Below are 57,671 nucleotides of genomic sequence, written 5' to 3'. Positions count from 1 at the left end.
GAAGGTCGAGACGAAGCGGGTTGACGTTTTCGATCAGCAAGCCGTCGAGGAGCACGCCGGCACGATCGCGGCCACGGCCGGCTCCATCGACATCGCTCTCAACGCCGTCAGCGTGCTGCACGACCAGGGAACACTGCTGGCCGACCTGTCGGTCGACGAGTTCATGCGGCCGATCGATGGCTTCTTACGGAGCCTCTTCATCACGAGCAAGGCAGTGGCCAGACACATGGGTCGCGAACGACCTGGCGTCATCCTGACGCTGTCGGAGCCGGGCGCCAAACTAGCGACCGGCGGCATTCTGGGCCACGGGGTCAGCGCGGCCGGGAAAGAGGCTTTCTCGCGCCTTCTGGCGGCCGAGCTGGCTCCCCGCGTACGGGTCGTCGATATCCGTCCGCACGCGGTCGCCGATGCGCCGGCCGCGGATTCCTACACCAAGGATCTTTTCGTCCTCATGGCGAATTCGTCCGGGCAATCGGTCCGGGAATTCCTAGACAACGGGCTGGCGCAGAGCGCGCTCCTGAAGAGACTGCCCACCCTTTCCGAGGTAGCCGAGATGGCCGCGTTCCTGGCTTCGGATCGCGCCGCCTCCATGACGGGGACAATCGTCAACCTGACGGCCGGGGCTCTCGTGGACTGAGCACGCCGGATCGCCCGTCACGACGGTCCACCCGAGGCCCTTGTCGCTGCTTCAGATACGTGCGGCGCGGACGGTGGTCTCAAGGGCGGGAAAGGCGGCGTCGTGCTGGCGCTGATGGGCGAGGACGCACCGCCCTTCTGACCCGCCCGGCTGGTCGTGAAAGGATCGGCGGATGGGAAATCAGGGCCTGAACAGCGACATCGACGTACGACTCGCCCTGGCGCAAGATCGTTCGACCGGCCCGGACGAGCTGTACGAGCTGGCATCGGATCCTTCCGAGCGGGTTCGTGCGGCGGTCGCGGCCAACCCGGGGGCCCCGGCCCAGGCTCTGCGGGGCCTCACCCGAGATCGTGATCGCACCGTTCGCCAGGAGGTCGCGAAAAATCCCGCGACCTCTTCCGGGAACCTTCAGCGCCTCGTCCGGGACGCCGACCGGTGGGTTCGCTGGGCGGTCGCGACCAACCCGGCCTGCGATACCCCGGTCCGCGAGTTGATGGCGAAGGCGCAGGACAAGGAGCTCCGCGGCCTGCTGGCCGAGATGCCGGATCTCGAGCCCGACCTGACCGCGATCCTCATCGCCGACGTTTCCCCCGAGGTCCGGGAAAGGCTCGCCGGCCGGACCCGCGACCCCGAGGTCATCTCAGCCATGCTGCGCGACCGCACCGTCCGTGTCCGTAAGGGTCTGGCCATCAACGACGCCACCACGGCCGAGCAGCGCAGCACCCTCGCCCACGATTCGTCGCCCGACGTCCGGGCGGCGCTGGTGCGGGCCCTGCCGCTGGCCGAGGCCGATCTTCGAGCCCTGCTGGACGACCGGTCGGCCGAGGTACGGCACTCGATGGCCACCTCCGATCTCACCCCGGAACACATCCGGCACGCGCTAGAGAACGACGCCGACGAGACGGTGGCGGAGGCTGCCCGCCACTACCGCCCGACACCACCCGCGGGTGGACCACACCGCCGTACGCTCGGTAAGCGCTTCCCCGGCAAGCCCAGACGCTAGGGTCTTGTCCTCAGCGCCGGAAGGGCAGCTCGCATGCATTCACGATTCACCGAATTGGACTGGGCGCCCACCCGCATCGGCGAGATCAGCCTGCGCCGGCGCCTCGATCCGACGACCCGGATCGAGGTGTACGAGGTCAAGCTCGGTGACGAGTATCTGATGTCGAGCCTGTTCACCGTGGCTGAGGAGGAACTGGCCCGGCTCGGCCTGGCCGCCGCGCCGGACGCGCCGCTGGACGTCGTGGTGGGCGGTCTGGGCCTCGGCTACACCGCCCGGGCGGCGCTGGCCGACGACCGGGTCGCTTCGCTGATCGTGGTCGAGGCGCTGACCCCGGTGATCGACTGGCATCGCCGTGACCTGCTCCCGGGCGCTCACGCGCTGACCGCCGACCCCCGCACCACACTGCTCGAGGGCGACTTCTTCGCGCTGCTGCGCGAGGGCACCGGGTTCGACCCGGCCGACCCCGATCGTCGCTTCGACGCCGTTCTGGTCGACATCGACCACTCCCCGGTCAACGTCCTCAACCCCGCGCACGCCGACCTGTACACCCCGGCCGGCCTGCGCCGACTCGGCCGCTTTCTGCGCCCGGGCGGGGTGTTCGGGCTCTGGTCCGACGACCCACCGGACAAGGCGTTCCTGGGCTCTCTGCGGGAGTGTTTCGCCGCGGCGACGGCCGAGGTTGTGCCGTTCGCGAACCCGCTGACCGGCGGCACGTCCGCCAACACCGTCTACATCGCGACCGTCGCCGATTGAGGGTGCGAAGCTACGCCGCTGGGCGTCCGGCTGCGACGGCGAGGCCGAAGGGCGCGTGCGCCAAAGAGCGGTCACCCGGTCGACGAACGCTGTGACGTTGGTGAGCAGGCGCTCGCTCTTGTGGTCGGTGGAGATGGTCTCGGGAAGGCGACCGCCAAGACCCGGGTCACGCCGGCCGCGAATGTACAGCGAGCAGCCGAAGTCGTCGCAGGTACAGCTCCCGATCGAGTCGCCGCGCTGGCCGACCCGTGGGGCGACCATCAACGAGACGCCGCGGGTTCGGACGCCACGATCTCGTCATGGCGCGCTCCGGCGGGATGAGCAAGGGCGAACGCAACCGCATCAAGGTCCGCGTCCGATCCGCGATGAAGGACCAGACCGAGTTGGTAGGGCGTTTCCTCGGCGGACGACCGCCATACGACTATCGGCTCGCCGATGCAGGGCCGGACCCGAATCCCGACCCGATCACCTCGTCCGTAATGAAAGGCATCCTTCGTGAGTACGTCGCCGGGCGAGGGATGACGACCATCGTCGATCGGGTCATGAAGCCGCAAGTGCGGGCGACTGATGATCTCAGTGGTGTTTTCAACCTGACGGCGGGGTTGACGGGCCCGGATGGGCGGATGAATGTCGGTTTGGGTAACGGCCGAGTTCGGCTGGTGTCGAGCACTGTCAACGATGGCGTCTGGTACCGCCTGGTCGATGCCGGCCCGCACCCGAAGGCGATGCACGCCGGTTGGGGTCGCCGTCAGCACCGTCTGGACCCCGACCCGGTGACTGCTCCGGTCGTACGGTGGATGTTCGCGTGCCGTTTGGAAGGGATGAGTGCGGCGAGGATCGCCCGGTTGCTCAACGAGCGTGGTGTCGCCTCGCCTGGTGTGTACGACGCGGAACGTAACCGGCATCGCCGCGGCGCGGTATGGACGGTGGCCGCGATCCTGGTCAACCTGCGCTACACCGGCCGGCAGGTCTGGAACCGGCAGGCCACCGATCACCGCAAGGCCGTCCCCGGCGATAAACGCTCGAGCCGAGGCCCGGTGCGGGTCTGGAATCCCCGCTCGGACTGGGTGATCTCCGAGCAGCAGACACACCCCGCTCTAATCAGTGACGCTGACTTCACCGCCGTGCAGCAGATCACCGCGCTGGCCGTACCGCAGGACGGACGGGTCCACCGATATCAGTTGACCGGCCTGCTGATCTGCGGACTGTGCGGTCGCCGTATGCAAGGCCTTTGGGTCAACCGACGCCCGGGCTACCGCTGCCGACACGGCCACACCACCGCACACCCGGCCAACGCCGATGTGCCGCAATGGGTGTACTGGTCACAGACCAGGATCGTCGAGCACGTTGTCAGCACCCATAGCGGGCGACTGGTGGGATCCGCCGACGCCGCGCAGCTTGCCGCGCATCTACGCGCCCGCGACGCGCTGATCATCTGCGGTCCCGACACGATCCCACTGGCGATGAGGTGGATGCCGCGCCTACCCCGGAAGTGCTCGCCAACGGCCAACTGATGTTGCCGCTACCAGCTGAACAGAATCGGGCCCGCGAGCGCAGGAGCGGGTCGAGGTGGCCAGGTCAGGGCGCCGGAGAGCACAAAACCCCCATCGAGATCCACTCAGAATATGAATGATCTCTTTGGGGTTCACGTGTCCGGAGCCCAACACGAGAGATATTCACACGGTGATCGCATCCAGAGAGTTGCCTTGCGGCCCGTGAATTGTGCACACAGCGAAGCCTAAACCGGCGTCTTCGGGCGGTGCGCTCCTTCCGGTGCGGGGAGCAACAGCGGGCGAGCACCGTGTGCCTGCGACGACATCTCCGACCGTCCAGCGACGGAAACGCAGCGGATCCCCGGTCATTACCGATCGGCGACGTCTAGCAGCTCCGAGACTCCGAAAGCGCCCGCCGCGAGCAGAGAATCCAAACGATCGAGCACGGCTGCTCGAATCTGTGCGCTCTCAGCTTGCGCATACGCCCGAAGCAAGAGGGCTCCCACCTGTCGCGCGTCCGCCGCTGCACCTCTGGAGATGTCGCCCGACGAAGTACCGTAGACGTCGATGAACCGTTGGGTAAATTCGAGAATAAGATCATCAACTCGGTCTGGCGCTTGCTCCAACGTGATTACGAGTTGGGAAGCGGAATCCTGGAACGCTTGTGAGCCGATGAGGGCAGAAATTTCGTTGGCGAACGAGCGCAGTGCCCTTCCCCGCAGTACTAAAGGCAGGCCCGCAGCAGCCTTCCTAACCTCCTCGTCTTCGTCATCGACGAATTGTCGAATAGCTTCTCTCGCCGCAACGGTGTTGGCAGTATGGGGCACACGTCCAGCGCACATCTGAGCGGCGCCACATCTTACAAAGCTATCTGAACTTTCGAGCGCGCTACTAAGTAGCTCGCCGGCTTCTAGCTCCAAACCTGCGTAAGCCGCAAGCCGACCGCCGCTGCGGCGAGCCCGCTCATCGGAACATGACAGCATCCGTCGGATGGTGGGCTCAACCAACCCGACGTCATGCTTGCTGATATAGAAAATCAGTCGTTCGACATGGCCCGAGCCGAGCAGTCGATCATCGGCATCTACCAGGAGTTGGAATGCTTCGATTGCCTCAGACTGTGCATGACGCAAACAAGCTGACAGTAGGTGCGCCACGCATGCCCGAACCGCCAGGGACGGATCGGTAGCAAGTCGGCTCAACGCGGGCAATGCCAACTGTGTTCGGCGCCCGTCCGTATCATAGACTATAATATTTCCTAGCATTTCAGCGCATTCGCCGCGGGTCGTGTTCATTCCTACTTCCAATAGCGAGTCTCTGCGCGCCGTGTAGTCGTTGTCGTGGATACGCGAATCATCCTGCGGATCGGGTGAATGCATAGCGCGCTCAACTAGGGCGCTAATCAGATCGTCAGGAATGTCATCCTTGAGGTGCTTTCGTATAGCGTAGCCCAGCCAGCGATCATTTCCCTCATGACCCAGAGAGTCAATGTGTCGCGCTGCCTGAAAAACCAAATCAGGGTCAACCGGGAACTCAGACTCGCCAAGGCCCATCAAGACGGCGCTAGTGTAGGCAACGTGAATCTCTGGCCCGATCATCAGCGCTAGGCGGGAAAAACGTCCGGGCTCCTTCTTGACGTGCTCCTTAAGTACGCTTGCCAATTCGTTGGCGCCGCCTCGAAGAGTGGTCCAATCTTCTACATCCGCGCCGTGCCGGGCCATCGCTCCGAGCCACTGATCATCATTCATCCGCTCGGCCGATGCCTGAGGGATAGGCGACCCCATGAATCCGCCGGTGATCCGAACAGGCTCCGGTGGCTGCTGAACGTTGAATAGTCTGCGCAGCTCGCCAAGCCGCCGCCTACCCCTGTCCGACAGCCGGATCTCATCGATTGCGGAGAGAAGCGCGAATGACGCCTTTCCTGGAGGGCGGCTATCCCAGCTCGGTCTAAATTCTATGGCTACCCGTTCAAGCCTCTCGATGACATCGTCTGAGACGTGCGGACTAATAGATTGGATCAATCGTCGCGTGCTCCAAGAATCGAGCGCCTCAATGCCGCCGTCCCGGTCAAGCAGAAGCGTCGCCGCGTAGTCAGAGAACAGACCGCCGGCGGAAATCAACGCCTCATAAAGGAGCCAGCGCGCGGACTCGTGCTGGTCAGCATCCAGTAACTCAAGCAAGGGCCTGACATCGTTAGGCGCCTGCTGCACATAGCCGCGAAGCGCAGTTGCTGCCCCGAGAATCAACGCCTGCTCCAGTTTCTGTATCGGCATTTCCGAATCTTGGTCCCGATCCAGGAAGTGCCGATCAAGCAGCAGGCCATCGTAGCGGGCATACTCAGTCAACGACATCACTTTGAGCATGTAAGGAATGAGGGCAGCGCTGAAACTCGCCGGTGCGGCGCTCGCGGCGCCCGTGACTAGCTCGATAGCGCCGTATTCGCGCGACAACAGTGCCGCGACCTTTCCAGAGTCACCAAGCGTCAGCGCTCCCGGCCGGTCAACAAGATGAGCGACAAGCAACTGGACCGCCCATTCAGGCTCGGCCTTCGCAAGATTGTGCGCCGGCAGAAACAACTCGTCCTCGTGGCCTTCATACTCACCGCGGGCGACCGCACCACGAACCAGGTCGAAGAGTGACCGGCTGGCATGCAGCTCCGCCCTCCGTGCTACCCAACGAAGCCAAGTGGGGTACCGGGGGGTTCGACCGGTGTGCGATGACAGTAGAACTGCTACCTGGTCAGGGCGATCCCTGACGACAGCAGCCATAACATCTACTGCTCGGCCTTCGAGTTGCTCATCCCCGCTGCGGAGCCACTCTGCGACAACGCCTTCGGAATCGAGCAGGTCAAACCAGGAAACCATGCGCAGGGTGGGCCAAAGTCGATCATAAAGCGGCTGCCCTTGGGCAAGTAGGCGTTCCACCATTCGCCACTCGGCCGCTTTCGGGGCCGATAGATCACGCAACAGGCCGAACACTACCTGCTTGACATAGAAACGGATTTCCGGTCGAGTAAGAAGAGTCTCGACCTCCAAGATGAACCGTTCAGATTCTTCGTCCCGAATGTATGACAGGATCTGCCGGACTTGGGTACGCCGAAACAATTCCTGCTCGCCGGTCAGTAGAAAGTCCGCCAGAGACTGATTGCGGCGCGCCCACCGTCTAGCAAATGCGTAGTCGAAGAATGATTCGTGGAAGAACGCAAACTGTCGACCATCTCGAATCAGCACGTGCTCTGATGTCATGATGTCGGCGTCATCAGAAAGATCGGTATCGTCCAACACGGAGGCTGGCACTGCTAGTCGCTGCCGGGCGCTCATCTCATCTGCAAGCACCGCGATGACCTCGCCGAAACGTACGGACGCGCCACGCCGAATGCGACAAGCCTGCCGCTTCCGCTCCCAATACGCGTCGAACAGCTCTCTGGTTGTGTTGAATGAAAAGGCGGTCTCTTGGTCCGCGATTGTCGACAGAAGTTTGAGGTGCAGCGGCAGAAGGAGGAGTTCTCGTTGTTGTCTGGTGAGGCGATCCGCCGCAACCCCAAGCGCTTCAGCTGCCGCGCTGGCCTGCTCATTCGACAGCTCGGCGACGTTCACGTGGGTGATATTGTGATCCCGTATCAGAGTTCTGATTCGATCATCGTTGTCGTGATCGAATTTGCGGCAAGCGAGCAAAACCCTTAGGTTCGGAAATGCAGACGCCTCGCGAACCAAGTCGGCGACGGAATCGAACGCCTGCGGCATCCTTCCCGACGCCTTACTTATGGCGTCAAGTTGATCGACCACCAGTAGCGCCGGCCGTTCTTGCCCGACCCGCGCTAACGCAGAAACTGGTGAGCTGTTAAGACCGAAGCGCTGTCCAAGTTCGTACGTCGAAGAAAACGGTTCCAGTCGGTCGAGCCGAAGAGCCAGTACCGGCCAACCTTGTGCCTCTGCCCAAAGGACCGCTGCGTGCAAGACGGCGCTCTTGCCGGCACCTCCAGTGCCGGTAGCGAAAACCCGACCGTTCTCGTCCGCAAGCAATGCGGTGATCTGATGCGCTTCGGGCCGGTCGATCGCCGGCCTCAGCAACTCGCGTTCGATGCTCGCTTTCCAGCTCGTGTGCAATTCGCGTACTGCTTGCTCGACCTCGCGGGTTCGACCTGGCTGAGTGAGGGCGAGGTCGTATTCGGCAAGGCATTCCGTAATTCGTTGCCGGTCGAGCGTATCTGAGAGGTTCTCGATAGCGAGGTCCGTGAGTGTGACGGCCGCGACCGGAGCGGGCGCGCCTGAGATCAAAAGCCCTGCAAGTGCCGCATTCCAGTTTCGGACTTCTCGTTCGCCAGGCCAGCGAGCCCAAGTGCCACGCAGCGTCTGCCATGCGGCGTCGACCGAGTCGTACACCGTAGTGCTGAGATAGGTGAATCCCGATTCTGCCCCGCTTGGAAGTGTCCGGACAAACGTTTGGACGTTAGGTGAGTGCCGCGCCAGCTCTGCCAGGTCCTGCAGCTGTTGTGCGGGTACTGTCGAGACAAAATGGAACTGACGGCCTTCGGTGACATGACGGCGCGCCGCCTCAAGCACGCCTTCGGCCCGCAGGTCTCCCAAGGTCCAATAGTTGGCGCTTCCGCGCTGCCGTTTAAGCTGATGTGCTTCAACGGCAGCAAGGCGCCGTAGCGTAAATTCGGACCCCTCGCCGACTTCGCCAAGCTCCTCGATTGTCAGCGATTGGGCGCGTCCAGCGAGTACTTCGAGGACTTGGAGCGCGATCCATGCGCCCTCGTAATGGTTGCCGAGTTTGTCGGCTTCACCGCCACGCCGGGGACTCACCGCCGGGCCTCCGAACGAGAGAACGACACGTGACACATCAAACCTATTCTGCCACTATCGGTTTGCATGTCAATCCGGTTGTGTTTGTCCGCGTTGTCCCTCTGGGGAGGTTGACTGAGCGGATCTAGGCATCGTTGCGCTCCAGGAGCCTAGAGAGAACGCGCCTGGAAGCTTGTAAGGTAACGCGAGTCCGTCGTTGACTGGCATAGCCAGAGTGTTCCGGAACTAAGCAATACATTTCATCTTCCGCTAATAGATACTCGATAAACGTCATGGTCTTTTGACGCCAACCACCACGCCCGCGGATCGCCTCTTGCATTTTGGCAAATACAGCTTCGCTTAAGAGGGGTGTAACGTCTGCCATTGCGCTCAGATACTCAAAGTTGCCGAGCCCCCAGTACAGATGCTGTTTGCCCGCTGGAGAGATTTCTACTTGTTGAACGCTTGAAATTTCGTCTTCGGTGGGATCGTAGCTGAGCAACAGGCCACTCTTTAGCATCGCGTCAAGCCATAAGTATACCGCGCGACTTTCTAGGTTCATGCCGGCCGAGTAAGCCACGATCTCATCCACGTCAATTAGAGCGCCTTCGCGTTCGCGAACGGGTACGTCGCTCATCAGCTGCAATATTCTTATTGCTAGCAATGGCGACGTTTCTAAGTCTTCGTTCATGGCGAATATGTTTTGGACGAAGTCGTGTTGTCTCGCAGGGTAAATGTCGTAGTGCCCACGAATTAGGGCCTTCGCTGCCCTGTTCTGATGGATGTCGACCGCGTTCCCCGCTATGTAGGCGCTGAGGAGGTCTAGAACTCGCAGATGCGGCGAAGAGACGAAGTTGCGGGCCAGCTCCAACGTCCTTCGGACGTCATAGTTCGCTAAGGCTCCAACCCAGCCGGACACGTTCGACGTTTGGAGGAATACGCGCTGAAGACTTTGTGCAAAAGCATTCAGGTCGTCAATAGTGAGTGAGATTCCCTTGCCGACGAAGTACCTGTCGTCGGGTCGCTCGCGAACTGCGGCGACTCTTTGGCCAAGGAACTCAATACGCTTGCGGATTATTTGATCGGTTGGCGGAGCTGGCAAGAAGAATGATTCATGTTCGAAAGACTGAAGGGCGCCGTGCTTGGACAACTGCCAGCTCGTCCGATCAGTAATCGGTAGTATTACAAGACACAAGGTCGGCTCGTACAACGACCGAGCGTACTGATATACGGCCTGTTGGAACTCGATGCTGTGATGGTCGGCGTTGTCGAAGACAAGGATGGGCAGCATTGTTCGCCCATTTACGATGTTGCGCAGCACGCCTTGGATGTACTCGTGCGGATCGTTGCGGCGTATTGATTCGACGTGCTCGCCGAATTTCAAATGGAAGTTGGTCTTGTCGGTTTCGTACAGGGCCTGGAGAGGTCCCTTGAGAAGTCGCTTGTACTCGTCGAAAAACATGCCTTGGATTTCAGCGAAGCTAGGCGCCCCATCAAATAGGTCTTGCTCGGCCTGCTTGATGATTGCCCTGTTGAGCCAATCGACGACACCATCGACATCCCCTGGCGCACCCCGCATATCAATTTGAAGCACAACGCAATGTTGCCTGATGCTGCTCGGTAAGACTGATCCAAAGAAGCGGTTCACGAATGTGCTCTTGCCGGCACCCTTGACGCCGACAAGTAGGACGAACTCGTGGCGTTGAATGTCCCTGACTCGCCTAATCAGATCGGCGAGAGCGCTTGCACTCCCCGTGTCGAGTTCGCGCAGCCGAGTTACGATATTCTCGGCCATTCGCGCGATTTGATTCTCGGCATGGTAACTTTCATTTGTTTCGACGAAGCAGGCTTCGAGCAGTTCCGAGTCTTGCTCTCCTGCTAATCTTCGGAAGAAGGTGCCTAGGACGCGATCCACATCTGCTGCGAGGCTATCAGCAGGCATGAACCGTGCGCTTCCTGGTGGCCTGAGCGACTTATGAAATACTGTAAGTCGAATTGGTTGCCCCTCCGCCTCCTGGAAGTAGGGCCTGAATCCAATCTTGGTAGCCGCTTCATAAGAGAGTAAATTGTAGAATAGTGTGAAGTTGTCCTCGATCGAAACAAGGTTCGGGAAAATGAAGGCCATGCCGTCGCGGACGTCGATGCCATCGCTGGATCTATTGCCTCGAAATATTACCCACTCGCGACCGTTGGTGATGCAAGCGAGCTCCGCACTTTTCTCGCCACAGTATCTGATCCCCTGGGCGATCCCTTCGCGGACGTCTGCTCCGGTAAAGACGCCACCGGAGATCTTGTATCCTCGGCCCGTCTGCCTGCTCTCGCATCCAAACGATCGTCCGTCGCGTTTCGCCTCGACGATGAGGCGCGTGCGACCCTTCACCAGGAACGCGTAGTCGGCGAAGCCGGTAGGTGTCGGTGGCTCAGCCAGGATCTCGCCGTGGGGCCATAGAAGGACTTCCGTAAAAACTCTGTCGATGATCTTCAGGCGGGTGTCGGCCTCGGTGTGTACCGAATGAATGTACTCGGACACCTCTACCCGTAAATCTTTATAGCGTTGGTGCGCTACGTCGATGGGTTCCATGATCCCCATATCTCGCGAGTGCGAATGTCATGTCACGCTCGTAAAGGCGTACCGCGAGCGAGGCGGGTTCTATTTGCGTCTATACCGAGTAATGATCATTTGTTCTCGCATCGCGTCGGATCGGTGTTGATCGGCTTCGACAGTCCGGGCCAAGGAAGCGTGCCGTTGACGCCCTGGCTTGAACCGGCTACGTCCCCCGGCAGCGTAACGCGCCGATCCGCAGCAAATCCCACTCGACTTGCGCGTGTCGTCCAGAGCCGCTCCTCGTCGGACGGGGCAGTCCTCGGGCTGACGTCTTGGGATCTCTAGATGTGACGGGACGTCCCTGAAGATGTGGTCTTCAAATCTGATGTGCGCTGGCAGTCTCGGCGGTGTAGCCGGTATCTAGAGCAGGGGCATTGGGACACCGGCCACGATCCCGGCCGTGCGCGGCCCCAGCAGCGCGTGCGGCCGGGTTTCCTATCTCAGTGGTCCCGATGAAGCTCGCGGCTCGCGGCCCAGACCTGCTCGAACGATTCGAGGTAGGTTGCGACCAAGCCCTCTTCGGTGCGTTGCCGCAGGTGGAATACCGGGGAGTGGGCTCCCGGATGTCCGTATACGTGTGCGTTGACGAGCAACTCGTCGTCTGCTCTGTAGATCGAGTTGTAGAGCACCGTGTCATGGAGTCGCATCTCGGCGCCGGCGTCCACTACGCGGCGAAATCCCACCAAGGCAGTGTGAATGCGGGCGCTCATGCCTTCGTTGATGCGTTCCTCTCTGCCGCGACTGGCTATGTGCTTTCCGCCGGGATCTCCGAGCACGATGCGGACTCGTACGCCGGCCTTCGCCTTCTCGCGCAGTACGGCGGAGGCCGGGATGTCTTCAGCGACGAAGAGGGCACTGTAGGCGAGGATGTCGATCTGATCCTCGGCGCTGGCGAACAGGCGAGTCCAGGCGTCGGCCGGAACGACGGAGCGGTGCGGGTAGACCGTCTTGACCTCGTCTGCCTGCGTGGCTCGTTCGATGGATCGTGGGAGGTCGGACCACAGGTCGCGTGGAGACCAGCCGGTCATCTCGGCCAGGGCGTCGCGGTGGCGGGGGTAAGGCTGGCGGCCGGTCATCCATCGGTCGACGGTCTTCGGGTCGACACCGAGCCGCGCCGCAACGTTAATCCGTGTCAGCCCGGCGCTGCGAAGGGCTCGAGCAAGTGCGTGGTTCACGCGACGGACTCCGATCGTGGCGAAGCCTCATCGTAGCCAAGAAGTCCCAAGACGTCCCACGCTGTGGTTCAAAGTCCGTTACTGACCGCGAAGACTCACGTGAGGAGTTGCGACAACATCGAGCGGACGGGATGCCCCATGGATAACGACGAGCACGCTGGGGAAACGGCGGCACGGGGCACGACAGACCGTCTCGCGCTCGCGCTCGAAGACGCCGGCTTTGATGTCGGGCAGGACTTTCCCGCGCTCCAAGACGCCGTCGATCGCGGCGGTGACGCGGTGGTGCGGATGGGTGACGTCCGGCCCGAGGTTGCAGAGCGACTCGCCGCACTCGTTCGTGGTGAGGCGACGTCCGTCGACTCGGCCGAGGAGGGATAGCAACAGGTAGCGCGCTTGATCGGAGTCAAGGGACGTTCGTAGGCTGCCCATGTGGATCAGATCGGACGAGCCCAGGATCTTGCGCGCCTTCTGTTGGCCGAATCGATCCCGCGCCGTTGGGCGCACAGCCAAGGTGTCGGGCTGAAAGGCGAGTCGGTGGCTCACCTCGTAGGCGACGACGGGCCAGCCCTGGCGTCTGCGGCTTGGCTTCACGATGTCGGCTATGCGCCAGACCTCGTCGTGACGGGGATGCATCAGCTCGATGGCGCGCGATATCTGCGCGATGTCGCCGGGGCGGATGAGCTGGTGTGTCGTCTGGTCGCGCACCACTCGTTCGCGATCATCGAGGCACGGAACCGCGGGTTGGCAGATCAACTCGCCGACGAGTTTCGGCCGGTCGAAGGCCTTCTCTCTGACGGAATCACGTACGCGGATATGACGACCACCCCGGACGGCGAGCCGGTCGAAGTGGAAGTGCGTCTTGCGGAGATCCTTGCCCGATATGGGGAGGGAGACCTCGTCGCCGAGTCGATCCGTGAGGCGAGTCCGTTGATCATCGGTTCGGTGCTGGCCGTAAGGGCGGCGCTGGCTGAGGGCTGAGAGTCAGTCCATGCCGGAGAGGGTGCCCTGTTCGTCGCGGCTCCACCGACGTCCGGCGCTGTCGAGGAATTCGATCTGGATCGGTTCCGGCTCGACGTAGGACCGCAGCCACTCCGTTGGCGCCGGTCGGCGGATGGTCTGGCCAGGCGGCACGAGGCCGACGAACTCGGCTGCGGGCGTCTCGTTGCCCCGCGCGGGTAGCGGGAGCTCAACCTCGTAAATCGGCATGGCGCTCGCATTGTGGATGTGAAACGCCAGCTCCCGGGTGCCGTCCGTCTTCAACGTCAGTTCGACCCACGCACTGATGCGCGCAGCTTGCGCGCGGCGCTCGTCTTCGGCGCGGTCTGCTTCGCGGCGGTGTTCGCGGCGTAGGAGCAGGAAGCCGACGAGGAACGCGCCGACGGTGCCAACTGCGGAGAAGACGTCGGCGAAGGCGCTGAGCCACTCGCTACCCAAGGTGAATGTCTTGCGGCGCGTTGAGGTACTGCGCGACCCGCATGCGCATTGATCGGTCCATCGGGAGGGAGTCGATCTCGACCGCCGGCACCCACCGGACCTCGGTTGACTCGTCGCTTGGCGTCGGTGTTCCGCCGATCGGTCGCGCGGTGAATACAACCGAGAACTCTTGCCGGGCTTCGTTGTTGCTGGTGTAGAGGATGACGTGCCGAGGGTCGGTGTAGATGCCGACCAGGCCGGTGATCTCTACCTCGATGCCGCTCTCCTCGAAGGTCTCTCGAACGCCAGTGTCGGGCAGGGACTCACCGAGGTCCATGCCGCCGCCTGGTAGAGCCCAGTTGTCGTTGTCCGAGCGCCGGATCAACAGGATCGCGCCGTCGTCGTTGACCACAACGACGTTCGCCGAAGGGACAACGCTGTTTGCCTTCGGCGCCTCGGGATCGTTGTAGAAGTCGATGCGTCGGCCCACTTCTGCCCTCATTCCAACGGTGTGGCGCCGTCCCACACCTGCTCGAAGCTGTCCAGGTACGTCGTCACCATCCCGCCTCCGGCAACGCGCCGAAGGTGAAAAACCGGTGCTTGGGACGCAGGGGTGCCGTAGATGTGCGTGTTGACCAGTAGTTGTTCGTCGGCGCGGTAGATCGAGTTGTAGAGCACGGTGTTGTGGAGCCGGAACTCGATGCCGTCCATGCCAAGCAGCGGCCGGTACATGACGATCGCGTTCTTGATCTTCGCGGCGAGGCTTTCGATACCTTCGTCCGTATTGCGCTGCGCGACTACGTCGGAGTCAGGGTCGCCGAGCAAGACGCGCACTCTGGCTCCCACGTCCGCCTTCTCGCGGAAGATGCGATGGACGCCCGCGTCCTCGGACAGGAAGAGCCCGCTGTAGACCAGCACGCCGATCTCGTGCTGAGCGCTGTTGAAGATGTTCCGCCATAGCTCGGACGGGACTGCCCAGCGGTACGGATAGATATTGATGATCTCGCTCTCGCTTGCGCTGGCTGCCTGCTCGACGCCAATAGCATCCGGCCAGAGATACACCTCATCGACGCCGAGACGAGCCGCGACCGCATACCGATGGCGCCGGTACGGCGTCCGGCCGCTGATCCAGCGCTCGACGCTCTTCGGGTCGACCTTGAGCCCTTCCGCCAGATCGGCCGGCGTGATCCCGCGTTCCAACATCGCGGTGCGTAGTCGCTCGTTCGGCATCGTCTTCCCGTCAGGACGTCCGGCAGCCTGCCCACCTTAGGCGAGACGTCTCGGACACGTCCAGCCATGACCTGATCACGTCCCGTCGACAAGTCCCATTCTCGGTGGCACGTCGATGCGGCCAGCGCATCGCCGTTCCGAGAGGAGATCTGCAATGGACATCCAACATCTCACAGACGAGGCCCCGACCTGCCTGTGCGGCGCACAGCTTGGCGCGGGGCACCCGACGCTGTGCCGCAAGTGCGTCGCCCGGATGCGCTGGAACCGCCGGCATCAGGCACGTGGCGGACACGGCGGCGCGGACCGGGCCATCCGTACCCGCAGAAGCCGTCGGGACCGCAGCGGCGACGGTGGTAACGCATGACGATCGCCGTTTCGGCCGTGATCCTGCTCGGCGTCTTCGTGTTCCTGCTCTGGCGCTACGCCCGGTTGCCGCTCTGGCAAGCCGCGATCTGCGCAGCGTTTGGCTACTACCTCGCGTCGTCGTCCGTCGGCCCAGACATCGGCAACGGACTTCGGGCCTTGGCTCGATTCGTCGCCGGACTGGAACTCTGAGGTGAGCCGCTCCGTCGCCGCCACCCGGCGCGACTGGTGGGTGATCGTGGGCATGACGGTCGCCGCGATCTCGGCCGCGGTGGCCAGCTTCGCCGGCCTCCGCGGGCTGGCGCAGGTAGCCGGATGGCCCGACCGGCTCGCCTGGCTGCTACCGGTGACCATCGACGCGTACGCGATGACCTCGGCGCGAGTGTGGCTCGCCGGAACGTTCGGCAGTAGCCCGAGCCCGCAGCTTCGCCAGAGCCAACGCGATCGGCGCCATCGCCACGAGCATCGTCGGCAACGCCGGCTACCACCTCACCGCCACCGGCCTCGTCGCGATCTCCTGGCCAATCATCGTGCTCGTCGGCGCTGTACCGGCCGCCGTCCTCGGACTCACCGCGCACTTGCACGCACTCACCACCCTCACGGCGCCAGATCACGACGCACCGCCGGGTGCCGCAGGCCGTCCCGAGGTCCGGACTCGGGTTCGGACTTCACGCCAGAGGCCCCGCACCGATGCGGTCTTGATCAAGGCAGCCCGCGAGGCCGACGCCCGTCACCGCGACGCCCACGACGGACGCCCGATCAGCCGCGACGGCCTGCGCTCGGCGCTGCGCATTGCCGGGCCGAAAGCAACCGAACTGCGGCGACGCCTCGCCGCCGAGGGTGCCCAGACAAGCAACAGCATCGATCGAAAGGAGGCTTCACCAAACCCGTGACCAACGAACCGCGCGTACCGCGCCCCACCGTCGACCAGGAGGCCGTCCTCATCCACCTGCACGCCGTCAACCGCCGGCCCACGCCCGACGCCATCTGGACCGCCGTCGCCGACATCCCCGTCCTGCTCACCGAAATCGGCCGCCTCGCCCAACTGCTCAGTCGCACCCGATGGGACTTCGCCGACCTGCTCGCCGCCGCCCGCGCCACCCTCGCCGCCGACCACGAAGGCGAGCCGGATCCGCTTGCGTACCTACGCGACGCGGTCGCCGAGCATCAAGCCTGGACTCTGCCCGACGGCGAAGGCGCCGAATGAGGGCATACGGACGGCGGCACCGCCGCTGGAGCCACCGCAACCCGCAACCACTTCTGCTCGTACCCGATGAGCCGCTGATTTTGATCGGCCTCGCCGCGCTCGGTCGAGCCTTGTTCCGCTACCGCTCGGAACTCGCGCCGATCACAGTCGGCGCCACGCTCGCCACCGCCGGGCTCGTCCTGCACCACTCACATCCCGGTGGGTGGCCGTTGGTCGGCATCCTCACGACCGTCGCCGCGCTGGCCGCCGGACTGCGCGGGCTGCCCTGGGGTGCCACCCGGGCATCAGAGCGCGGCTACGCCGCGACCGCGACCGCCGTCGCGGGAGGCTGGCTCGCGGCAGCGACGGCACTCGGCCCTTACCGGGCTCCGCTGCCTACCGTCCTCGTCGTCGCCGTGGTTGTGCTGGGCGTTCCTTGGTGGGCACACCGGCGCCGCCGAGCCCGCGTCAAAGTCGATCGCGTCATCCAGGCTTGGCCGGACCTTGCCGAGACGATCGGGCTCGACGGCTCACGCGTGATGTCCGCCGTCGTGGACACGTGGGGTTGGCGAGCCCGGATGAAACTGCGCCCTGGGCAGAGCGTCGCCGACGTCATTGCGCGGGTGCCAGCTATCGAGTCGGCCTTGGGCACGCGACCCGGCGCGGTCCGCGTCGAGCACGATCCGGCCCACGCCGGCCGCTGCACGATGCGCGTCCTCGCCGTAGACCCACACGCCGGGGCCATCCTGTGGCCCGGCCCGACGATCCAGTCCCTGTCCGACCCGATCACGCTTGGAGTCTTCGAGGACGCGACAACCGTCCAGGTGCCGTTTCTGCGCCGACACGCGCTGATCGGCGGCACCACCGACTCAGGCAAGAGCGGCGTGCTGAACGTCGTTATGGGCAACCTCGTCGCCTGCTCCGACGTCGTCCTCTGGGGCATCGACCTCAAGGGCGGCATGGAATTGCGGCCATGGGCACCATGCCTCGACCGGCTCGCCACCACCCCTGACGAGGCAACCCGACTGCTCGCAGACGCCGTCGCCATCCTCGACGCCCGCGCTGACGCCTCCAGCCGCGACAACAGCCGCGTCTGGGAGCCCACGCCATGCGCACCCGCGCTGGTCATCGTCGTCGACGAATACGCCGAACTCGCCGACACGGCGCCGGCTGCTATCCCTTACGCCGAATCGGTCGCACGCCGAGGGCGCGCCGTCGCAGTCGACTTGCTGGCTGCGACCCAACGACCGACGCAGAAGGCCATGGGCGGCGGGGCGCTGCGCTCGCAGATGAGCATTCGGGTCTGCCTGCGCGTCCGCGAACGCCGCGATGTCGACCTCATCCTGGACAGGGGCATGCTGACCGCCGGCTGGCACGCCCACACCCTCGACGCACCAGGCAAGTTCTACGTCCTTGCGGATGGGTACAACCAGCCGCGCCGAGCCCGCGCCTACCTCGTCACCGACGAGCACGTGGGGGAGACGGCTGCCCGATACGCCAACCAGCGACCCGACCTGGATCCGTTGTCCAGGGCCGCGATCGAGCGTCAACCGCGCGCGATCGAACCGGCATCGATGGTCGGCAACGACCCGGAGCAGATGCTGTTGATCACGCTCGGCCAAGCGCCCGATGAGGGCCTCACGATCCTGGAACTCATCGAGGCGACCGGCATGCGTCGCACGTGGGTCTACGACCGGCTCCAAGCGCTCGCCGCGGCCGGCCGCGCCCAGCAGGTCGCTCGCGGCCGCTGGCGCGCCTGACCCAATCGTCCGCGCGGACGTCCGTCCGCTCGCGCGCGTCTGCGCATATCAGCGTGCGGACGGACAACGGACGGACGGCCGCGCGGACACCAGTTACCAACCAGAAAGGAGGCCCAACGATCGCCATGGAAGATGAGACCGACGAGGGGAGAAATCGCAGCATACGAACGTGTACGACGCTGGAAATTGAGAATGGGCAGCTCAAGACGTCCCTAGAAGTCCCGATCTCCGATGCTGCTGCCGATGCGTTGTGGCGCATCATCGACCGCGCCCGGAAGACTCGACAGGCATGAAGTTCGCCTTCTACGGACGCGTGTCTACCGAGGACCAGCAGGACCCGCAGGCATCGAAGGCCTGGCAGCTTTCTCGCGCTCGCAGCCTGATCGAGCCGGCCGGTGGTGAGATCGTCGCCGAGTTCTTCGACATCGGGCAGTCGCGCTCGCTGCCATGGAAGCGGCGCCCCGAAGCGCTGCGCCTGCTCGACACGATCAAGAGCCCCGGCAGGGACTTCGAGGCCGTGGTGATCGGTGAGCCGCAGCGAGCGTTCTACGGCAGCCAGTTCGGCATGACGTTCCCCGTCTTCGTGCACTACGGCGTGGGCCTGTGGGTGCCTGAGATCGGCGGAGCCATCGACCCGGGCTCAGACGCCCATGACCTCGTCATGGCGCTCTACGGCGGCATGAGCAAGGGCGAGCGCAACCGAATCAAGGTCCGCGTCCGGTCGGCGATGAAGGCGCAGACGGAGCTGGAGGGCAGGTACCTTGGCGGCCGGCCGCCGTATGGCTACCGGCTCGCCGACGCTGGCCCGCACCCGAACCCCGGCAAGGCGGCCGACGGCAGGCGACTTCACCGGCTCGAACCCGACCCGGTCACGGCGCCGGTGGTGGAGAGGATCTTCAGCGAGTACGTCGCTGGCAGGGGCATGATGTCGATCGCGCGCGGTCTCACGCAGGATGGCATTCCGTGCCCCTCCGCCCACGACCGCGCGCGCAACCCGCATCGTCACACGCAGGTGTGGGAGACCACTGCGGTCCGTGCGATCCTGCTGAACCCGCGTTACACCGGCCGCCAAGTCTGGAACCGGGCGCGTACGGACGAGGTCCTGATCGACGTCGAGGATGTCGCGCTCGGTCACGAGAACCGGCACCGCTGGAACGACCCGAGCCAGTGGGTCTGGTCGCGGACCGAGTCGCACACGCCGCTGATCAGCGCCGACCTCTTCGAGCGCGCCCAGCAGACGATCAAGAAGCGCGGCACGAACAGCGACACAGGCAAGGCACCCCGCCACACCGGCAAGCCGTACCTGTTCCGCGGCCTGATCACCTGCGGCCTGTGCGACCGCAAGATGGTCGGCAACCCCAACCACGGACGGCTCTACTACCGCTGTACCGCGAGTCGCGACTTCGTCCGCCAGCGTCAGATCAGCCATCCGCCTGCGCTCTACCTGCGCGAGGACGCGATCATCCGCCCGGTCGACGAGTTCCTCCGCAAGGAGCTGACTGGGCGGAACCTCGCCGACAACCTCCGCCGCGTGGCTGCAGCCCGACACCGGGCCGCGCTCGCCGCCTACGACGACACCGGCGAGATCGAGAAGCTGCGCCAGGCCATCGCCGACGCCGACCGGAAGATCAGCGGATATCGGGCCACCCTCGACGCGGGCGGCGACCCGGCGCTCATCGCCGGCTGGATCTCCGAGACGACCGCGATCAAGAAAGCCGCGCAGGCTCGGCTCGGCCTCACTGAGGCGCCACCCCAACGGATGACCAGTGACCAGCTCGACGCCATCGCCGAGGCGTTCGACGACCTTCTCGGCCTGATCCGCGACGCCGACCCGCGCGACCGGGCCGAGCTGTACAGCCGACTCGGGCTGCGAATGACCTACCAACCTGGCCCAGAAACACTGATCGCCGAGGTTGTCACCCCGGCGGATCTTCGTGTCTTTGATATGTGTCCGGAGGGGGACTTGAACCCCCACGGCCCGCACTGGTGCGCACTCTGGGTGCGCATGCGACGATGCTAGTCCCGTCCCTGGATGATTCGCCTGACCTTCGGCGCTGACTCTCCGGCTACCTTCACGTCAGGCTCGTCCTCGACTGACCGACACGCCGACTTCAGTGTCCCGGTGTTCGCGCTGCTCGTAGCTCTGCACTTCTATCCGCTCGGCTGCGTCGACCGCGCCCCCGACGGCGCCAGCCAATCTGAGCTTCCCCCGGTTTCCCGGACGCCGCCGCTGAGGCGACAATGGTCGCCGAGTGAGTTCGGCTGCCCGCTCCACACCCGCCGGAGTTTCGTCAACGGGCGGCTGAGTTGTCCCGTCAGGGCGACCAGTCGGTCGGGCTGGTTGCCAAGGATCTGAGGATTTCGGAGTCGTGTCTGCGTGACTGCCTGGCCCAGGACGACGCCGACGCGGGTCGGCGTGACGACCGGCTGACCAGCGACGAACGCGCTGAACTGGCCGCGTGCGGCGTGAGAAGCGACCGTGGGAGACGGAGAACGAGATCCTGCGCAAGGCGGCCGCCTACTTCGCCAGGGACAACGTTCCTCCCAAAATGATCTACCCGGTCGTCGCTGAGCTCGCCGCCGGCGAGACCGCGGTGGCGGTAGCGTGCCGGGTCCTGGGCGAGTCCACCTCCGGGTTTTGTGCGTGGCGGTCTGCGTCGGTGTCCGCCCGGGCCCGGGCGGATCAAGCACTGACCACCACCATCCGCGAGATCCATCAGATGTCGCGCGGCACCTACGGATCCCCGCGCGCTTGCATGCCGAGCTGCGGCTGGCTGCCGGCGTGCGGTGTGCCCGCAAACGCGTCGAACGGCTGATGCGCGCCGCCGGGCTGCAAGGCGTCTCCTATGATCGGCGCTGGCGCGGCCGCATAGTGCGTGACCCGCACGCACAACCCTCGGCCGATCTGGTCATTTAGGATGTCGATGAGCTGGACCTGGCTGGAGACGATTGCCGCGTAGGCGCGCTGCACCGGCCCTGGCTGGCGCAGCTGATCCTGGCGCAGAATCTGCTGGATCGCGTCGGCCTTGGCATCGACGCCGCGGCGGCCGGCGCGGCGCAGCGCGGCCACGACGGTCAACCGACTGAGCCGGGCGGCTCGGTCCGGGCCGGGTGCCCGGTCCAGCAGCTCGAGCGTCTCGCCGGCGATGAGGTCCTCGAAAGCCGGCAGGACGGCGGGGAAGAACTTCCGTAACGCGGCGCGTAGCCGCAACAGCTGACGGATGCGGTCCCAAATCAGATTCTGGTGGGCGCGGGCGAGGAGCTTGACCGCTTCGGCGGCAGGACTGTTGCCGGCCACTTGGTGATGACTGTGGTCCAAGCAGACGATCTCGGCCAGAACGTGAGCATCACCAGGGTCGGACCTAGCTCCGGAGGTAGAGTGCCGTTCCCGGTACCGGGCCACTGACATCGGGTTGATTGCATAGACGCGATAACCGGCGCCACGCGGCGCCTGCACCCAAGCGCCGCGGTCGCTTTCGATATCGATCCGGACCAGCCGGCGGCCTGCACGGGGTCGAGCTCAGCCTACGAGGCCGCATGGCCTCGGCGATAAGCGTGTGCAGCCGGGTGATGCCCTCAAGGCCCTCAGGCAGCCGGGCTCGGGCCAACCGCCTGGCCGCTGTCGTTCACTATCTCGATGAGGAGCACTGGTCGCGTGACAAGGATTTCGCCGGCGCATTGTGGACGAGCGATCAAGCCAAGATCAGCAAGTTCGGAGTCACCAGCGTGTGTGTAACGCAACTCCCGACCAGCGAATCGAGCTTGGTCAGTCATCCACTGTTCAATCGCGGATAGTGCTCGACCAGTCAGGGCGGTTCCCTCGAACGTCACCTGTGGGCCAGATCGTCCGTCGACGGCTATGCAATACAGCCGATGATCACGGTAGTAGGCGGTGACGCCCATTTCACGGAAGCGGGCCCCATGCCAGTCGATGGTCCGCGGCTCTCCCGGACCGAGTTTGGGTCGATACCGCCGAGTGCGTCAACGACCTCGTCGTGGCCGACGCCGAATCGCAAGGGTCCGACACTCACGAGTGGCGCGAAATTCCACTCAACGCGTTCCCTGTCGCGCTTGACCTCCCACACGTCGACGTCCTCCCGCCCGTCCAGACGCTGCCGGAAGGGCTCCTTGGCTCTCTCGACGCAGCTCACCGTCATAATGCCGGGTTAAATGTGCCGAGCGCGTGACCTTCGGTCAAAACCACCGGCAGCCAACTGCAGCCTGTTGCCGGATCGTCGGGCAGCGGTGGTCTCGGTTCAACTTTCTGAGTGGCGCGGTGGTTCGGGCTTGCGGGCCTTGAACCGTGCGATCGGTTTGGTGGTGGTGCGGGCGGCTTCGGTGACCAGTTCGTCGCGTGGCAGATCCGCCAGGTGGTGTAGGCGTTCTCGACGGTGACGGTGCGCCCGGCGTGGATCATGCCGACGCGCATGCGCTGCCCGGCGACGGCCAGGGAACCGCGGGCGCTGATCCGCCGCTCCACCCGCATCGGGTCCGCTGGAGGTTGGGGTGGCGGCCCGGCGGGCCGGGCGTCACGGAGGCGGGCCAGGTCTGCAGCGGCGACGTTTGACCGGGGTCATCAGCCCATGCCGATCAGGATCCGATACACCGTCATCCGCGACGGAACCGGACCCGGACAGCCATGCCGGCCCAGCTCGAACGCGATCCGCCGCGACCCCACCTCGGATGATGCCGACGCAGCTCACACACCAGCGCCTCCACCTCAGGTGACGCCTGATGAGCGCAACATCCGGGCGATGAGATCGGTCTTGCAATCCCGCCAGGCCTTCCTCGGCATACCGCAACCAGGAATGCACGCTTTGCCGGGACACCCCAACCTTAGCGGCCACCTCAGTGACGGGATCCCCAGCCAGAACCGCCATGACGGCCTGATACCGCTATTCCACGATCGACATTCCCACCAGTGCCAATCCCGGCCCCCAGACCACGCGCTGCCGCAACAACACGTGATCAAGATGCCGAATGGTGATCATGTCAAGCTTCAGGTGGGACGCGAGTGTCAAGCATCAGCCGTGACGGGACACACATCTAGCGCAACATCTAGCGCAACATTGCCGAGTCGCAGGACGTCCGTGACAGATCTGTCTCGGGCCATGGGTGACACGTCCGGCTAGACGTTATTGCCGCTGGGTCGCAGGCTAGGGGAAGCGAGGCCCGTCGACTCTGCGAGTTCTACACTTGATCACGAGGCTTGCCCAACGCGCGGCATCCCGGGTAACCGCGCGTCACTGAACCCAAGGATGGCTGCACCGTTCGAGTCGGGCCAGGCTCCCGGCTATATCGACGGTCGCTGACGCGGTGGTTCGGTCTTGCGGGCCTTGAACCGGGCGATTTGCCGGGTTTTGGTCCGGACGACTTCGACCACCAGTTGGTCTCCGTGGAAGACGCGGAAGGTGGTGTCCGCTTCTTCGACGGTGACGGTGTGACCGGCGTGCCCGATGCCCACCTGGATTTTCTGCCGGGCGATGCAGATGCTGCCGCGGGAGCTGACCCGCCGGGCGACCCGCAACGGCTCTCTGGTGGGGAGAGGCGCCGGGCCGCCCGGGCGGGCGTCACGGATCCTCGACACCTCGGCGGCGGTCAGCGGGTTGGGCAGCGACCGCAGCACGATACGGTCCGGGCCAAGCAGATGCAGGACGCCCCGGTCGACGCGGACGGTGACCCGTTGCCCGGCGAGATGGAACCCCACCGAGTGCTGCCGGCCGGCCAGGGCGAGCAGGCCGGTCGCGTTGATGGTCCGTTCGACCTCAACGGCCGCTCCGGGAAGGGACGGGGCAGTGCTGATCGGTGGTGGCCCGGCCGGTCGGCCGCCGTCGGCAAGCAGCTGATGCAGCTGGGTGACGCTGAATCGCGAGGGCACGGTCTTGAGCCGGACGCCGTCGAGCATCAGATGAACCACGGTGGTGTCGGCCCACAAGACCAGCTCGCGGCCGGCCAGGGCGGGGCCGAGCCAGAACTGTTACCCGCTGACTGCCAGGTTTCCCGATGCGGGGACCGACCGGGTCACCTCGACAGCCGTATCCGACGGCATCGACACCGCGACCGGAACCGGCGGGATCGGGGACGTCACAAGAGCGTCTGGCGAAGCCTCCAGTGTCGTCGCGGCCAGTGACGCAGGCAGCCGCAACGCGATGCCGTCGCCAGCATCGGGACGGAACCGGTCGGCAGGAAAAGCCATGTTCAGCGACTGATGCGGCCGGCTGGTGTTGTATTCGTGGCGGAAAGCGTCGATCGCGACCTGGGCGTCGGCCACCGTGGGAAAGGGCGGATGGTCGTCGAGCAGCTCCCGGCGCAGACTTAGATGGAACCGTTCGATCTTGCCGGTCGTGGTTGGCGAGCGGGGTTTGGTGAGCCTGTGAGTGATGCCGTTCTCCCGGCAAATCCGGTCGAACATCACCTCTCCGCCACCGGCGTTGAACCGGGCGGTGAACTGCTTTCCGTTGTCGGTTAACAGTTCCTCCGGGATGCCGTATTCGCGCAAGGCAGCGGCCAGGGCGAGACAGACCGCCCGGCCGGTGGCCTTCGGGACGACGGCGGCGATGACGCAAAACCGGGAGTGGTCATCCACGCCGGTCACGATCTTCGCTTCCCGACCGTCGGCGAGCAGGACACCGCCCACGATGTCCATCTGCCACAGCTCCATCGGCCGGCCCCGTTCCCACCGCTGATAGTCCTCCCGGCGACGTCGGCGAGGCCGTTCATCGACAAGGCCATGCCGCACAAGCACCCGATGCACCGTGATCCGTGACGGAAGCGGGCCGGGGCAGCCCATCCGGCCGAGCTCGAACAACACCCGCCGGGCACCCCACCGCGGATGGGTTCTGCGCAGCTCACAGATCAGCGCCTCGACCTCAGGTGCCGTCCGAGACGGTGACGACTGAGGCCGGCTCGAGCGATCCGCCAATCCCGCAAGCCCGTCCTGCTCATACCAGGCCAGCCACCGATGCACCGCCTGCCGAGACACCCCGAAACGAGCCGCAACGTCCGTCACCGTCGAACCGGCACGCACATCCAGGACTGCTTGATACCGCTGTTCCGTCACGCTGATCTCCACCAACACTCGGCGGAGTGTCACGCACGTCCTGATACCGATCTGTCACGCAGGTCCTGAGACTCGACACATCTAGCGCAACATCCCCGTGAGAACCTTCTCTACATCCTCGAGGCGCGGCTCCGTGGTCACAATCGAAAGATCACCCGAACGCGAGGCAGTTCGCGTTCAGTGCGTGTTCCACCAGTCGAGGGCTTGATGCATGTTGACCGTATTAGTCGTGTGTCAACGGCTCAGCATGTGCAGCGTCAGATTTCCTCCGCAGAGCTGGTCCTCTCCGGTTTGTTGTCGACATCCACGCGCCCGACCTCAACCGAGTCGGCAAGCACGGCTTTTTAATACTCCTGCTCGACTATAGTGAAGAAGCTCCCTGTGTCGCCGGTGACTTCGAGATTCAGTCTGGTCTTCCGTTTTACCCACAGCTCCCGCGCCAAGGCGCTCTCGAACATCGTTTGCGCCAGCTGTTTTCGGATAACCGACTCACTCATATGACCGATCTCGTACGCCTCTCGACACATTCCCAACCAAAGAGTAGTAAATGCGTACTGCCGCGCTTCCTTCTCTGAGTCGAAGCTTCCGCTATCCGTGACACACGGGATGAATACGGAGGGTTCTGCAATAACGTAACTCAGTAGCTGCCGCTGAGCGTCACGAAAGGCCGCCGCGCTCGCGGTGCGGTCCTGGCGTACTTGGAAGTAGACGGAGCCCGCAACAGCGCAGAGCGCTACGACAGACAGCAGGGCGGAAACCGCACCGTACGCCTGACCCGTGTCGCTGACCCGGGCCAACATCTCGCCAGATGTACCTACAGCTAGAAAGAAGGCGATAGGTGCTATGAACGCCACAACGAGCACCAGAGTCACGACTGCTCCGAGTAGAAGGGTTCTAGATGTCGAGGGGATCGGCTTGAAGAAGATTTCGGATCGCTTCACGGTTCGTCCAATCCAACGGAGTGTGCGCCTAGCTTCACTAGAAGCACATCCGAGCAAGCGGTACTGGCTCGTGCGGCGGCTACTGGCGGGTTAGTGCCTCCGGCAGGAAGGATCTTCGACCCTGCACCCCGTTGATGGCCTCCGGCGGCCAGAGCTACCCGCCCTGGATCCGGACAGCTCTGGGATGCCAAAGCTTGGCGGCAGCCCGACGCGCATCAGGAGGCAGCCAGACCGCACCCGTCCGGTCCAGGTCGGTCAGCCAGTGGGGTGCTCCACCTGGACCGGACGGGCGCGGTCCAGCCGGGCGAAGCCTGCGCGACGGGATGCCACCTCAGGTGGCCGGCCCCGCCGCTGGGGAGAAACTGGAGACGATCTTGTCGGTTTTACCCTCGTAGCCCACGTCAGGCCGAGCAGAACCAGGGCTTGCATCCTGGCGCTTGGCACGCTTGTACCGGTCAGCCAGCTGGGCTGACCTTGCTGGGGGTCAAGGGGTCGCAGGTTCAAATCCTGTCAGCCCGACCGAAACAACCCGGTGACTCGCGGAAACGCAGGTCTCCGTTTTGTTTATCAAGATCGCACCTCCGTTTAACCTCCACTATTGGTCTCGCGCTCGTAGCCAACGCCAGACGTTGGCGGCGTTCTCGTAGGGCAAGGCTTCGGTGGCCCAGGGCCGAATGCCGGCGGTGGGTGTTGTTCCAGCCTTCGATGTACAGGAATATCGCCTTCGCGGCGCCGGAAGACATCATCCTCGTGCGGCGGCCAACAAGCCGCGCCCGCTAGGAACGAAAGTAGCGCCTTGTCGGGCTTGCGATGGTGGCGAGACCGCGCAGTGAACGCTTCCTTGACACGGAAGAGGTCACTGGTTCGATCCCAGTATCACCCACCAAGAGTTTTCGCAGGTCAGGAGCAGGATCAGCGTCGATTTTGTACGGTGGCCTTCTGCTGCTGGGAGCAAATTTGCTCCCACGGTAACGGAGGAGGTCACCTCAGGCCGTTACCAGTAGCCGCCGCTATCGATCCACCGGCCCTGTAACGCGGACAGCAACGGCTGGTTCATGGCTCGGTGACATGAGCGTAGACACCGCGGATGCCCGGGAGTTGATGACTGAGGCGCTAGCTTTTGAGCGGCTCGGCGATACCGTCCTCATCCATCCAGGTCCGATGGCTGTGTCGGAGGTCGTAAAACCGGAAGCCGGTCACGAGTGGTTCCCAGCCGTGGGCGGGGTGGCCGTCGCAGGCGGGTCGCCAAGTTCGTTCGATGAAGGTGGTGCGCCACAGCCACCGGCCGGCCTCTGTGCAGAACAAGGTGTCGTACGGGTGGGCGCGTAGCAGCCGTTCGAGGCCGTCGACCAGGAACGCAGGAAGCCGGACGTCACGGACGGCCGCCTTGGTCCTGGGCGGCCCGAGCCACCAGTTGCCGGCGACCTCGTGCAGGGCGCCGGAGTCGGCGGCGACGTGGATCAGCGCCCGGTCCAGGTGGACTTGGACGCGGCTGAGCCCGGCGAGTTCACCGAAGCGCATGCCGGTGTAGGCGGCGGTGACCACTAGCAGCTTGGTCTGGAGGTTCGGCATCCGGGCGGCCAACCGGCGGACCTGGGCGGGGGTGGCGGTGGGGCGGGTTCACTCGGTCCGTCGCGCAGCCGAAGCCGGACGGTGGGGTCGAACAACAGGTAGTGCTCGTCGATCGCCTCACGCAGCACGAGGCCGAGCGCGGTGACGATGCTGCGCACGGTGACCGGCGCCAGATCGCTCGCGAGGGCGCGGGCGAAGGCTTTGACGTCGGTCCGGGTGATCGCGTCGAGCCGACGGCTGCCGAAGGCGGGCAGGATGTGGTAGCGCAGCATCGACTCGTACTTGGCTAGGGTCGCCGGGCCGGCCAGATGTGCCGGCAGCCAAGCGGCGGCCCATTCGGTCAACGTCGGCGCTGGCGCGGTCAGCTGGAGCTGGACTGCCAGGTTGAGGCGACCGAGTTGTCCGACCCGGGCTTGTGCGGCTTCCGCTGTGCGGAAGGTACCGTCGGTGATCAACCGGCCGGCGTTCCGGTAGCGGACCCGGTAGCGCTGACCATGTGGTTCTGTCCAAGCCATGGTTCCTCCCAAATGCCTGGCGGATCGATCAGGGTGCGTCTGGCTACCAGCCTTCGGGAGGTCAGCGTTCGGCGGCTGGCGAAGACCACTTCCCCGGGCGAGGAGGTGCCTTTGCCTGTCTGGCCGCGGCGGAGCTACAGCGGTTGGGCGCGCGTTGTCTGCGCAGAGATGCCGACGGGACGCAAGGGGATGCCATCGTGAGACGGCGCGTAACCGGGTGGCTGAGCGACTGTTGTTGCGGTGGGGGTCTGCCGTGGCCTTTGCGCCTGTGGGGCCGAGCCCCGGACGCCGCGCCGCGCCGCGCGGTGCGGTTGTTGCGGTCTGCCGTGGCCTTTGCGCCTGCGGCAACGGATCTATGTGCGCCGTTTCATGGACTGAGTAGTCCGAATAGTTTGAGGCGTCGTCCGAACGGACCGCTCTCATTGGACTGCGGTTGGACCCGAACCGGGGGAACCTGTGGCAGGTTACATCGACATTGGGCGCTCCAAAAAAGTGACTGTTCCCTCGCATTGCTAGTGTGACCCGTGCGGGCGGGCAAGACGCTGGGAGGACGATTAATGATCGACACGGTGGTCGTGGTTCCGGGAATCATGGGAAGCCGCCTGGTCGATGAGAGTGGTGACATTGTCTGGGGCGTTCGGCGGATCGCCGCCTTGAAGGCTGCGGGCCTGAGCGTTGGCGAGAAATGGGCAGCCGGCCGGATAGCTGATCTCGAGTTGACCGATGCTGAACGTGACGGAAAGCGATTGCGCTTACGTCCGGCGGGTTTGATCAAAGAGTCGGTCTGGGGCCCGAGATTCCGGATGAACTTCGGATATCAACTGCTCACTCGGCATCTGCGCCGGATTTTGCCCCACCCCGACGCACTGCTTGAATTCTCCTACGATTGGCGACTCTCCGTAGAGCACAATGGGCGATTGCTCGCCGCGGCGACCGACGATCATCTGGCCCGGTGGCGCGGTCACCCGGCGCTCGCCGAACATCGCCGGCTCACCGGCGACCGTGGCGAGCCGCGGGTGGTTATCGTCGCCCACTCGATGGGCGGGCTGGTCACCCGGGCGGCCGGCCTCCAGGCAGGCGCCCTCGATTCCATCCGGACCGTGATCACCATCGGTACGCCGTTCCGTGGCTCGGTTGACGCGGTCTCCCTGCTCAACGCCGGCCGCAACAGCATCGGCCTGTCGCCCGGCCCAGCGCGGGCGCTCGGGCGGACGATGCCCGGATTGCACGATCTGTTGCCGACCTACAGGTGCCTGCTGACTGGCGGCGACCTTACAACCCTCGACGCCGGTACGGTCCAGGCGCTCGGTGGGAACCGGGACCTCGCCAGCGAGTCGTTCGCAAGGCACACCCGACTTGAGTCGGTCAACCTGCCTGGGTTGATCAACCTGGCTGGCTCCCATCAACCGACCGACATTTGCTTTCAGGTGCGCGACGGGGTGGTTCACGCCGAACGGCACGGGTACGCGCGCGATCCGGTGGGCACGCTGCGGCGGGTCGACGGCCGGCTCGTGCCGCTGCCGTTGCACGGCGACGGCACAGTCCAATGGCAGTCGGCGCGGCTCGGCCACGCCACCGGCTACGCGCAGAAGCACGGCGCGCTGCAGGGCACGCTGAGCGTGATCCGCAACGTCGAGGCCCAGATCGAGAGCCGCGACCTGGGGGAGGGGCTGGCCGGGCCGGCCGCGCTCGGCGTCTCGCTGCCGGAGTACGCGCCGGTCGGGACGCTGGTGACGGCCCGGGTCACCGGTGCCTCGTCGGGTGGCGACTTCAGCTGCGTGGTCAAGGACCTTGACGGCACTGTCGTCGGTCGTCCCACCGTGCGTCGCGACGAGCCTGGGCATGCGGTGGAGTTCGAGGTCGAGGAGCCAGGTCCGCATGTCCTCGAGGTGTCCGGCGGGGTTGAACCGATCCGGGACGCGGTTCTGGTCTTCGATCCGAGCGACCAATGACGGTCGGGGACCCGGAGACCGGCTTCGATATTGTCGCCTGCCCACATCCGGTGTACGAGACTCCCGAGCTGGAGTCGCGTCGCGCGGACGAGGCCGTGGCGAGCATCGCCGACCTGCTGCGGCCGTGGGGCGGACGGCTGGACGCGTGGGAGCCGGTTACCATGCCGCGCACCTCCGGTCAGACTGAGGCGCGGCTCAAATACTGGCGGGACCGCGGCCGGTCGGGGAACACTGCACTGATCTGGCTCGGTCACGGCCGGACGGATGTGAACCTCCGCAGCGCCTCGTTGTTCGTGCGAGGCGATCCCGGCACGGGTGTCGACAAGACGTTCCACGCAGGGGAACTCGTCGAGGCCCTTCGCGTGTACGCGGCCGACCAGCAGCGCGACGCGTGGACCATCGTGGTCGTCGAGGCCTGTGGCGGTGCCCGTTTCGTCCAGCTGGTCGAGATCCAGCTCAAACAGCAGGAATTCGGCGACCGCGCCCTGTTGATCGGGTCGGGGGCGGCCCGCGCGACACAGTTCACCGGCACCCTACGGACGGATCTGGAGCGGGTCCTCGGCCAAGTCACCGAGGACGTCCTCACCTTGCGTCGGCTGGCGACGCTACTGAGCGGGATAGACGAGGCCGACGGGACGCAGCGCTACACGGTCGCGGCCTTCGACCCGCACGACAGCCATCTCCGGCGGGTAATTCCCGGCCCGGTGACCGCGGTCTGGAACGACTACCGCGACCTGCGGCAGGCTCTCGACGACGTCTCCGCCGACAGCAACGCGCTTCAGGCGCTCATGCACTACGCGACCAAGGGGACGGGCACCGACCTCGGCGAGTTCGCTTGGCACTTCGTCGGCCGTGACCGCGAACGCCGGGAGATCTTCGACTGGCTGCGCGAGACCACCGAGGCCGACAACCATCGCCTTCTGGTGGTCTGCGGTCCGCCCGGCTCCGGCAAGTCGGCCCTGCTCGGCAGCGTGCTCATCGACTGCCAGCCGAGACTGGCGGCGGCACTGCGTACGGTCATGGGTGATCGCGGCATCGAGGCGCCCGATGCCACGGCGCACCCGTTCGACCTCATGCTGCATCTGACCGGGGCGACCGTCCGCAGCACCGCCGCGCAGATCCTCGCCGGGCTCGGCGACGACGGCGGGCATGCCGGCGCGGATGCGGTGGCCGAGGTCTACCGGCGGGCGAGCAGGCAGCCCCGGCCGCTGCGCGTGCTCGCCGACGCCCTCGACGAGTCCGAGGAGCCGGCCGCGCTGGCACACTTCTTCGACGACCTGCTGCGGCGCTTCGCGATCATCATGGTCGTCGGCACCCGCGACCAGGTGCCCGGCACCGCTGTCGACCTCACGAAAATCCTGGTCAATGAGACTGTCAAGGCGGATCGGCGGGTCCTCTCCCTGCAGCCGTCCACGGAGGACGTCGTCGAGTCGCTGGCGGTGCGGGTCCGCGACCAGGGCCTCCGGGACCGAGTCCGCAGCGTCCTGTCGGGGCGTACGCGGGACGCTCTCGCTGAGCATCAATTCCTCTGGGCGGCCATGGCCGCCGAGGAGATCAACGCGCGGTCGGCTGAGCTGGCCTCCGATCCGGAGCGCCTCGACCGCCTGCTGGCCACGGATCATCGCCAGCTCTTCGAGATCGCGCTGGAACGCCTAAGCGAACGGAACCCGCTGGTGCGTACCGCCCTGCTCGCGCTCTCCCTGGCGCACGGCCGCGGGCTGCCCCGGCACGACCGCATCTGGGAGGAGGCGGCGACCGCGCTCACGGACGACCACCGGCCGGTCACTTTCGCCGACATAGACGACGTGCTCGATGTGGCCGGTGCGTACATCATGCTCGACCATGACCAGGGCCAGGGCGTCTACCGGCTGGTGCACCGGGTCCTGCAGGAACAGCTGCTGAGGGCCGGAGACCTGCCGGTCCGCCGCCTCCATGTCTTCAGGCAGCTGCTCGGGCACGTCCGTAGGGACAGCCCGCTCAACCCCTATCTGAGGACGCGGCTCTCCGCTCACGCCGCCCACGCCGGCCCCGAGGCGTGGGAGGAACTGGCCGCGCGGCTCGACGTGCTGGATCGGCTCGACCCGTACGCGGTCGCCGGGGACGCGCTCAGGTCCGGCCCGGCAGACCAGCTCCCGGTCCCGGTGCTTGGAGCGATGACGACCGCCTACCTGGCTGGTGGGCGGGACGACGACCGGCCCGGCCTGCGCACGCTCGGGGAGGCCTGGGTCCGTGGCCGGTCGTCGGGGCCGGCGCCCACAGGCGCGTGGTCAGTGCGCTGGTCGATGCTGCCGCGGCGACCGGCCCACCTGCCGATCGGGGACGCGGAGCTCAGCTCGTCCGGCGCCCGGGCCATGACGCTCGTGCCCCGCGGCGGCGGGCACGCCGCGCTGGCCGTCACCGCGGGCGACACCACCGTCCGGATCTGGGATCCGGTCTCCGGCCAGCCGGCCGGCGCGACTGTCGACCTAAACGCCTGGCAGAACTACCGGCCCATGGGCGAGGGCGTGGCCGCGCTCGTCGTGCTCATGCACCGTGACCGGACGCTGCTGGCCGGGGCCCCGGTCGGCGGCGAGGTGGTCGTTTGGGACCCGGACACTGGGCAGCGCATCCCGACCGCGGTCGCCCGGGGCGCCCCCGTGCACGGGCTGGCCGCCTACCGCGCCAGCGACGGCGGTGCACGGCTCGCGGTCGCTCGGGCCAGCGGGGAGGTGGAGCGGTGGGATCCGCTGACCGGCCGGCAGGACGGTCCCGCGCTACGCGCTGGGACCGGCGCGGTCAGCTCGATCATCGCGGTCGAGCTGACCGGCACCACGGTGGTCGCTGTCCTGTCCCAGTCGGGCGCCGTCGAGGTGTGGGACGCCCGGACCGGCCGTCCCTGGTCCGCAGGAGCGGTCGTCGACCGGGGCGGCGTCGATCTCTGTGTGCTGACGGCCGGGGCTGACGAGATCGTCGTTGCCGTTCTGAACGGGGCCGGCGACTGCTACCGGCTCGGGCTGCGGCGCGGCGACGCCGAGCTGCTGGCGCACGCTGACAACGCCAAGCGGGTGGAGTCGGTGCGGGCGCCGGACGGGCGCCGGCTGGTCGCCCTTGCCGACGCGGACGGCGAGGTGCGGTTCTGGGACCTCGACCGGCCCGGCCGGTCAGTCGCGAACTGGCGGGCGCATCGCGATCCGGTCGACGCCCTCGTCGCCGGGGTTCCGGCGGACGGTTCCGGCTGGGCCTTGGCCACCATCGGGAAGGGCATTGGGGTAGCTCGCGTCTGGCCGATGTCCGCGCTGGACGAGTCGCCGGGAGCCGTCCCCGCCCGCCACGTGCGCCGGGTCGTTGCGAGCGGTGACCGGATCGTGCTGGCTGGGCGCCGCGAGATCGTGGTGTGCGCCGCCCACGACGGGAAGCGCATGGCCGAACCGGCTGTGACGGGCGACATCGTCGGGCTCGTCGCGGTGGGCGGGCCGGCCCCCGTCGTCGTCGCCACCCGCGACTCGCTGCTGACGTGGTCCGGAGACGACCTCTCGGGCGCCCGCGCCTGGACGCTTCCGACACCCATCCTCGGGCTTGGCGGCTGTTCCGGCGCGACGGGCTGGATCGCAACCCTCGACAACCTCGGCGTGCTGAGGCGCTGGGACCTTGCGCGCGGTGAACACGCACCCGGCCACGCCGAAACCGGCGTCGTCGACGCGGAGACCATCGCCTGCTACCGCGACGGCAGCGGTGTGGTGGTGGCACTGCGGGACGACGACCTGGTCCGGCGCTGGCGGCTCGACGACAGCGGCCGTCCTCGATGGACACATCTGCCGCCGATCTCGTGCGGAAAACTGCCGCTGGCGCTGACCGCCGTGGACAATGGCGCGCTTTTCGTCGTCACCACGGACGAGGTGCTGTGCGTCGCCGGCGACGGCATCAGCTGGCGGAGCACCCCCGACCAGTCGTCGAGGCTACGGGCGGCGGACACCTGGCGCACCGCGGCGGGCGAGACCCGCCTGGCGGTCGGTAACGCGGCCGGGCAGATCTTCCTGTACGACGGCACGGGCCGACCGCTGCGGGACATTCCGACCGGCCTGGGCATCAATGCGTTGCGAGCCGTCACTGTCGATGGCCGGCGCGGCCTGGTGATCGGTGCGCGTGAGGGCGCGGTGGCCATCGATTTGACGGACTCGGCCGAGCAGTGGTGATGCGATGACCTACGACAAAGAAGACTACTGGGTCGATCTGGCCGATCGTCTATTTGGCCGCAGTAACCGTTCCGGCCAGTCCTTCGACCAGCGGTCCACGCCGGAGATCCTGCTGCCGCACCGCCTGGCCCGCGTGGAGCTGAGCCCCGTCGACAAACCCGCCGACCGGTACGAGGCGTTCCTCTTCGACGGCATCGGGCACGGCGCCGCCCAGCTCTGGAGCCGGCACCTGCGCAGCTTGCTTCGGCTGCGGGCGCTGGGCCATCAGGGACTGCCAAGCTTGGCCATGGGTCGCTACGACGCTGACGACAAGGTCGCCTACTCGGTCACCACGCTGCGCGGTCGGAGCCTTGCCGATACCGGCCACCGCTGGACCGCGGAGGAACGGCTGACCGCCGTCGAACAGTTCTCGGTGCTTCTCGACGCGCTGAGCCAGCTGCACAGCATCGGCATCTACCACCGCAACATCCACCTCGGCGCGGTGCGCTTGTTCCGGGACGACGAGAACGACGAGCTGTACCGCTGCCAGCTCGGACGATTCGAGGTCAGCGGTCTCGTGCGCGGGTTGATGGGGCGACGCCCGGGGCCGGACGAGCAGACCTCGCACCACAACCTGCGAACACTCGCCCTGACCCCATCCGGCGACGTGCGGCCCGCCCGTCACCTGGCCGGCCTCGCTCCGGAACTGATCCCCTACCTGTTCGGGGACGCCGCTACCCTGCGCACCGACACCGCCACCACGGACGTCTTCGGGCTGGGAGTGATCGGCTGGGAGTGGTTCTGCGGCCCGATCGAGGAGGTCCTGCCCGACGAGTACGACTGGCTGGACCGGGCCGGCGAGGAGGAGCGGCGCCCGGCGCTCGAGCGGCTGCAGCAGGAGATGCGCCGGCACCTCGCCCACGCCCGTATCCCGAAGCAGCTCGCCAATGTGCTGCGGGAGATGATCGATCGAGATCCCGCCGCGCGTTCCACGGCATTCGAGGCGACCGCCGCGCTGACCGCCTGCTGGTCGGCGGTGCGGGCGTCGGCCGAGAATCGCGAGCCGGAGCGGGCGTTGCTGCTGGGATACATGCCCAAGCAGTTCGGGCCGACCCTGCTGCGTCAGTTCGAGTGGATCGAGCACGAGCCGGACACCGACGCGGGCCGCGCCGAGCTGTCCCAGCTGCTGGAGCGCGACCTGCGCCGAGCCGAGGTGATCCACGTGCCCGGGGGCGCGGCCGGGCTGGTCCGCAGCACCGTCAGCCCGAAGACCCAGCGGCAGGCCGAGTGGGTGCTCATCGGGGAGCGGGCGCTCTGGTTCGCAGGCTACCTGCGCGATCCGCGCCCCGACGACCCACCCAACCCACGTGTCATGGTGATCCGCTTCGTCCTGGAGAAGGAGTCGTGGGCCGCGGCGTCCCTGCTGCGTGTCCTGCCGCGCCGGCTGGTCGGCCGGGTCAAGCTGCTCGAGTACCGGCCCAACGACCCGCTCAACGTCGACGTCTTCGCGCACCCCTCGTGGCAGCCGATGATCGACCCGCTACGGCGCCGCGGGCGCGAGATCGGCCGCGACCTGCTCCAGTCGATCGACTTCCTGCAGGAGTACCAGGAGATTCTGCTGCGCGCCCGGTGGTATCCGTACGAGCGGGTGGCCGCCCCGGACGGCGTCCTCATCCGGTACGACCCCGAACGCGACGACCGGCGACGCAGACGCGACCTGCTGGCGGCCTATTTCGACTTCCCCGGAGCCCGGCCGCGGCTGGGTGACTTCGTCGACACGCTGAGCACCAACGGCGAGCCGACCGTGACGCTCGGTCATGACCGCGACGGTCCGCCCAGCTTCCGCGACGGCGTCGAGGTCGTGGTCGCCAGCATGGCAGACAGGAACATGCTCAAGGTCCAGGTCGATCCGGGTGTTGTCGTGCCCGACCGGGGCTGGCTGCGCTCGAGCGAGGACAAGGGTACCGAGGTCCAGCTCGACCGCCAGACCCGGGCCCGGCGGCTGCTGGAGGAGCGGCCCGGCCTGATCGAGCAGCTCACCAAGCCGCAGGCGATGGACACCGCGATCGACGTCGTCGAGGCCGACGCGGGCGCGGGGCTCAACGGCAACGCGCCGCAGATCATCAAGGACATCTGCACCGTCGAGCCGCTTTACGCCCTCCAGGGACCGCCCGGCACCGGCAAGTCCACGGTGGCCACCCGGGCGATCGCGGAGTACCTCAACCTCCACCCTTACACCCGGATGCTGGTCAGCGCCCAGTCGAACTTCGCCCTGGACAGCCTCGCCGCGAAGATCATCAAGCAGGTCGACCGTAACCAGGTGGTGGTCGTCCGGGCCGTCGCCCAGCGCGGCGAGGTGGAGCACCCGGAGGTCGCCGAGTACACAATCGACAAAGTCCGCGATCACTACCGGCGGGCGATCAGGCGCTCCGTGAAGTCGCGGCTGGCTAGTCCCGGCGGGGAGGACCTCACCTCGGACACACCGCAGAAAGCGCTGCTCAAGAAATGGATGGAACGCGTCGACGGCAACATCGTGGAGCTGGGCGAGCGGTTGCGGCGTGCCGCTCAGATCACCTTGGCGACCTGTTCGGTCTCGGCGCAGATCCTGGACTTCACCAGAGACGGTGCGGCGGTCTTCGACTGGGTGTTGGTCGAGGAGGCCGCGAAGGCCTGGCCTAATGAGCTTCTTATCCCCCTGGTGCAGGGTCTCCGTTGGACGCTGATCGGCGATCACCGCCAGCTCGGCGCCCACCGCGCCGGTGACCTCCGGAACTTTCTCGATCACCTGGCCGGAAGCGGGACCGAGACGGCGCAACTGCATGCCGCCCTGATGGATCAGCACCTGCATTACCTGGACTTGTTCGGCTCGATGTTCAAGGACCTGGACGGAACGCCCGCGGAGCCGGCGCCGCCCGCTCGGCGCCCTCCAAAGGCGGCCGACCGCCTGGTCCATCAGTTCCGCATGCATCGGAACATCGCCGATGTGGTCGGAAGCGCGTTCTACCCGAAGGACGAGAACGACAACCGGGCGGGCCTGCGCCCGACGGTGCTCGACTCCTCCTACGTCGACGACCTCGATCACGATCTGACCGCGCCCGCATTCCTGGTCGGGCGGTCGCTGGTCTGGCTGGACACCAGCGACGAAGGCGACTGCGGAGAGAAGCCGAGCTGGTCCAATCCCGGCGAGGCGAGACTGGTGGCCGACCTGGCCGAGGCGCTGCGCCCGCGCTGGGTGGACGTCGCCGAGGGCCCGGGCAGCCTGGCCGTGCTCTCGCCGTACCGCCAGCAGCTGAAGACGATCGAGGACGCCGACAGCCGTCTCCAGAAGCGGCTCCACACGGTGCATTCCTTCCAGGGCCGCGAGGCGGATCAGGTGATCGTCTCGCTGGTCCGGCACCGGGCCCGGGGCTCGACGGTGCAGTCGAACCTTGGGTTCGTGGCCGAGGACGCTCTGGTCAACGTGATGCTGTCGCGGGCACGCCGGCTCCTGGTCGTGGTCGGCAACCTGGAGCACTTCCGCAATCACGGCACGGACAGCTGGCGCCGCGTCGTGGCCGCTTTCGAGCACTTCCGCGCCGTCGTGAAGGCCGAGGAATTGGGGAAGGTCGTGCGATGACCGTGCACCTGAGCCTGCCCTGCCGGGTGATCGTGCTCAACGTGCAGCTAGGCCCGGAGAAGGGCGGCACGACGCTGGAAGCCCTAGTCGCCGAGGCGATCAGGCTGGGGCGAGACAGCACCGGCAGCCTGGCCGGCTTCTTCGCCGTCCCGGAGCCGGTGATCGCGGACGTCGTGCACAGCCTGTGGAACTCCGGCTGGATCTGGATCGACTTCGACACCGGCAGCATCGGCCTCACCGACCGAGCGGAGGAGCGCGGCTGGGACCCGGCCAACGACCCGGCGGTCCGGACCGAGCGCAGGGAATATCTGTACGAGCCGCTGTCCCAGCTGGTCTTCAGCCAGAAGGAGGGGCGGCGGCGCCCACACCGTGACCATCTCGAGGTACCCGCCGATGTGGACGCCGGCCTGACCCTGACTGATTCCTCGCCCGCCGAACTGCGCGGGGCGGTGCAGCGCCTGGTCGTCGAGGAACAGCAGACCGCCTCGCACAGCGTCGTGCTGTCGGTGTTGCCGGCCGGGATCGCTGAGGGCCGGGACGCCAGCCTGCGCTGGGTGTCCTTCCGGGTCCAAGTCATGCGCAACGAGGTCACCGGACGCTTGCGCGTGCAGGCCGCCGACCCGCGAAGGGCCTGGCCGCTACCCGCGGTCGGCCGGCTGAGCAACCGGCTCGCCAACTACGTGGAACGGTGGCCGCAGAGCCGGTTCAGCACGCGGCTCGCCGCCCAGGCGGCGCAGAAGCTCGAACGCGCGCCCAGCGTCGAGACGCTGCTCGACCGCCTTACCGAGGAACTCGACCGACCCGACAAGGAAGGCGTCGCGCACTGGCGCGACCGGCAGTCCTCACTCGCGGCCAGCGCCCGGTCCGTCCACCAGCACCTCGACGCCCTCAGCCGTAGCCGTGCCCGCGCAGATCTGCTGCTCAGCCGCGAGGCCCGGCTCGCGGGACTGCGGGCGACGATTCGCGAGACCCGGCAACAGCTGGTCATTGTCGCCGCCGACGTCCGCGCGGCCGACCTGAGGACTCTCGTCGACTGCGGCATCGAACACGCGCTCGAAACTCAGGGGATCCAGCTGGTGCTCATCTGGGGTGCGCGTGGCGGCGACACCCTGTCGGGTGCGGTGGGCGCCCAGATAGCCGCGTGGCGCCATCGATTCCCCGGCCAGGTTCACGTGCCGCACGACCCAGCGGCGACGGCGGCTGGCCTGGTCATCTCGGACGACCGCGCCGCGCTTGTCGGCGCAGGCAGCCTCGCCGGCCCCGACAAGCCCGAGTTGGCCGCGCTCTGGATCCGGCCACCGGAGGGGTCCGGAGGCCCACCGGCCCAGGCAGTCCTGGAGCTGCTCGCCTGGGCCCGCGGCCGATGTCCCGACTGGGTGCTCGGACAGACGATCATGACTCCGGCCGACTTCTCGGCCCGGGCCAGGGAGGCCGGGCCACCGCCGCTGGCCCTGTCCCTGCCGTCCATCCCGGAGGGCGCCGACGACGCGATGCGCGACATCTGGCGGGAGAGCTGGGCAGAGTACCGCGACCTACTCGCCGACGCCGTGCTCGCGGTGCCGGACCGGTACCCGGCCGTGGAGGTGTTGCTGGACGGCGAGATCGATGATGCCGTCGCCGACCGGGTGGCGCACGCCACCTGGCGGCTCGCGCTTGCCGACGACAGCACCGAGACACGGCCCCTGCGGGATGCGCTCATTACCGACCTGGCAGCAAGGTCCGATGGTCCCGCGGTGATCCAGCTGGACTGCCCGCCGCCGCGGGAGAACCTGGCCGGCGCGGCCTTCGAGAAGCTCCCCCGAAGCCCGGCCACCCGGTCGCCCCGCGGCCGGGTCGTGCTCGCCGACCATCAGATGATCATCGGCTCCGCGGCGCCGCTCACCGTCGCCCGCAACGAGTCCGACGCTCGGCGTAGCCAGGTCGCCGTGCGCGTGCAGCATCGCGGCCTCGCCGACGAGATGGCGGACTGGCTCGGACTGCCGTCCGGCAGCGAAGGAGTCGTCCGGGGCAACGCCGGCGACCGGCAGCGCGGCGCACGCAGCGCGCTGTCCCTGGCACAGGGCGCGCAATACGCGGAGCGGAAGGGCGAATCGGTCGCCGACTACCTGCGCCACGCCATCGACCAATACGGCGACCCGTGGCCGATCCTGGATAAGCTGCGGGAGAGCGGTGCCGACCCGCGCTTGCTGACCTCCGCCGTGGCGACCGCCCTACAACGAACGGACACGCCGGCGGGGACTCGGGCGATCTGGACCGGCCGGATGATCGGCCAGTTGTGGGATGAGGGATCGTACGTGGCCGCCGCCCTGCTCGCCTGCTCGCTCCCCAACGTCCCCGTGGCCATCCCGCCGGAGACATGCCTGCTGACCGCGGCGATCGAGTTGGCGCCGCTGGATACGGACCTCGAGGAAGCGACCTTCAGTCTCGCGGCGCAGTACGAAGACCGGCCCCACATCCGGGAGTGCCGGGCCGCCGGCGCTGCTGGCCTGCTCGCCGACTATCTTCTCGGCGGGAACGCCGCCGCGGCGCAGGCTTTGGACATGCTCGTGGAGTTCCTGCCGCCCACCTGGCAGGAACTAGCTCGAATGGTCACGGAGCGGTACGGCGAGATCCGCGTGCCGCTGCCTCTGGACGACATCGTGGCCTCGCTCTCCCGCTACGCCAACGCGGACGCCACCGAGGCCCACTGGACCGCCGTGGCGGACGAGACCGACCGGTTGATCCAGCTACGCAACCGTTTCCGGGATTTCAAGTCCGGCAGCGTCATGATGCAGCGTATCGCCGGCGAGGACGGCGTCCTCACCCGCCTGCTGCACGCCGCGCGAAACGGCGACGTCATCACTCGTCGCGCCGCCGTCGCCGCGCTTCCCCGGAAGGCACGACCCTATTTCGACGCCATCGTCGCGGCCGCTGCGTGCCCGCCGATCGCCTGGAGCAAGCACCGCCGCTTCCTGGAGAAGGTCGACGAGACGTTCCGCCTCGCCCGGAGCGCCGTCGCCGCCGAGCCGCCCGAGCGAGCCTGGGAGCCGTCAATCGGCCCCGACGACCTGGACACCGCCCGGTGGCTGGACGAGCGGTGGATCGAGCTGACCGCTCAGGCCGCCGGGCTTCCGGAGCCGTACGACCAGCCGCTGCGCGCGGTGCTGAACCGGCTACGGCCGCTGGTCGAGTGGGAGGAGGACAAGTCGTGACGTTGGGCCCGTCCTACCTCGGCCGCTGGCCCGGGAGGCACCGGTATCCGCGAGTCTTCGTCGAGGTGGCCGGTGGAGCCGGCGCGGACGACGCGCTGACCAGGCTGCTGCTCCGGGATTTGGCCGCAGGAACCGACGAGAGAAGCGCGCTGAACTGGCTTCTGGAGCAGGGTGAGTTTCCGGCCGCGCAGTCCCTGATCGCGGAGTCGCCGGCATTCCGGGAAGATCCGTCTGCCCCGCAACGTCTGCGGAACCGGCGCGCCCGCTGCGAAGGCGAACTGCGTGCCGAGATCGAGGCCCTGTCGGCCCGCGCCGAGGCCGCCGGCCTGCCGACGCCGATCAACGTCGCCGACCTGTTCGCCGACGAGGACTGGCGGCTCTCCGAACTGCGCGACCGGCTCGACGTGGCGGCCCTGGCACTCGACGAGGACATCGACGTGGCGCGGAAGGCAGCTGAGCGCGACACGGCTCGCCGCCGCAGGGGCATGTCGCGAGCGGTAGTCGGCGCGTGGCGCCAGCGGCTCGAACGGGGACAGCTAGTCGCGGCGGCACGGCTGCTCGATGCGGGCGCGGGCGACCAGCCGCCACCCGACGCGGTGCCGCGCCCGGAGCCCTGGGATCCGACCCTTAATCCGTCGACGGTGCTGAACCAGGCGATCCGATCGCACCGGCACGACTGGTCGCCCGCCCCCGACGGGCGGACGTTCATGGAGGCGTTCCGTGCAGTGCTGGAGGGCGGCGGGGCACAGGACGTCCACGCTTTCAGTCATGCCCTTTCCGAGTTCATCGGCGTCCCACCATGGCGGGAACCCACCGCGTTCCCCGGTGGGTTCCTCCTCCAGGCAGACCTCTCCGCGGCCCGAACGGCGCTGCCGCTGACCTGGCTGTCGGGCGTCAGGATGGTGCTAAGGACCGAGGACGAGCCAGTGCCGGCGGCATTGAGGTCCACCCGTCTGATCGTCGTCGACTGCCACGGCGAGCCGCCGAGGCCGGGGACGGGCCGCTCCACCATGGCCCTGCTGACGCCAGGCGACATCATCCGGCTGGGCACCACCACCGAGAACCGTGCCCTTCAGCTCCTACGCCTCGCCGGGCGCGACTGGACGTTGAGCGCCTTCGGCGTCTCCGACGCCCGTGCGCTCGGCCAGCTGATCACCGTCGAGCCGGACGGGGCGGCCGAGGCGCTCTCCCTGGGCCGGCTCGCCTGGCTACTCGACCTCCTGGACCTCGGCGGAACCGAGCTGACCCGTCAGCTCGTCAACCACGTCGGCCTGCATCCGGCTGCGCTGCACATCCTCCTCGAGGTTCTAATCCGGGTACGCCGCCCGGACCGCAACCGCTGGATGTCGGTCGACACTGTCAGCCGGCTCACCGAGGCCGTCGTGCCTCGGTCCGCACCCCGCCCCGCTGCACGCATCGCCTTCCTGGCCGCGCTGGCAGCGGACGGCTTCGATGCCGCGCTGACCGGCGCGGACCTGAAACTGTCGGTGGCCGTCGAGGGCGGCGACGCGCCGCAGGGCCTGCTCGCCGAGGGACTCGACGCGCTGGCCGGACACGCGCTGGTCGACGCCAGCGACGGCGGCATCCGACTCCGGCGATGCGAACTCCTGACGGATATGCGGGAGGAAGCGCCTCGCATGTTGCTGGAGTCGCTGGACCAGGCACGGGAGTCCGGAGATGTCACGAACGGCGACGAGTGGCTCTCCCATCGGTGGGCGCTGCTCGACAGCCCGCTCGCCGGTGAGCCGCTGCCAGCGCTCCTGGCCGGGCGGGAGGCGGCCATCGAGGCGGCCGACCCCGTCTCCACCGGCCGTGACGTCGTGGCCATCATCGACACGATGGTGGCCGACCTCCGCTCCGCCCACCCGGCGATCGACGTGGAACTCGACCTCCCCGCGCACGCCGTGGCCGGGGTGACGGCGGAGGTGCTGCGCACTCTCCTGGCGGAGCTGATGCAGAACTCGATCGACGAGCTTGACGCGGTCAGCCGGCACCGGATGAGGATCACCGTGCACGTCGATGAGGACGACGTGCTGATCGATCTGCACGACGACGGCGCCGGTATCGCCCTCGCCAATCCGTACGCGGCCTTCCGCCCTGGCCGGGGAACCCGCGACGAGGCCCGCGGCCGTGGGCTCTCCGACGCCGAATCGCTTGCCCGAGGGGTCGGCGCCCAGCTCAACCTGGTCGCTACGAAAGGTCCAGAGCCGTACTGCGGGGCGCACCTTCGCCTGACGCTCTCGCGGGCCTAGGTCGCGGGAAGTGCTCCGGGACTACGGCTGGCTGACGATCATGGCGCAGGAGCTGGGTGACCGCCTCGGCGGTCTCCCGGCCCTGCGGGCCGCCGGCGTCTTCCACGAGGCGGCCCAACTCGCGGCCGGCGGCTATTGGCTGCTGGCCACCGAGCGCTGGGAGGACTACCGGCTCGAGCAGGCCGAGAAATTGTTCGAGGTGTTCGCGCCGATTCTTCCGCCCGGCCGCCCGAATCCGCCGAAGGACCCGGCGAACGTTCTCGTCGAACGAGACCCGTCCGCGGCCGGGCCGCAATTAGACAACTATCGGGGTGGCGCCATGATCGCCGCTCCTCGCACGGTGCGCACCGCCGATAGGGCAGATCATCGATATCGGTCGCAGCAACACGGGCGAGGTCGAGTGACCGGCCTGACCTTCAGGCGTTCGGCGCCGACCGGCCGCGGTCGCCGGCAATGAACGGCCATCCTTGGTGTGGAACTGTCGGACGAGGCAATCCGGCTCGCCGATCTGCCTGCGGCGCCGCGCCGCACTGTCGTCTTGCTCGGGCACGAGGCCACCGGCATTCTGGCGGACGCGCTCGACCCCTGCTCGACGGCGCCGTGGAGATCCCGATGGTCCGCACCGGTCGAGCCTCAACGCCGCCGTCGCGGGCTCTCTCATGCTGTACAAGCTCGGTGGGCTGTTGTGAGGGTTGGGCCGGTGCGCGGGAGCGGGAAGGTGCCCACTGCTCCCTGATTCGGACTCGTTCGTCCAGGCTGCCCCCGATGCCTCAGACCCGTGGGCGACATAAGGCTTACCGAATTGGTCTTCGGCCTGATTGCGCAGCGCCTCCCGCTCCTTTGGCGCGAGCCTGGTCAGCCAGTTGGCGTACTTGGCGGCGGCGTCGCGGAAGTAGTCCGCGTAGGTCGAGCTGTTCCTGATTGCGCGCGTAGGGAGGTGCGGCCGGCGAGGAGGTCACGAGCCAGCTCTGCCATGACGGGGCCAGCTGCTCCTCCGCTCATCCGCTGTTGCGTAACGCACGCGCGATTCGCGGGTTGACCGAAATCTGCTCGAGCTCCCGGTTGAGGGCCTCGCCATCGTCGGTCACGACGTTGCCTTCGGCGAAGCGAACGAGCTTGCCGGCAGCGGAATGTCGGACAAGTCACTGCCTTCACCGCTGAGAATCATTCCGGTGCCGAGCGCGCCGGCGATCACCGAACCGGCGGTGTTGATGAAGCGGGGGTCATGCTGACAAGCCTGACGGCCCGCCGCGAAGCAACAGAGGTAGGTGCGGCTGCTTGAACCTCTCACGGCCTGGAGACGGCCCGAGCGGCTCGTAGAGCCGCCTTGCACTCGCATACCTAGGGAGTCTTCCGGTCGCCCTGGCATGGCGAAGCCCAGGCGACCGGAACGGACTCCGAACCCTGCCGCTGACCAGTGCGGAGCCCGTCCCCGGAGCCTGCCTGCCCAGCGAGGGCAGTTCAGTTTGGCGCTGTAGTTGGCCTCGTTATGTGCGATTAGTCCCCTCTTCGACCGGCTGTACCGGCGATGGTTCCCTGGACTAGGTGGCGGCGGACGCCCCATAGACCCGATTGCCCGCGTCCGTGGCTTAGGGTTGTTAGTCACGCATCCATCGCAGGAGTGGTATGGCTACGGACAGGGAGCTTCGTTTACGCCACCTTGAGTTGATTCAGGGGGCCATGACAAGGTTTGCCCAGAATTCTTTCACTATTAAGGGCTGGTCGGTCACTGTAGTCACGATCGTGTTTGTCTTTCTCAGCTCGCAGAGCAAGATGCCGCCCGGGTACATTCTGCTGGCAGTCGTTCCTACATGGATTTTTTGGGGACTCGACGCCTATTACTTACGGCTCGAGCGGCTCTATAGGGGTTTATTTGCGGCTGCTGTCGCTGGTATCGAAGACGGTTCGTCGAAGGTGCCCATCTTCGATATGTCGGTTGCCAAGTACAAAGATGGGGTGGGGTCATGGAGTCGCACACTCACGGCTCCATCCGTCGCCGCGATACCGTGCATGCTGACCATTGTGGTATTGGGTATTTGGCTGCTGCGCGTGTGAGTACGTGTTGGCGATCATGTCCACGGTGGACTATCGTTCCGGCTATGGGCTCGTTTGAGTATGACGTGGCGCTCACATTCGCTGGCGAGGACCGCAACTATGTACTTGGCGTCGCTGGTGCACTGCGAGACCGTGGCGTGCAAGTCTTCTATGATCAGTTTGACCAGGCCACCTTGTGGGGCGAAGACCTAGCTGTCTATCTCGACGAGGTCTACCGGAATAAGTCTCGATACGTCGTGTTATTTGGGTCTGCACACTACGTAGCGAAAGCGTGGACCTCGCACGAACGGCGTAGCGCGCAGGCTCGTGGCATCGAAGAGCGGGGCGCCGCATACATTCTCCCAGTGCGCCTTGACGACACAAAGATCCCTGGGCTTCCCCCAACTATCGGGTTCCTTGATGGTCGGCATGTCCAGCCGGAGCAAGTTGCCGATTTTCTGCTCCAGAAGTTGGGCAATACGGCCGCCGAGGTGCCCGTCGTAGATCAGCATAGCCTGATGGGGGTTCCACTTACGGCAGACGCACTACAGGCGGTGGTCACGCAACGGCCCCCTGGCTGGGAGTACCTTCTTCTGGCCGGCGCTGTCTGGCAAGGAGTGGAGGCCCGTGGGCAAAAGGCTCGAGATTTCGAGCTGGGATACGCTCCCGGCAATGGACGCCACGTTGCCGGAGAAGAAATGGGCACATTCATCTCACAAAAGCTAGACGAGCTAAAGCGCCTCATAAGCCAGATTAAGACGGTAATCAGCGCTCAGGCCCAGGAGTGGGCATTAGGCGTAGACGGGGAACCTGGCGATCCAATCCGAATCGCGCACCTCTGCGATCGCTTCGGATCAGTTTATGAAGGCATCTTAGATTGGGCCGCTGAGACTAGGGGGACTTCCTGCCCTGAAGAATTCGTTACACTGCTCTCCCTCCTCGCTGAGTTTGCGCGTAATGCAATTGATGCGATCCAAGAGTTTGCGGCGCGTCTAGTTGCCGAAACCGAACAAATTCCGGCGCATTTAGCAAGCGACAGCCCGGAGCACGAACATCTTGAACTTACGATTGTACTAAAGATCGATATCGATTCTGGCGTGACTGATCGATTCATCGCAGAACGCAAGCGCCTTGACCTTTAGCACCATCCCGACCGGCGCTAAGCTCTCGTCGCGCTGGCCTCGTGGCGGATTCTCCGGATGAAGGACTTCTGGAATGCCGCGCCCCAGTGCCGGAGGTCACGGAGTCCGCGGAGGGACCCAGGCCAGCCGCTGACCGATCCGGAACCAGAGATGGTCGTAGCGGCGGTAGGTCAGCGGGGTGCCGTCGCGGTAGCGCAGCAGGCTGCCCTGATCGTCACCGGCGCCCCGTTCGGTGAAATGCGCCTGCAGGTGTGTCATCAGGGTGGGGGATACCGGCTGCCACCGCGACGTGCCACCCTTCTCCCGCAGGAAGATCAGGCATAGGTCCGGGTCCAGATCACGGGGCCGCAGTCCCAGTGCGCCGCCGCGCCGGCAGGCCGTCTCGGTGTGCAGCCGCAGCAGCAGGCAGTCCAGGCCGGGGTCGTCGCCGGAGCTCGCGGCGGTCTGGTTGATCTCTGCCAGGCGGGTGTCGCCGATCGCCCGGCGGGTACTGGGCAGCCGCCGGGGCTTGGCCACTTTCGCGGCAGGGTTGTCCGTCGCCCGGATCAGCCCGTCCGCTACCGCCCGGGTGTACAGGCAGCGCAGCGCGGAGATCAGGTGCTCGGCCGCCGACCGGCCGCCGCGCCCGTTGCGCCGTTCCAGCGCGTCGGACTGGATGCGGGCCTTGAGCAACGCGATTTCCGTCGGCGTCGGCTCGTCCAGCCGCCGGGCGCCCCAGTACTGCACCACCCGGTTCCAGTACGTCCCGTACGCGCGGCGGGTGCCCGGTGACACCGCCTCGGCCACCACCGGCGCGTACTCGGCGAACGAAGGCACCGCGGCGACGGGAGCCGGTCCGGCGATCAGCTCGTCGACCGAGATGCCCATCCGGTCCAGCAGCAACCGGGCCGCCGCCAGCTCGGCCTCCCGGCTGCCCGGCCGGGTCACGACCGCGCTCCGGGCGGGCCGTCCGGATCGGCGGTCAGCAGCCGGTCCAGCACGGCCAGGGGATAGCCCGTCTGCGTCGCCGCGTCCGGATCGGCGACCACCAGCAGCCGGTCCCCGGCGGCCAACCGGCAGCGCCGCCGCACCGGCAGTGGCAGCACCAGGTGCCCGCGGCCGTCGAGCACCCGGCAACCGCCGGCCGCGGCAGCGACCGTCACCAACCCGGCCCGTTCACCGATCTCGAGACGGGTGCCGGGCGGCCAGCCGAGCGCGGCGAGCACCGCCCGGGCGGCGAGGCGGCCGCTCTTGTCCACCGCCGTCAACGCGTAGACCAGATCAGCGGTGCGGGGTCCGGCCGGGCCGGGTTCCGGCAGCGGCAGCGGCGGCCGCCGCAATGGCCCGCCGGTGCCCGCCGCGGTCCGGCGGGTGCGGGGTGTGGCCGGAATGACCGCGGGGATCAGCGTGACCGGCGGCGGTGCGGAGTTCGTCGTGGTTGGGGGGACGGTCATGCCGACCACCCCCGCCGCCCGGTACCGGGCGACCAGTGGCAGAGAAGCAAAAGTGCGTGTCCAGATCGCTCTGAACACGCACACCGGAAACTGCGCACCAATGCGGAGAATCTGTGTCCGGAGGGGGACTTGAACCCCCACGCCCGATAAAGGGCACTAGCACCTCAAGCTAGCGCGTCTGCCATTCCGCCACCCGGACCTGCACTTACAGCCTACCGGTGCCCTCCCTGGGAATCCCACCCAGTATCGGTACGCCCGGTCAGCCGCACAGGAGAGAACTGTACATGGCCCTCCGCGACCGGTGCAGCAGGGGTGGGGGGTTGGACAAAAGCGGGCATAGTCGCCGGCGGGTGGGGTCTGCCTGGCGTTCGTGGGGTGGGGCGGGGGAGCATGGCGGGCGTGTCGCAACCATCCCCACTTACTCCTGCTCGGCAGCGGGCGCAGGCGTTGGCTGACTCCGGTGATCTGACGGGGGCCATCGCGCTGCTGGAGAGGGCCGTTGAGCTGGGGAAAGTTAACCTGGCTGAGGATGATCCGGATGTGTTGCGGACGTCCCTTCAGCTGGGCGGCCTTCTGCGGCGGGACGATGATCCGTCGGGGGCTCGGCGGGTGCTGGAGAACGCCTACGCTGCGGGATTGTGGCGGCTGGGGGACTCCGACGCCCTGATGCTGGAGATCTCGCACGACATCGGCGCGGTGGCCGAGGAGCTGGGCAACCGGCTCGAGGCGCGCAAGGCCTTCAGCCGGGTGGCGGAGCTCGGGCCGGCCACGCTGGGTGGTGGGCATCCGGCGGTCGCGCGGGCGCGGGCTTATCTGGGGCAAGAGCCGATTGCGCCCGTACGGCCATCCGACCCGGCTCCTTCGATCCAGGAATCGCCGACTCAGGCCGTTCGGTCGCCCAGCGTGGAGCCGCCGCCGGTGAGCGCCCCGCCGGAAGTCTCCCCGGACGAGCCGACGACGGCCTTCACTCCTGTCCCCAGGCAGGCCGCGGCGCCTGAGCCGGAGGACCCGACGACCACCCTGCCGGTGGTGCGGGCCGGGCGGGACGAGCTGGTGCAGCCTCCGTCGACGGCCAACCAGCAGGTCTGGGCCGAGCCGGTCCGCGAGCCGCAACAGGCGCCTCCGGCCTGGGTGGAGCCGCAGCCCGGACCGGCGTGGGTGCAGCAACCACCGCCGCACCAGGCCTGGGGCGGCGCGCCACAGGGGGCGGCGCCGGGCTGGGGCGGACCTCAGCCGGCCGGACAACAAGGGGCGGCGCCGGGCTGGGGCGGGCCTCAAGCGGGCGGGCCTCAGCCGGCCGCACCGCAATGGGGGCAACCGCCGCCGATGGGGCCTCCGCCGGCGTACCCGCAACAACTGGAAACAGGCTCCCCGACGTACGGGCAGAAGCGGGGTTTGGGTGTTTTTGCGGCTATAGCCGCCGTCCTGGCCGCAGTTATCGCGGTGGCCGCGCTCGTCTTTGTCCTTGCCAATCGGGCGGGTGACAACGGTGGATCAGATGTGCCAACTCTCGCGGGGGATCCGCCCTCGAACGTGCGGATCAAGGACGCCGGCGCGAGCATCACGGTGACCTGGTCGGATCCGGCCGCCGGCAGGGTGTCCTTCCTGGTCGCGATGGCGCAGCCGGGACAGCAGCTGAAGCCGGTCGGCACGCTGGGACCTGGGAAGACCTCCTACGAGGTCAGCGGGCTCAACGTGAAGCTGAACTACTGCTTCGCCGTGGTGGCGGTGTATCGGGACGACAAGTTCGCCACCTCGCAGCAAGCCTGTACGAACCGTCCGACGTCGACCAATTGATGATCACGCTCCGCGTCCAGAGTTATCCACAACCGTGACTTCCGGGTATCGACGCCCACCTCCCTCCCCCTATGATGGCCCACGTCCTTGCGGAGGGGGTCCGTCAAAGGGGAGGAACGCGGCCAGTGACCAGCGCAGATAGCGTCACCATCGAGGCGACCGCGCCACGACGCCGGTGGCGCAGTCGGGGCTATCTCGTCACGATGGCGACCGTCCTCGTGCTCGCGGGTGGGCTCGGGCTGACCGTGCTCGGGCTCGGCGCGGCCGATCAGGCGGTGGCCAGCTTCGACGCCGCGTCCTGGGTGTTCAGCCGCTCCAAAGGGGAGGTCGCCCGGATCAACGGGGTGACCGCCAAGGTGGACACCCGGGTCGACGTGCCCGACGTGCGCGGGCACCAGCTCGAGGTGAGCCAGACCGACCGGTTCGTGATCCTGCGCGACGTCAACACGGGCGCGATCGGCTCGATGGATCTGACCACCCTTCAGCAGTTCTGGAGCAATTCCTCCTCCCCGGGGCTGGGCGTGCGGGTCGCGCTGCAGGACGACTCCGCGTTCGTGGTCGACACCGTGCAGGGGCGGGTGCAGCAGCTCGATCCGCGCACGCTCGGGCCGGTCGGGCAGGAACTGCGGTTCCCGCCGGGCATCACGGGCGGCGTGTTCGACGGCAAGGGGCGACTGTGGATCGCGGCGCCGAGCGAGGGCACGGTGACGGCGATCGCGCCGGCGGGACTGTCATCGGCGGGAGCCGGCGGTGACATAGCGAGCCCGCGGATCGTGCGCACCGAGGCGGTCGCGGCGAGCAGCCACGACCTGGCGCTCTCCACGCTGGAGGACGGCGTGGCGGTCCTCGACCGTACGACCAATGCGCTCGCCACCATCCACGGTGACCAGAAGCCCGCGTCCATCACGCTGCCGCTGGCGGGGCCGGGCTCGATGCCGGCGCACACCGACGGGCGCTCGGTGCCGGTGACGGTGACCGACTCGCGGCACGTCTACGTCGTCGGCGACCAGGGCATGCACACCGACTTCACGGTGCCGGGCAGCGGCGACGAGATGCAGCCCGCCGTCGCCTGGCAGGGCTACTTCTACGTGGCCGACACCGATTCCGGCGCGGTGCACGTCTTCGACTCGGCCGGCAAGGCGCGCAAGGACATCGCGTTCGACAACCCGGGCGGGCCGCTCGAGCTCGAGGTGCGCGAGGGTTACCTGTTCATCAACGCGCCGGGCTCGTCGACCGCGCGGGTGGTCGACGACGCGCACACGGTTCGCGTGGTCGACAAATACGCCGACGACGTGCTCGGCGGCGACCCGCCGCAGAAGCCCAAGACGCCCGACACGCCCCCGCCGCCGAAGCCGAAGAAGCCGGTGGTGTCCAAGCCGGGCGCACCGCGCAACGTGAAGGCGGCCGCGGGCAACGCCGAGGCCCGGGTGACCTGGCAGGCGGCGGAGAGCAACGGAGCGCCGATCACGCGGTACGTGGTGACGGCCGCGGGCAAGACGTTCCAGGTGGGCGCCGATCAGCGGTCGCTGACCGTGACGGGGCTGACGAACGGTGAGCCGTACCAGTTCGCGGTGCACGCGGTGAACCGCAAGGGCGACGGGCCGTCCCGGACCAGCAACACGATCGTCCCGACCTCCGAGGTGCCGGACGCGCCGGCCGCGGTGACGGCCGAGGCCAAGCCGGACGGGTCCGTCGTGGTGAGCTGGCCGGCGGCCAACGGGCAGGGGCTGGCGATCAAGCGGTACACCGTGACGGCGATCTCCGAGGGCGGCAGCGCGCCGGTCGGGGACGCCACCGAGACGTCGCTGACGATCCCGGCGGGCACGCTCGAGTACGGCAAGCAGTATGCGTTCACGGTCGTGTCGGTCAACGAGCACGGCGCCGGGTCGAACGCGTCGCCGGTCAGCGGCAGCGTCGTGCCGTTCACCAAGCCGGGCCGGCCGGAGGGCGTCGAGGCGTCCACGGTGGGCAGCCAGGCCGGCGCGGTCCAGGTGAGCTGGCAGGCCCCGGCCGACAACGGGCGGGCGATCAGCAAGTACGTGGTGACGGCCGGCGACAGGTCGGCGGAGGTGACCGACGGGACGGCTACGACGCTGACCGGGTTCGGGAACGGCGCCACGGTCGCGGTCCAGGTCAAGGCGGTCAACGAGGCCGGCGAGAGCGACGCCGGCACGGCCACGGCCAAGACGCTGTCCGAGCCGAAGATCACGGTCACCGGCACGAACCCGTCGACGACCGCGGTGACGGTCTCGTTCACGGTGGACGCCGGCGGCGGCACGGCCACCTGCTCGATGGCGGCGTCGGGGGCCGGGTCCAAGTCGGGCAGCTGCTCGTCGCTGGCCGTCGACGGGCTGACGGCGGGCACGGCGTACACGTTCACGATCACCGCCAAGAACGCGGCCGGCGAGGTCACGGCCACCAGCAAGGCGACGACCGACACCCTGGTCGGCACGGCGACCTGCAACAACGGCCAGAAGGGCGACACCGCCACCTACTGCGACGCCGACGTGGACGGCCGCAACGGCAACGAGATCTTCAGCATCACCAAGCAGGAGAACGCGAAGCAGGTCGGCTGGGCCAAGCCGGGGACGAGGCTCACCTCGTACTGCAAGAAGGCCGGCGACGAGGTGTACGCGTACATCTACAACAACGACAAACGCAGCACCTGGTGGGTCCAGGTCGACTACAGCGGCAAGAACTACATCCCGTGGGCGTGGCTCAACCTCGACGGCGGGGACGACATCAACGCCCTCCCGACCTGCTGAGGAACGCCCACGTGCACACCGAACCCCTCCCGCCGCAGCACATCCAGGGCTTCGCCCAGGTCGCCGCGGCGCTGGCCGACCGGATCGGCACGGTGGTGCTGGGCAAGCCGGACGTGGTCCGGCTCGCGCTGACCGCCCTGTTCGCGCAGGGGCACGTCCTGCTCGAGGACGTGCCCGGCGTGGGCAAGACGACGCTGGCCCGGGCGCTCGCCGCGTCCGTCCAGGGGCAGTGGCGGCGCATCCAGTTCACGCCCGACCTGCTGCCCTCCGACGTCTCCGGCGTGACGATCTTCAACCAGGCCAGCCGCGGCTTCGAGTTCCACCCGGGGCCGGTGTTCGCGAACATCGTGATCGCCGACGAGATCAACCGGGCGTCGCCGAAGACCCAGTCGGCGCTGCTCGAGGTGATGGAGGAGCGCCGGGTCACCGTCGACGGCGTGCCGCACCCGGTGCCGCAGCCGTTCCTGGTCGTCGCCACGCAGAACCCGGTCGAGATGGACGGGACGTATCGGCTGCCCGAGGCGCAGCTCGACCGGTTCCTGGTGAAGCTCTCGGTCGGCTACCCGAGCGAGGAGGTGGAGATCGAGGTGCTGCGCGGCGCCGCGATGCGCTCGCCGGACGCGCTCGAGCCGGTCACCGACACGGCGACCATCGGCGAGATGGTGCGGATGGCCATGCACGTGCACATCGCGGACCCCCTCTACGGGTACGCGGTGCGGCTGGCGGCGGCGACACGCAACCATCCGCAGGTACGCGTCGGGGTCAGCCCCCGCGGGGTGATCGCGCTGACCCGGGCTGCCGCCGCGTTCGCGCTGATCAGCGGGCGGGGATTCGTGCTGCCGGAAGACTTCAAGGAGCTGATCGGTCCGGTGTTCGCGCACCGGGTGCTGCTGTCGGCCGACGCGCAGCTGCGCGGGGTGACGGCGGCCGAGGTGCTGGCCGACGCGATCCGGTCGGTGCCGGTGCCGCTGCCGGACGGCCACCGCGTCGCGGCCGGAGCGTGACCAGCGACAACGGCGCGCCCGACCGGCACGCCGCCGCACCACCGCGACCGGGCGGGTTGGCCGGGCACGAACGGCCGGGCGGTCCGGCCGGGCACGAACGGCCGGGCGGGGCCGGCTTCACCGAGCCGCCGTCGCCGGCCGGCAGCGCTCCGCCGGCCGGCGGCGGCCCAGTCCTCGCGCCGGGGACCGGCGGCCCAGACCTCGCGCTGGGGACCGGCGGCCCAGTCCTCGCGCGGGGGACCGGTGGCCCGGGGGAGCTGGGCGTGCTCGGGACCGGTGGGCTTGGCGCGCGGGCGACCGGCGGCCCGGGCGAGCTGAGCGCGCGCGGGACCGGCGGGCCGACCGGGCGGGGAACCGGTGGGCTGGGCGCTGGGCGCGGGACCGGCGGGCTGGGTGCCTGGCGGGGGATCGGCCGGTTCGGGCTTCCGCGGAATCGCGGCATCACCGGACGCGGCGTCGGCCTCTCGGTCGGGGCCATCGTGCTTGTCTTCGGCGGGTTCCGGTTCGGCTACCCGGATCTGGCGCTGCTCGGGACGGTCGGGCTGGTCGCGGTGGTCTGCGGTATCGGCTTTGCGCTCTGGCGGCCCCGGCTCGGGGTCGGGCGGGTCGCCGAGCCGGATCGGGTCGCGCGGGGTGAGCCGGCTCGGATGACGCTTACCGTTCGTAACACCAGCCGGGTGCGGGCGGCCAACCTTGTCGCCATCGATCGGTGTGGCGGGGCGAGCGTGCCGGTTCCGTTGCTGCGGCTGCGGCCGGGGCGGGACACGACCGTGGACTATCCGGTCCCGACGAGCCGGCGCGGGGTGGTGGCGATCGGGCCGCTGCGGGTCACCCGGGGCGATCCGCTCGGGCTGATCCGGCTGGCCCGGACCTATGGGGGCGTTGCCGAAGTGTGGGTGCATCCGCGCATCCACCTGTTGCGGGCGGTTCCGGCGGGGATCTCGCGCAGCCTCGACGGGCGGATCGACAAGGTGCCGCACGGGACGATCACGTTCGACTCGTTGCGGGAGTACGTGGTGGGGGACGAGCTTCGCCGCGTGCACTGGCGCAGCTCGGCCAAGGTCGGCGAGCTCATGGTGCGCGAGCAGCTCGACACGTCGGAGCCGACGATCGTGGTGCTGCTCGACGATCGGGCATTGGCTCATCCCGAGGTGCGCGACGGGACGGCGGAGTCGTTCGAGGCCGCGTGCGAGGCGGCGGCGTCGATCGTGGCCGCGGCCGCGCGGGAGGATCTGCCGGTCGGGCTGCATCTGGTCACCGACGTGGCGACGGGGCCCTATCTGGACGTGCTGACCCGGGCCACGCTGCGGGACGGGGATCTCGCGGCGACGCTGCGTCGGCTGCGGGCCCAGCGGCTGGGGGACACGCTGGTCTTTCTCACGGGACCGGGCGGGCGCCACGATCTCGGCGCGGTGAGTGGGCTGCGCGGGCCCTATTCGGTGGTGCTGGCGGGGCTGTTCGGCGATCGGGATGCGGCGCCGGTCTCGGCGGGGGACGGCCTCATCGTCATCGAGGCCGAGAGCGGGCAGGAGTTCGCGGCGGCCTGGGACGGGGTCCGCGGATGGTGAGCGGGCGCGCCGGCGACGGGGTGGGCGGGCGCTCGGCCGACCGGGTGAGCGGACGCTCGGGCGACGGGGTGGGCGGGCGCGCGGGCGACGGGGTGGGCGGGCGCGCGGCTGACCGGGTGAGCGTGCGCGCGGGCGACGGGGTGGGCGGGCGCGCGGGCGACGGGGTGGGCGGGCGCTCGGCTGACCGGGTGAGCGGGCGCGCGGGCGACGGGGCTCGCGGATGGTGAGGTGGGGGCGCTCGCTCGTCGTCGCGGCGGTGCTGGTTGGGATGATCACGCTGTCGGGGGCGGTGCTGGGGCGGATCTTCGCGGATCACCTGCTCGTGTGGCTCGTGCTGGGGGCGGCTGCCGGGTCGGTCGGGCTGAGTCTGGCGCTGCGCCGGCTGCCGAACTGGACGGTTGCCCCGGTTTCGGCGGTGCTGCTCGCGGCGTACACGGGAATCGTCTTGTCGTTTGTCGCCGGTCGCGCCGGAGTGGCGGGACCGGTTGCCCAGATTGTCCGGGATTCGCTGGTGAACGGGATTCCGCGGCTGCTCACCGCCATGATCCCGGTGGAGCCGACGCCGGACACGGTGGTGGTGCCGGTGATCGCGGCCTGGCTCGCGGGGCTGGCGGGCGCGGAAGTTGCGGTGCGGGCGGGGCGGGTGCTGCTCGGGCTGGCGCCGGCGGTGGCGCTCTTCGCGGGGGCGCTCTACGTGGTCGGTCCCAACGCGGAGACCGCGGGCTGGACCACGCTGGCCTTCGCGGGATGCGCCATCGCGGCACTGGCCATCAGCACATCAAAGGACGAAACTTCGGAAATGTCCGGAAGGGGCCGCGGGCGGGGAGCAGGGCCGGCGGGTGCGGCCGAGAGCAGCGGGGCGGCGGCGGGATTGGCTGTGCGCGGGCGGACGGCGGCGGGATTGGCCGTGCGCGCTCGGGCGATGGCGGGAGCGGCCGGGGGATTGGCGGTGGTCCTGGTCGGTGCGGCGGCGATCGCACCCTGGGTAGGCGGGCAGGTCAGCGCGGCCCCCGTGGACCCGCGACGCTACGTGCAGCCTCCGCAGGTCGACAGCCTCGATGAGAGCCCCCTCAACCGGATCTCGGGCTGGGCTCTGGCGCCCGAGCAGCATCTATTCGATCTTGCCGGCGTGCAGGGACAGAAGGGCAAGACCGTGCGGCTTCGGCTGGCGGTACTTCCGGACTACGACGGGATCACCTGGCGGGTGGGGGCGACCTACCGCAACGCGGGGCGGGTGCTTCCGCAGCAGCCGCGGCTGGCGGATGCGGCGATTTCGGAGGTACGGCAACAGATCACCATCGACGGACTGACCGGCCGGCTCATGCCCGTCGTGCCGACGCCGACCGAGGTCACGGGGGCGCGCGTGGCGTTCGACGCCGCCACCGGCACGCTGATTCGGCCCGAGCAGCTGGCCACCGGCGTGAAATATGACGTCGTCTCCGAGGTGCAGACGCCCGATTTGAACCTGCTCACCACCGCGGACTCGCCGTCCGGGGATGCGGTCGCGCGCTATCTGGCGGTCGGGGCGGGGGTGCCCGATTCGATCCAGCGGCTCGCCGACCAGCTGGCCGACGGCAACGGCGCCGCCTATGACCGGGCCTCGGCGATCGAGCAGTTTCTGGCCGAGCATTATCGGAAGGTCGCCGACGCGCCGAGCGGTCACGCGTACCCCAATCTCGCCTTTTTCCTGTTCGGGCCTCGTGATCAGGGTGGGCAGCGGGGGACGTCGGAGCAGTTCGCCGCGTCGTTTGCGCTGCTCGCGCGGCTGACCGGGCTGCCGAGCCGGGTGGTGGTCGGCTTCGACGCGCCGGCCGCGGGCGGGACGGTCACCGGCGGTGACGCGATCGCCTGGCCGGAGGTGCTGTTCGACGGGCTCGGGTGGGTGGCGTTCGACCCGATGCCCAAGAGCAAGAACCCGCGCCCGGTCGAGGAGGACTTCACGCCGAAGCCGACCAAACCGCCGTCGCCGCCTTCGGAGCCGCCCACGCCGAGTGATTCCGCGTCGTCGGCGCCGCCGGCGGTTCTGGCGGCGGGCGACGGGGGCGGGCCGGGCGCGGCGGTGGTGGCCGGCGGAGCGTCGGGGTCGCTGCTGCTGGTGCTCGCGGCGGCCGCGTTGACGCTGGTCACGATGCGTCGCGCGCTGAGCCGTCGCCGTCTCGCGGCGGGCTCGCCCGACGACCGCATCACGGGCGCCTGGTCGGAGCTGAGGGACGCGTTGCGCTTGGCGGGCCGGCCGATGCCGTCCTACCTGGCGGCTTCCGAGGCGGCGGCGTACG

The 57,671-nt window shown here is 67.5% G+C and carries 38 protein-coding genes, 1 tRNA gene and 5 pseudogenes (2 of these 44 running past the window's edge); 27 read left to right on the top strand and 17 right to left on the bottom strand.

The annotated features are described in order from the left end of the window. From ACZ6TB_RS31050 to ACZ6TB_RS31040, 3 genes are all read left to right on the top strand, one after another. Window positions 1-637: the 3' portion of an SDR family NAD(P)-dependent oxidoreductase gene (locus ACZ6TB_RS31050; RefSeq protein ID WP_465560008.1), read on the top strand. 170 nt of this gene lie to the left of the window's left edge; only the last 637 of its 807 coding nucleotides appear in the window; its start codon lies beyond the left edge, outside the window; its stop codon occupies window positions 635-637. Between the two features lie 172 nt (window positions 638-809). Further along, window positions 810-1,640 carry a hypothetical protein gene (locus tag ACZ6TB_RS31045; protein WP_465560005.1) on the top strand — a complete coding sequence of 277 codons (831 nt, stop codon included), beginning with the start codon at window positions 810-812 and terminating at the stop codon, window positions 1,638-1,640. A 33-nt stretch (window positions 1,641-1,673) separates the two neighbouring features. Then, window positions 1,674-2,393, top strand: coding sequence for a polyamine aminopropyltransferase (locus ACZ6TB_RS31040; protein WP_465560002.1), 720 nt, complete (start codon window positions 1,674-1,676; stop codon window positions 2,391-2,393). A 132-nt stretch (window positions 2,394-2,525) separates the two neighbouring features. Here the strand turns inward: ACZ6TB_RS31040 and ACZ6TB_RS31035 are convergent. Continuing rightward, window positions 2,526-2,654 (bottom strand): annotated as a pseudogene (locus ACZ6TB_RS31035) (FBP domain-containing protein); the annotation flags it as partial. A gap of 38 nt (window positions 2,655-2,692) precedes the next feature. Here ACZ6TB_RS31035 and ACZ6TB_RS31030 point away from each other — a divergent pair. Then, window positions 2,693-3,907 (top strand): recombinase family protein, encoded by a 1,215-nt coding sequence (locus tag ACZ6TB_RS31030; protein WP_465559999.1) that lies wholly within the window; start codon window positions 2,693-2,695, stop codon window positions 3,905-3,907. A 347-nt stretch (window positions 3,908-4,254) separates the two neighbouring features. Here ACZ6TB_RS31030 and ACZ6TB_RS31025 read toward each other — a convergent pair whose 3' ends face one another. The 3 genes from ACZ6TB_RS31025 to ACZ6TB_RS31015 all read right to left on the bottom strand — a co-directional run bounded on the left by ACZ6TB_RS31025 (window position 4,255) and on the right by ACZ6TB_RS31015 (window position 12,450). Further along, window positions 4,255-8,727: an NACHT domain-containing protein gene (locus tag ACZ6TB_RS31025; RefSeq protein WP_465559996.1), complete on the bottom strand. Its 4,473-nt coding sequence runs from the start codon at window positions 8,725-8,727 to the stop codon at window positions 4,255-4,257. An 88-nt stretch (window positions 8,728-8,815) separates the two neighbouring features. Then, window positions 8,816-11,251: a hypothetical protein gene (locus ACZ6TB_RS31020; RefSeq protein WP_465559993.1), complete on the bottom strand. Its 2,436-nt coding sequence runs from the start codon at window positions 11,249-11,251 to the stop codon at window positions 8,816-8,818. A 464-nt stretch (window positions 11,252-11,715) separates the two neighbouring features. After that, window positions 11,716-12,450, bottom strand: a complete 735-nt coding sequence (locus ACZ6TB_RS31015) for a DUF5919 domain-containing protein (RefSeq protein ID WP_465559990.1) — start codon at window positions 12,448-12,450, stop codon at window positions 11,716-11,718. Between the two features lie 138 nt (window positions 12,451-12,588). On the opposite strand from ACZ6TB_RS31015, the gene ACZ6TB_RS31010 reads away from it, so the two are divergent. Together ACZ6TB_RS31010 and ACZ6TB_RS31005 are read left to right on the top strand one after the other, a co-directional pair. Beyond that, window positions 12,589-12,828, top strand: coding sequence for a hypothetical protein (locus tag ACZ6TB_RS31010; RefSeq protein ID WP_465559987.1), 240 nt, complete (start codon window positions 12,589-12,591; stop codon window positions 12,826-12,828). Window positions 12,829-12,879: 51 nt separating this feature from the next. Then, window positions 12,880-13,428 (top strand): HD domain-containing protein, encoded by a 549-nt coding sequence (locus tag ACZ6TB_RS31005; RefSeq protein ID WP_465559984.1) that lies wholly within the window; start codon window positions 12,880-12,882, stop codon window positions 13,426-13,428. Between the two features lie 3 nt (window positions 13,429-13,431). Here the strand turns inward: ACZ6TB_RS31005 and ACZ6TB_RS31000 are convergent, their stop codons facing one another. From ACZ6TB_RS31000 to ACZ6TB_RS30990, 3 genes are read right to left on the bottom strand one after another with little or no spacing between them, the layout of a single operon-like run. Further along, complete coding sequence (locus tag ACZ6TB_RS31000; protein WP_465559981.1) at window positions 13,432-13,884, bottom strand: hypothetical protein; 453 nt, start codon at window positions 13,882-13,884, stop codon at window positions 13,432-13,434. Next, window positions 13,877-14,353 (bottom strand): NUDIX hydrolase, encoded by a 477-nt coding sequence (locus ACZ6TB_RS30995; RefSeq protein WP_465559978.1) that lies wholly within the window; start codon window positions 14,351-14,353, stop codon window positions 13,877-13,879. The genes ACZ6TB_RS31000 and ACZ6TB_RS30995 overlap by 8 nt, the downstream gene beginning before the upstream one ends. 8 nt (window positions 14,354-14,361) lie before the next feature. Beyond that, window positions 14,362-15,093, bottom strand: coding sequence for a helix-turn-helix domain-containing protein (locus ACZ6TB_RS30990; protein WP_465559975.1), 732 nt, complete (start codon window positions 15,091-15,093; stop codon window positions 14,362-14,364). Window positions 15,094-15,453: 360 nt separating this feature from the next. Here ACZ6TB_RS30990 and ACZ6TB_RS30985 point away from each other — a divergent pair, with 360 nt between their 5' ends. From ACZ6TB_RS30985 to ACZ6TB_RS30950, 8 genes and pseudogenes are all read left to right on the top strand, one after another. After that, a complete protein-coding gene (locus ACZ6TB_RS30985; RefSeq protein ID WP_465559972.1) occupies window positions 15,454-15,648 on the top strand; it encodes a hypothetical protein in 195 nt (64 codons plus the stop codon). 52 nt (window positions 15,649-15,700) lie between these two features. Beyond that, window positions 15,701-15,877: pseudogene (locus ACZ6TB_RS30980) on the top strand (DUF2637 domain-containing protein); the annotation flags it as partial. Between the two features lie 277 nt (window positions 15,878-16,154). Further along, a complete protein-coding gene (locus tag ACZ6TB_RS30975; protein ID WP_465560118.1) occupies window positions 16,155-16,349 on the top strand; it encodes a hypothetical protein in 195 nt (64 codons plus the stop codon). Continuing rightward, a complete protein-coding gene (locus ACZ6TB_RS30970) occupies window positions 16,346-16,663 on the top strand; it encodes a hypothetical protein (RefSeq protein WP_465560115.1) in 318 nt (105 codons plus the stop codon). The genes ACZ6TB_RS30975 and ACZ6TB_RS30970 overlap by 4 nt, the downstream gene beginning before the upstream one ends. Continuing rightward, window positions 16,660-18,402 carry an FtsK/SpoIIIE domain-containing protein gene (locus tag ACZ6TB_RS30965; RefSeq protein WP_465559969.1) on the top strand — a complete coding sequence of 581 codons (1,743 nt, stop codon included), beginning with the start codon at window positions 16,660-16,662 and terminating at the stop codon, window positions 18,400-18,402. The genes ACZ6TB_RS30970 and ACZ6TB_RS30965 overlap by 4 nt, the downstream gene beginning before the upstream one ends. Window positions 18,403-18,527: 125 nt before the next feature. Next, the gene (locus ACZ6TB_RS30960; RefSeq protein WP_465559967.1) at window positions 18,528-18,695 is read left to right on the top strand and encodes a hypothetical protein; all 168 of its coding nucleotides are present in this window, start codon (window positions 18,528-18,530) and stop codon (window positions 18,693-18,695) included. Next, window positions 18,692-20,422, top strand: a complete 1,731-nt coding sequence (locus ACZ6TB_RS30955) for a recombinase family protein (protein WP_465559964.1) — start codon at window positions 18,692-18,694, stop codon at window positions 20,420-20,422. Before ACZ6TB_RS30960 ends, ACZ6TB_RS30955 begins: the two co-directional genes overlap by 4 nt. A gap of 585 nt (window positions 20,423-21,007) precedes the next feature. Then, window positions 21,008-21,208: pseudogene (locus ACZ6TB_RS30950) on the top strand (hypothetical protein); the annotation flags it as partial. On the opposite strand, the gene ACZ6TB_RS30945 reads toward ACZ6TB_RS30950, so the two are convergent. From ACZ6TB_RS30945 to ACZ6TB_RS30915, 7 genes and pseudogenes are all read right to left on the bottom strand, one after another. Beyond that, entirely contained in the window at window positions 21,137-21,859 is a 723-nt protein-coding gene (locus ACZ6TB_RS30945) for an IS110 family transposase (protein WP_465559961.1), read from the bottom strand. The pseudogene ACZ6TB_RS30950 and the gene ACZ6TB_RS30945 overlap by 72 nt on opposite strands. Window positions 21,860-22,555: 696 nt before the next feature. Continuing rightward, window positions 22,556-22,888, bottom strand: coding sequence for a hypothetical protein (locus tag ACZ6TB_RS30940; protein ID WP_465559958.1), 333 nt, complete (start codon window positions 22,886-22,888; stop codon window positions 22,556-22,558). Window positions 22,889-22,949: 61 nt separating this feature from the next. After that, window positions 22,950-23,282: pseudogene (locus tag ACZ6TB_RS30935) on the bottom strand (helix-turn-helix domain-containing protein); the annotation flags it as partial. Between the two features lie 413 nt (window positions 23,283-23,695). Continuing rightward, window positions 23,696-25,468, bottom strand: a pseudogene (locus ACZ6TB_RS30930) (IS481 family transposase). Window positions 25,469-25,806: 338 nt separating this feature from the next. Further along, entirely contained in the window at window positions 25,807-26,334 is a 528-nt protein-coding gene (locus tag ACZ6TB_RS30925) for a DUF6082 family protein (RefSeq protein WP_465559955.1), read from the bottom strand. A gap of 1,182 nt (window positions 26,335-27,516) precedes the next feature. After that, the gene (locus tag ACZ6TB_RS30920) at window positions 27,517-27,975 is read right to left on the bottom strand and encodes a site-specific integrase (RefSeq protein WP_465559953.1); all 459 of its coding nucleotides are present in this window, start codon (window positions 27,973-27,975) and stop codon (window positions 27,517-27,519) included. Then, window positions 27,948-28,490, bottom strand: coding sequence for a tyrosine-type recombinase/integrase (locus ACZ6TB_RS30915; RefSeq protein ID WP_465559950.1), 543 nt, complete (start codon window positions 28,488-28,490; stop codon window positions 27,948-27,950). The genes ACZ6TB_RS30920 and ACZ6TB_RS30915 overlap by 28 nt, the downstream gene beginning before the upstream one ends. 557 nt (window positions 28,491-29,047) lie before the next feature. On the opposite strand from ACZ6TB_RS30915, the gene ACZ6TB_RS30910 reads away from it, so the two are divergent. From ACZ6TB_RS30910 to ACZ6TB_RS30875, 8 genes are all read left to right on the top strand, one after another. Beyond that, a complete protein-coding gene (locus ACZ6TB_RS30910; RefSeq protein WP_465559947.1) occupies window positions 29,048-30,442 on the top strand; it encodes an esterase/lipase family protein in 1,395 nt (464 codons plus the stop codon). After that, window positions 30,439-34,614: an AAA family ATPase gene (locus ACZ6TB_RS30905; protein ID WP_465559944.1), complete on the top strand. Its 4,176-nt coding sequence runs from the start codon at window positions 30,439-30,441 to the stop codon at window positions 34,612-34,614. The genes ACZ6TB_RS30910 and ACZ6TB_RS30905 overlap by 4 nt, the downstream gene beginning before the upstream one ends. Before the next feature lie 4 nt (window positions 34,615-34,618). Next, on the top strand, window positions 34,619-38,209 hold the full coding sequence (locus ACZ6TB_RS30900) for an AAA domain-containing protein (protein WP_465559941.1): 3,591 nt from the start codon (window positions 34,619-34,621) through the stop codon (window positions 38,207-38,209). Beyond that, a complete protein-coding gene (locus tag ACZ6TB_RS30895) occupies window positions 38,206-41,400 on the top strand; it encodes a hypothetical protein (protein ID WP_465559938.1) in 3,195 nt (1,064 codons plus the stop codon). The genes ACZ6TB_RS30900 and ACZ6TB_RS30895 overlap by 4 nt, the downstream gene beginning before the upstream one ends. Next, window positions 41,397-43,652, top strand: coding sequence for an ATP-binding protein (locus tag ACZ6TB_RS30890; protein WP_465559935.1), 2,256 nt, complete (start codon window positions 41,397-41,399; stop codon window positions 43,650-43,652). Before ACZ6TB_RS30895 ends, ACZ6TB_RS30890 begins: the two co-directional genes overlap by 4 nt. A gap of 10 nt (window positions 43,653-43,662) precedes the next feature. Then, complete coding sequence (locus ACZ6TB_RS30885) at window positions 43,663-44,109, top strand: hypothetical protein (RefSeq protein WP_465559932.1); 447 nt, start codon at window positions 43,663-43,665, stop codon at window positions 44,107-44,109. 1,169 nt (window positions 44,110-45,278) lie between these two features. Further along, window positions 45,279-45,707 (top strand): hypothetical protein, encoded by a 429-nt coding sequence (locus ACZ6TB_RS30880; protein ID WP_465559929.1) that lies wholly within the window; start codon window positions 45,279-45,281, stop codon window positions 45,705-45,707. Window positions 45,708-45,751: 44 nt separating this feature from the next. Further along, a complete protein-coding gene (locus ACZ6TB_RS30875; RefSeq protein WP_465559927.1) occupies window positions 45,752-46,828 on the top strand; it encodes a toll/interleukin-1 receptor domain-containing protein in 1,077 nt (358 codons plus the stop codon). A gap of 96 nt (window positions 46,829-46,924) precedes the next feature. On the opposite strand, the gene ACZ6TB_RS30870 is transcribed toward ACZ6TB_RS30875, so the two are convergent. The 3 genes from ACZ6TB_RS30870 to ACZ6TB_RS30860 form a co-directional block, all read right to left on the bottom strand. Continuing rightward, window positions 46,925-47,755: a site-specific integrase gene (locus ACZ6TB_RS30870; RefSeq protein ID WP_465559924.1), complete on the bottom strand. Its 831-nt coding sequence runs from the start codon at window positions 47,753-47,755 to the stop codon at window positions 46,925-46,927. Further along, window positions 47,752-48,261, bottom strand: coding sequence for a hypothetical protein (locus ACZ6TB_RS30865; RefSeq protein WP_465559922.1), 510 nt, complete (start codon window positions 48,259-48,261; stop codon window positions 47,752-47,754). Before ACZ6TB_RS30865 ends, ACZ6TB_RS30870 begins: the two co-directional genes overlap by 4 nt. Window positions 48,262-48,375: 114 nt before the next feature. Then, window positions 48,376-48,460, bottom strand: a tRNA-Leu gene (locus ACZ6TB_RS30860). Between the two features lie 248 nt (window positions 48,461-48,708). On the opposite strand from ACZ6TB_RS30860, the gene ACZ6TB_RS30855 reads away from it, so the two are divergent. The 5 genes from ACZ6TB_RS30855 to ACZ6TB_RS30835 all read left to right on the top strand — a co-directional run. Continuing rightward, on the top strand, window positions 48,709-50,058 hold the full coding sequence (locus ACZ6TB_RS30855) for a fibronectin type III domain-containing protein (RefSeq protein ID WP_465559919.1): 1,350 nt from the start codon (window positions 48,709-48,711) through the stop codon (window positions 50,056-50,058). Between the two features lie 203 nt (window positions 50,059-50,261). Beyond that, the gene (locus ACZ6TB_RS30850; RefSeq protein WP_465560104.1) at window positions 50,262-52,823 is read left to right on the top strand and encodes a fibronectin type III domain-containing protein; all 2,562 of its coding nucleotides are present in this window, start codon (window positions 50,262-50,264) and stop codon (window positions 52,821-52,823) included. Window positions 52,824-52,834: 11 nt separating this feature from the next. Next, window positions 52,835-53,827, top strand: a complete 993-nt coding sequence (locus ACZ6TB_RS30845) for an AAA family ATPase (RefSeq protein ID WP_465559916.1) — start codon at window positions 52,835-52,837, stop codon at window positions 53,825-53,827. Window positions 53,828-54,267: 440 nt separating this feature from the next. Next, a complete protein-coding gene (locus ACZ6TB_RS30840) occupies window positions 54,268-55,395 on the top strand; it encodes a DUF58 domain-containing protein (protein WP_465560102.1) in 1,128 nt (375 codons plus the stop codon). Between the two features lie 268 nt (window positions 55,396-55,663). Further along, window positions 55,664-57,671, top strand: partial view of a transglutaminase TgpA family protein gene (locus tag ACZ6TB_RS30835; RefSeq protein ID WP_465559913.1) — the 5' portion only. Its footprint extends 278 nt past the window's final position; the window shows 2,008 of its 2,286 coding nt (coding positions 1-2,008); it begins with the start codon at window positions 55,664-55,666; its stop codon lies off the right edge, out of view.

The sequence above is a fragment of the Actinoplanes sp. NPDC051537 genome (assembly GCF_055586105.1).
Note: the sequence above shows the minus strand (reverse complement) of the source record. Positions and strands in the feature narration are given on the sequence as shown.

What these genes read in the sequence shown, in the direction of transcription:
- ACZ6TB_RS30965 (WP_465559969.1), top strand. Translation starts at nt 16,660, where the DNA reads ATGAGGGCATACGGACGGCGGCACCGCCGCTGGAGCCACCGCAACCCG.
- ACZ6TB_RS30920 (WP_465559953.1), bottom strand. Translation starts at nt 27,975, where the DNA reads ATGCCGAACCTCCAGACCAAGCTGCTAGTGGTCACCGCCGCCTACACC.
- ACZ6TB_RS31010 (WP_465559987.1), top strand. Translation starts at nt 12,589, where the DNA reads ATGGATAACGACGAGCACGCTGGGGAAACGGCGGCACGGGGCACGACA.
- ACZ6TB_RS30900 (WP_465559941.1), top strand. Translation starts at nt 34,619, where the DNA reads ATGACCTACGACAAAGAAGACTACTGGGTCGATCTGGCCGATCGTCTA.
- ACZ6TB_RS30880 (WP_465559929.1), top strand. Translation starts at nt 45,279, where the DNA reads ATGGCTACGGACAGGGAGCTTCGTTTACGCCACCTTGAGTTGATTCAG.
- ACZ6TB_RS30865 (WP_465559922.1), bottom strand. Translation starts at nt 48,261, where the DNA reads ATGACCGTCCCCCCAACCACGACGAACTCCGCACCGCCGCCGGTCACG.
- ACZ6TB_RS31030 (WP_465559999.1), top strand. Translation starts at nt 2,693, where the DNA reads ATGGCGCGCTCCGGCGGGATGAGCAAGGGCGAACGCAACCGCATCAAG.
- ACZ6TB_RS30915 (WP_465559950.1), bottom strand. Translation starts at nt 28,490, where the DNA reads ATGGCTTGGACAGAACCACATGGTCAGCGCTACCGGGTCCGCTACCGG.
- ACZ6TB_RS30895 (WP_465559938.1), top strand. Translation starts at nt 38,206, where the DNA reads ATGACCGTGCACCTGAGCCTGCCCTGCCGGGTGATCGTGCTCAACGTG.
- ACZ6TB_RS31040 (WP_465560002.1), top strand. Translation starts at nt 1,674, where the DNA reads ATGCATTCACGATTCACCGAATTGGACTGGGCGCCCACCCGCATCGGC.
- ACZ6TB_RS30985 (WP_465559972.1), top strand. Translation starts at nt 15,454, where the DNA reads ATGACGATCGCCGTTTCGGCCGTGATCCTGCTCGGCGTCTTCGTGTTC.
- ACZ6TB_RS30875 (WP_465559927.1), top strand. Translation starts at nt 45,752, where the DNA reads ATGGGCTCGTTTGAGTATGACGTGGCGCTCACATTCGCTGGCGAGGAC.
- ACZ6TB_RS30850 (WP_465560104.1), top strand. Translation starts at nt 50,262, where the DNA reads ATGGCGACCGTCCTCGTGCTCGCGGGTGGGCTCGGGCTGACCGTGCTC.
- ACZ6TB_RS30910 (WP_465559947.1), top strand. Translation starts at nt 29,048, where the DNA reads ATGATCGACACGGTGGTCGTGGTTCCGGGAATCATGGGAAGCCGCCTG.
- ACZ6TB_RS30940 (WP_465559958.1), bottom strand. Translation starts at nt 22,888, where the DNA reads ATGCGGGTGGAGCGGCGGATCAGCGCCCGCGGTTCCCTGGCCGTCGCC.
- ACZ6TB_RS30960 (WP_465559967.1), top strand. Translation starts at nt 18,528, where the DNA reads ATGGAAGATGAGACCGACGAGGGGAGAAATCGCAGCATACGAACGTGT.
- ACZ6TB_RS30990 (WP_465559975.1), bottom strand. Translation starts at nt 15,093, where the DNA reads ATGCCGAACGAGCGACTACGCACCGCGATGTTGGAACGCGGGATCACG.
- ACZ6TB_RS30905 (WP_465559944.1), top strand. Translation starts at nt 30,439, where the DNA reads ATGACGGTCGGGGACCCGGAGACCGGCTTCGATATTGTCGCCTGCCCA.
- ACZ6TB_RS30955 (WP_465559964.1), top strand. Translation starts at nt 18,692, where the DNA reads ATGAAGTTCGCCTTCTACGGACGCGTGTCTACCGAGGACCAGCAGGAC.
- ACZ6TB_RS31020 (WP_465559993.1), bottom strand. Translation starts at nt 11,251, where the DNA reads ATGGAACCCATCGACGTAGCGCACCAACGCTATAAAGATTTACGGGTA.
- ACZ6TB_RS31045 (WP_465560005.1), top strand. Translation starts at nt 810, where the DNA reads ATGGGAAATCAGGGCCTGAACAGCGACATCGACGTACGACTCGCCCTG.